A 57,255-nucleotide genomic window follows, 5' to 3' on the forward strand; every position below is an offset into this window, starting at 1 on the left:
TCTGGCGGCCGCCGCCGCTGGCCGCCGCCGCCGCTGGCCGCCGCCGCCGCTGGCCGCCGCCGCTGGCCGCCGCCGCCGCTGGCCGCCGCCGCCGCTGGCCGCCGCCGCCCTCGACGAAACCTGCGTCCAGTGGCGCTGCGCTCTGCTGAAGCCGCGTCCCGGGGTGGCGCCGCATTCGCTGGCACCGCGTCGTGCACGCATTGCCGCCCTGCTGGTGCCGCGTCCAGCGGACACCGCCACCCAACAGACACCGCCTCCAGGGCGCGCGCCGGATCAGGCGCTTGCGCGGCGCACCAGAGACGTCGGCAGCAGCAGCGAGGGCGGAAGACCGGCGTCGCCCGCCAGCTCGCCCAGCAGCCGCCACGTCATCGTGCGGCCGAGCTGCTCGACGTCCTGGCGGACGGTGGTGAGCGGCGGGGTCGCGGTCGACGCGAGCAGGGAGTCGTCGAACCCCACGACCGCCACGTCCTCGGGCACGCGCCTGCCTCGGGCGTGCAGCACCTTCAGCACGCCCAGGGCGATGATGTCGGCGGCGACGAACACGGCGTCGATCCCGGGGGCGCGGTCGAGCAGTTCCGACATGGCGATGGCGCCGCTCTCCGGGGTGAAGTCGGCCTCCGCCACGAGGTCCGCGGACAGCTTCGCCTCGCCGAGGCCCCGTCGCCAGCCGCTGAGCCGGTCCAGGCCCGCCGCCATGTCGCGCGGGCCCGCCACGGTCGCGATCCGGGTGCGTCCCAGTGAGACCAGGTGCCGCACGGCGTCGAGGCCGCCGGTGAAGTTGTCCGAGTCCACGAACGGGACCGAGCCCGCCGCGAGCGGGCGGCCGCCCGCCACCACCGGCAGGCCGAACTCCTGGAGTCGCAGCGGCAGCGGGTCGTCGCCGTGCAGGCTCACCAGCAGCGCGCCGTCGACGTGACCGCTCGCCAGGTAGGCGAGGAGGTCGTCGTGGTCCTCCGGGCGGCTCAGCATCAGCAGCAGCTGGATGCGCCGGCCGGTCAGCTCCGCGTGCACGCCGCGCAGCACGCCCGCGAAGAACGGGTCGCCGAGCACCCTGCTGCCCTGCTCGGAGATGATCAGCGCGATGGCGTTCGCCCTGTTGCCCGCGAGGGAGCGGGCCGCCTGGTTCGGGCTGTACTTGAGATGGGTGATCGCCGTGCGCACGGCGTCGCGGGCCTTGGCGCTCACGTACTGCTCGCCGTTGATCACCCTGGAGACCGTCGACTTGGACACGCCGGCCAGCCGGGCGACCTCTTCGATCCGCGGGCCGGGCCGTCGTTGCCGGTCGATCTCCGTCATGACGCACATCGTAGGAGTCCGCGACCGCCGGACCGGTGTGACGAAACGCTCGTGTCGCCCGTTCGTGAGAGCGCGACCGCGGTTGGGTACGGGACGGGACGCCTGTGCCGTGCAGAACGTCCCGTCCCGAAGTCGTCAGGGCTCGGTGCCCCACGTGAGGGAACCGCCGGTGTGGGCGGTGACCCTGTCGAAGTCGGTGAGCGCGTTGCTGACGCGGTAGCTGTGGTCGTCGGTCTGGTTGAAAGAGGACCAATCGGACTTCGCTGCCCGTACCTGGATCTCGCCCGTGCTCGCTCCCGCCGCGAGGCTGCCGGAGCCGAAGGAGACCTCGACGTACGCGTCGGCGCCTGTGCGCGCGGCGGGCAGCTTGACCACCCGTGCCTGGACGGTGGCGCACCCGATCTGCGCCCAGTCGCACCACACCTGGTAGGTCGCCGACGGCGCGTCACCGGTGAACCAGTACCTGATCGTCGTGGTGGAGAGGCTGACCGGTGCCGTGCCCCGGTTCGTCAGCTGGAGCGTGGCGCCGATCTGGTTCGTCGTGGCCGCGCCGGACCCCCTGTGCTGCACCGTCAGAGTGGCGGCGACGCCGGGGAGGGTGCGCGTGGTGACCGGAGCGCTGGCGGCGGACACGTTGCCCGCCGTGTCGCGGGCGCGCACCGAGAACGTGTACGGCGTGTCCGGCGTGAGGCCGGTGACCCGCAGGCTGGTCGTGGTCGCCGTCGCCGTGACGGTAGTGCCGCTGAGGACGTCGTACCCGGCCACCCCGACGTTGTCGGCCGAGGCCGTCCAGGTCAGCGTGACGCTCGTCGGGCCGGCATCGGAGGCGGTCAGTCCACTCGGGACAGACGGTGGCTCGCTGTCCTCCACGGCGCCGCCGGGCTCGTTGCCCCACACGGTCTTCCCGTCCTGGCGCAGCGTGATCCGGTCGGTCTGGACGACGGTGTTGCCGCTGCCGAGGCCGGTGTGGGACCAGTCGTTGGCCGGGTCCCAGGTGCCCGCGCTGGTGATCCGGAACTGGACCTCCTTGCGGTACGCGGACTGCCCGGCCGGAGCCACGCCGGGGCACGGGATCTCCACGTAGTACACGGCGCCGCTGTGCTGCACCGGCGCACCGGGTGTGCCGCACTGGTTGTAGTTCGTGGTGACCGTGATCTGGCCGGGTGTGGTGGCGCCGTCGAGCGTGAAGTAGTAGCGCAGGGTGCCGTTGAACGTCCGCGCCGGCCACGCGCTCTTGTTGAGCACGAACGCCTTGATCTCGGTGAACTGGGCGGCGCTCTGGTTCACCGACGCCTGCACGGTCAGCTCGGGGCCGTCCGGGGTCTCCGCGACTGGGAAGGAGGCGAGCGGAGTGCCGCCGAACTCCCCGTACAGCCGGGCGAGCGCGCCGGTGAAGCCCGCGTTGTAGTCGAGCGCGACCTCGTTCATCACGTAGTCGCTGCGGCTGTCGGTGTAGGCGTCGTTGTTGGTGCTGGGACCGCCGACCAGTGCCCCGTACAGCACGTGCCGGCTGACCGCGGGCTCCTGGATGCTGTCGGCCCACGAGCCGTGCGCGCCCCGGTGGTGGGGGTTGCGCGGCGGGTTGGTGCCGAACCCGACGACGTAGCTCGCGTTGCGCGGGTTGTCGCCGAGGGCGTAGTTGATCTGCCGCACCCCGAAGTCGTGGTAGGTCCTGGCGCGCGCACTGTCGCGTGTGGACAGCCAGTCCGAGTAGGTCAGCGCCGCGAACGCGGTGTTGGCGGCGTAGCGCAGCGACCCCCAGCTGTCGAGCACCGCCTGGCCGCCGGGGGAGTAGCGCACCCGGTTGCCGTTGTACCCGGTGGTCCAGAAGTCCAGCCAGCGGTTGGCATCGGTGACGTAGGTCTGCTCGCCGGTCAGCTTCGCCATCAGGACGTAGGCGCCGTAGGACTTGTCGTCCCAGGCGATGGTCCACCTGTAGGAGCGTTCCGTGCTCTGCGGTTCGGTGCCGAGCTTCTGGTACTCCGTCTTCGCCTTGGTCAGGTAGCTCGCGTCACCGGTGGCGCGGTGCAGCCAGATCGCGCCCCAGACGAGCTCGTCCTGGTAGCCGCTCCAGGAGTTGTAGAAGCTCGCGGCGTCCGTGATGCACGAGCTGTACTTGCCGCGGTAGGTGTCCGCGAAGGTGTAGAGCTGCTTGGCGTGCGTGAGCAGGGTGGCCGCGTAGGTGGGATCGGTGTCCTTGAAGACCATCGACGCCGACGCCATGGCCGCCGCGTACTCGCCGGCGAGGTCGGAGCCGGGACACGAACTGTCCACTTTGTACGACGGGCGGGCCATCGGCATGACCTCCGCCGACCCCCACCACGCGTGGTCGGGGTTGCCCGCGCCGACCTGCCCGTAGACGACGTTCGGGGACGGGTGCGCCTTGATGATCCAGTCCGTGCCGTGCCGCAGGTTCGCCATGAGGTGCGGGAGCTGGCCGGAGCTCACGTAGGCGGCCCGGTTCTCGACGGCGCCCCAGGCGAGCATCGACACGCTGAACGCGAAGGGCAGCCCGAACTTCACGTGGTCGCCGGCGTCGTAGAAGCCGCCGGACAGGTCGAGGCCGACGTCGGAGCCGTCGCGCAGCGCCGAGTCCCCGCGCCAGCTCACGCGGTTGGTCGCGGGCAGCTTGCCCGAACGCTGGGCGTCGTAGAACCAGACCGACTTCTGCAGCGCCTCGCCGTAGTTGAACGCGGGTGCGGCCGCCGAAGGTGACACCAGCGGACCGGCCACCACCGCGAGCACCGCGACGAGGACGGCTGTGACAGCTCTGCGTCCGTGCACGTCAGCCTCCGGGGACAGGAGTTCGGACGAATCTGGGAGCGCTCCCAGATCCGGGACTGTAACGGTCACGAAAGCACTGCGACAGAGGGGTTTCCGCGTTCGACGTCGATTCGACGACTCGTCTGTCCGCCTCGATCGCCGCTCACTACAGTCCGGCCACCTGGGAACGCTCCCAGATTCGGGAGGTGTGTCATGACCGGACGGCGCGGTTTCGCGCTCATGGCGGCTTTCGTCTCGGTGGCCGCGAGCATCGGCCTGGCGGTGGTGGCTCCCGCCTCGGCGGCGCCGGGCTGCAAGGTGGACTACGCGGTGCCGAGCCAGTGGAGCGGCGGGTTCACCGCGAACGTCTCCGTGACGAACCTGGGGGAGCGCGTCGACGGCTGGCGCCTGACCTGGACGTGGCCGTCCGGCCAGCGGGTGACCCAGGCGTGGAACGCCACCGTCACCTCCTCGGGTGCCGACGCCACCGCCGTCAACGCCGGCTACAACGGGGTGATCGAGCCGAACGCCTCGGTGTCCTTCGGCTTCAACGGCAGCTGGTCCGGCGCCAACACGGCACCGCAGTCGTTCGCCCTCAACGGCGTCACGTGCACCGGTGAGCCGGGCACGCCCACGACCACGACGACAACCACCACCACGACCACCACGGGGAACCCGGTGCCGGGCGACGCGATGGCGCAGGTGGCGGCGATGCAGCCGGGGTGGAACCTCGGCAACACGCTGGACTCCACGGGCAGCGACGAGACGTCCTGGGGCAACCCGCGCGTCACGGAGGCCTTGCTGGACAACGTGAAGGCGCAGGGCTTCAAGAGCATCCGGATCCCCGTCACGTGGGGCCAGCACCAGGGTCAGGACCACGTGATCGAGGCGGCGTACCTCAACCGCGTCAAGGAGGTCGTCGGCTGGGCGCTGGCGGACGGCTTCCACGTGATGATCAACATCCACCACGACTCGTGGCAGTGGATGGCGGCCATGCCGTCCGACCGCACCGGCGTGCTCACCCGCTACAACGCGATCTGGACGCAGCTGGCCACCGCTTTCCGCGACTCGCCGGGCAAGCTCGTGTTCGAGAGCGTGAACGAGCCGCAGTTCACCGGCAGCTCGGGTGACGCCCAGAACGCACAGCTGCTGCACGAGCTGAACGCGTCGTTCCGCGACATCGTGCGGCGCTCGGGCGGCAACAACGCGAACCGCCTGCTCGTCCTGCCCACCCTGCACACGTCGTCCGACCAGGCGCGCCTCGACGAGCTGGCCACGTCGATCCGCGGGTTCGGCGACCCGAACCTGGCCGCGACCGTGCACTACTACGGCTACTGGCCGTTCAGCGTGAACGTCGCCGGCGGGACGCGGTACGACGCGACCGCGCAGAAGGACCTGACCGACTCCTTCGACCGCGTGCACAACACCTTCGTCTCGCGCGGCGTCCCGGTGATCCTCGGCGAGTACGGGCTGCTCGGGTTCGACCGCCACACCGGCACGATCCAGCAGGGCGAGAAGCTGAAGTTCTTCGAGCACTTCGGCTACTACGCCCGCACCAAGAAGATCACCACGATGCTGTGGGACAACGGCCAGCACCTCGGCCGCACGTCCTTCCAGTGGAGCGACCCCGAACTGATCGCGCACATCAAGTCGAGCTGGACCACCCGCTCCGGCACCGCGTCGTCCGACCAGGTGTTCAGCGCCAGGGCGAGCGCCGTCACCGCCAAGACGATCACGTTGAACCCCAACGGGACCACTTTCACCGGCCTGCGCCAGGGCACCGCGGAACTGGTGCGGGGCACCGACTACACGATCTCGGGCGACCAGCTCACGCTGACCGCCGCGGCGATGACCAGGCTGAGCGGATCACGTGCCTACGGCACGAACGCCGTGCTGACGGCCCACTTCTCCGCGGGGGTGCCGTGGCGCGTCAACCTGGTCACCCACGACACGCCCGTCCTGTCCGCCGCGACCGGCACCACCGGCTCGTTCGCGATCCCCACCGCCTTCCGCGGTGACCTGCTCGCCACGATGGAGGCGAAGTACGCCGACGGGTCGAACGCCGGCCCGCACAACTGGACCTCCTTCAAGGAGTTCGACCGGGCGTTCGCGCCGAACTACACCACCGGCGCGACGACGCTGACCCCGGAGTTCTTCGCCGAGGTCAACGACAACGCGCGGGTGACGCTGACGTTCCACTACTGGAGCGGCGCCACCGTCACCTACCACGTCACGAAGTCCGGCAGCACGGTCACCGGGAGTCCGTGACCTTCAGGCCGCGGCGCAACGCGTCCACCTCGTCGGCGAACATCCGGCGCGAGATCTCCGCGCTTTCGACGAGCGAGGAACCGTGGAACGTGCCGGGGTACAGGCGCAGCTCGGTCGGTACACCCGCGTGCGCGAGCCGTCGCGCGTACTCGACGCCCTCGTCGCGCAGTGGGTCGTACTGGCAGGTGGTGACGAACGCGGGCGGGAGCCCGGACAGGTCGGTGGCACGGGCCGGGGCGGCGTACGGCGAGACGTCGTCGCCGCCCGGTTCGGTGCCCAGGTAGGCGGTCCAGCTGTAGATCGCGTTGGGGCGGTTCCACAGCGGGGTGTCGACGTAGTCCCGCATCGAGTCGGTGTCGAGCCGGTCGTCGAGCTCGGGGATGCCGAGGAGCTGGAAGGCGAGTTCGGGACCGCCTCGATCGCGCGCGAGCAGCACGGTCCCGGCGGTGAGCCCGCCACCCGCGCTCTCGCCGCCGACGCCGAGCCGGGCGGGATCGATGCCGAGCTCGCCGGCCTTGGCAGCGACCCACGTGAGGGCCGCGTAGCAGTCCTCGACCGGTGCCGGGAACGGGTGCTCTGGAGCGAGCCGGTAGTCGACGGACACGACGACGACGTTCAGCTGGTCCACGACCTTCAGCACGTGAGCCTCGAACATCTCGACGCTGCCGATGACGAACCCGCCGCCGTGGATGTACACCAGGCCGGGCACGGGGTTCTCGCGGCCGGCGCGGCCGTAGACGCGCACCCGCACGTCCGGTGCGCCGGACGGACCGGGAACCGTCTCGTCGCGGACGTCGATCGGGTGGGCCGGCTCGTACACCGGGATGAGGTTCGCCAGCTCCGACTGCTGGGTGCGGGCGGCGACCAGTGCCTTGTAGTCGGTCATGGTCACCTGCGGCAGCATGTCGAGCCAGGGCAGCAGTTCGGGATCCAGGTCGTAGCTCATGGGACCCATCCTCGGCTCGGAACGGCGGTGCGGGCAGCCGACACGTGGCGGGCTATTCGGACATCCGGCCAGCCACCTGTCGGGGGCTATGGTGACGGGATGAAGGGCCTGCTGCTGAGGTTGTCCGGGCTGGACGCCGACGCCGAGAGCGCGGTGAGGGTGATCGGGTTCTTCGATCGCCTGATCACCGAACGCGCGGGCCTGGACGTGTTGGTGCGCAGCACGTCCGAGCTCGCCGGGTGCCCGGCCGGCCTGCACGCGCCCGCCCAGGGCCTCCTGCTGCGCGCCGACGCCGGGGGAGCGGTCACGGCGGGCCCGGTGCCCGCGAAGGCCTCGATCCGCGCACTTGAAGGCGGCGTGGAGGTCTGGGTGGCCCGGCAGGGCGCGCCCGCGCCGCTGGACGACATGCTGCTGGAACGGTTCGCGATCGCCGCCGCCGTGCTGCTCGAACACTCCAGCGTGCCCCTGCCGGAACTGGGCGATCCCGCGCTGGTCGAGCTGGTCCTGTCCGAAGGTGCCGGCACGGCGGAACGTTCTCGCGCGCTGCACCTGCTCGGCGTCCCCGCCACGGCGCCGTTGCGCGTGCTGGCGGCCACCGGGGACGTTCCCGGACGTTCGGTGCTGCTGGGGGCCGTGCGTGCGGTGCTGGCCACCGAGGTCCCGGAGACCACCGGCCGTCTCGGCGTCGGCCCGTCGCTGCCCGCGATCGACGCGGCGAAGTCCTGGCAGGCCGCGCGGACGGCGTTGCGGTACACATCGGACAGTGAGCCGGTGGTGTGGTGGGAAAGGCTCGGGAGCCTGGCACTTCTGGCCGATCAGGTGGCCCTCGCCGACATCGATGCCTTGCCCGACGTGCGCGCGCTCGACCGGCTGGCCGCGGAGGCGGGCATGATCACGGTGCTGGACGCGTTGTGCGCCACGGGTTCGGTGCGCAAGGCCGCGGCGGCGTTGCACCGGCACCACAGCACCATGCCCGCACGGCTCGCCCGCGCCGAGTCGGTGCTCGGGTTCGAGCTCGACTCGGCGGCCGGTCGGTTCCGGCTCCACCTGGCGCTGATGTTGCGACGACTGCGGGAGAACGCCGCCGACTAAGCTCGATCGCATGATCGATTCGACGGAAGCGCTGGAGTCGCTGGAGCAGCTCACTGTCGGGTGGCGCGCCATGGTGCTGGACCGGAACCCGGATGCCGACGTGCGCGATCTCCCCGGCATCGCGGTGCGGTGGGCGGACTGCCGGTTCCCGTTCTGGAACTGCGTGACGCTGACCGAGTCCGGCATCGGAGCCGACCTGCTCGCGCAGCGCTTCGCCGAAGCCGCCGACGTCATGCGGACGAAGCAGGAATTCGGTTTCCTGTGGGTGTTCGAGGGCCTGGCGGAGGGTGCCGACCTCGACGCGCTGGCCGGTCGTGCCGGCCTCGAGCACGCCTTCCCCGGCACCGGGATGGCGGGCGACCTGCTGCCGATCCCCGAGCCCTCGCACGCGGAGCTGACGTTCGAGCGGGTGACGACCGACGACCAGCTGCTGGCGTACGCGGACATCAACTCCCGTGCGTACGGCTTCGGCGTGGAGGCCGGGCGCGACGGCATCGCCGGTTCGGCGCTGTGGAAGAGCGGCGTGCACGCGTACCTGGGCCTCCGGGACGGCGTGCCGGTGACCTGCGCGGGTGCGGTCGAGACCGCGGGCCGGCTCTTCGTGGTGCTGGTCGCGACCGAGCCGGGGTGGGAGCGCCGGGGTTACGGCGAGGCCGTGACGCGCAAGGCGTTGTACGAGGCCTGGCGGGCCACCGGGATCACCCGTGCCACGCTGCACGCCACGGCCGCCGGAGCGCCGGTCTACCCCCGGATCGGGTTCGAGCCGAACTCGCCGATCAGGTTCTACGCGCTCAAGGGCTAGTCCCGTGATCGGCTCGGGCTGCTGCCGGATCTGACCAGCCCCGCGAGAGGGGGAGACGTTCGGATCGGAGCGCGTCGCGCTGCTGGACCACCCACTGCTCCACCTGGTCCGCGGACTCCGAGACGGACCGGTCCGTGGTGTCGAGCAGGTGGGTGCACCACCGCGGGTCGTCGGCTGTCCAGCCGGTCCAGCGGTCCCAGGCCATGTCCGGCCAGCCGTCGTCGACGACGGCGCCGGGCAGGTGCCGGGGGTTCGTGGCGTGCTCGCGGTGCCAGGCGGCCCAGCCGAGGAAGGCGCCGACCGCCCGCGCGTCCCACCGGCCCGCGTCGCGCGCGGTGAGCCTGCTGCGCCTGACCTCGTCGGACACGTCGACCAGGCACACCGCGATCCCGTCCAGCAGCGGGGCGCTCGGACAGGCCAGGACCTCGCCGAGCGGGGACTGGCCGGTGAGCAGGAGGTCGACCCCGCGGTCCTGGTACTCCAGCGCGCGGCGCACCCACCTCTCGGTCTCGCGGTGGCGCCAGTGGCGATCGGGGTTCTCGGGCACGCCGACCTCGTCGAAGTCGTGCACGGCGAGCCGCTCCAGCCGCTCGCCCGCGGCGAAGGCGAGCGTGGTCTTGCCCGCACAGCTGGACCCGGTCAGCTTGAGCAGCACCGCACCAGGGTGGCAGGTCAGGAAGGTGTGCTCGAACGTTTTCCAGGCCCGCGCCTGCCACCGGACGAACTCCCGGGACGCGACCTAGCCGCTGACGGGAGCGAGCCACATCCCGGCGAGGGCGTCGACCAGTCCTGTCGCGGCGTCGGGCCAGCTCGCCCGCGGGGTCGGGGTGCCGTCGGCGAGGGCACGCTCGCGTTCGGCGATCATGTGCACCAGCAGCTGGCGTGCCATGTCGTGGCGTTCGGCGCGCACGTCGTCCGGCAGGTCGGCGAGGCAGGCGTTCAGGCCCGCCAGGATGCGCACCTGGGACGGCGACGAGCGCGTCTCCTCCACGATGATCGGCCGCAGCGTCGGGTCGGTCATGACCTGCGCGCCGAACCGGGCGAACCAGGTGGGGCTGCCGACCGCTTCCAGGTGCTCGGTGACCGGGCGGACGAGGCAGTCGAGCCAGTCGCGCAGGCCGGGCGAGTCACCGAGGCCGGTGACCATCCGCTGCCTGATCTCCTCGATGTGCGCCAGGTGCTTGCGCGTGATGGCCCGCACGAGGTCGGCCTTGGTGCCGAAGTGGTAGCCGACGGCGGTGTTGTTGCCCTGGCCGGCCGCCTCGCTGACCTGGCGGTTCGAGACGGCGACCACGCCGTGCTCGGCGAAGAGCCGCTCGGCCGCCGTGAGGATCAGCTCGCGCGTGGCGTGCGCGCGCTCCGTCTTGGACTGGCTGTCCACCTTGGTCATCGTCACCTCCGCTTCGGACATCCGGGACATCCTCGCACCACCCGATGTTAAGTCAAGTGACTGACTTAGACTCGGTGGCGTGCTCCTCGAAGAAACGCCCCCGGTGACCCGTCCGAACGTCGTCGTGGCCGTGCTGGCACTGGGCGGCATCACGGTGTCGCTGATGCAGACGCTGGTCATCCCGCTGCTGCCGAGGTTTCCCGCACTGCTGGGCTCCTCACCCGGCGACACCACCTGGGTGATCACCTCGACACTGCTGGCCAGCGCGGTCGCGACCCCCGTCGTCGGCCGGCTCGGCGACATGTACGGCAAGCGCCGGATGCTGCTGGTCAGCCTGCTCATGCTGGTCGCGGGCTCGGTGATCGCCGCGCTGAGCTACTCGCTGGTGCCGCTGGTCGTCGGCCGCGTTGTGCAGGGACTGGCGGTGGGCGTCATCCCGCTCGGCATCAGCATCATGCGCGACGAGCTGCCGCTCGAACGGCTGGCCGGGGCGACGGCGCTGATGAGCGCCTCGCTGGGCGTCGGCGGAGCGCTCGGCCTGCCCGCGGCGGCGTTCCTGGTCGAGCAGAGCGACTGGCACATGCTGTTCTGGACGTCGGCCGCGGCCGGTGTTCTCGTGCTGGTGGCGGTCCTGGTCGTCGTGCCGGAGTCGCCGGTGCGGGGCGGCGGGCGGTTCGACGTCCTCGGCGCGCTGGGGCTGTCGGTCGCGCTGGTCTGCCTGCTGCTCGGCGTGTCGAAGGCGTCCACCTGGAGCGGCGCCACCACCGCGGGCCTGTTCGTCGCGGCCGCCGTCGTGCTCGGGCTGTGGGGCTGGTGGGAGCTGCGGTCACCGCAGCCGCTGGTCGACCTGCGCACCACGGCCCGGCGTCAGGTGCTGCTGACCAACATCGCCTCGGCGGTGTTCGCGTTCGCCATGTTCGCGCAGTCGCTGGTGCTGCCCCAGATCCTGCAGCTGCCGGTCTCGACGGGCCACGGGCTCGGCCAGTCGCTGCTCGTCACGGGCCTGGTGCTGGTGCCGTCCGGCCTGGTGATGATGGCGACGGCGCCGGTGTCCGCGCGGATCTCGAACGCGCGGGGCCCGCGCGTCACGTTGGTCCTCGGCGCGCTCGTGGTCGCTCTTGGTTACGGCGCAGGGGTTTTCATGCTGACCGCGGTGTGGCAGCTCGTCGTGGTCTCGGCCGTGATCGGCGCGGGAATCGGCCTGGGCTACGGCGCGATGCCCGCCCTGATCATGGGTGCCGTGCCGACGTCGGAGACGGCCGCGGCCAACAGCCTCAACACGCTGATGCGCGCGATCGGCACGTCGGTGTCGAGCGCGGTGGCGGGCGTCGTGCTCACGCAGGTGGGCGTGCCGTTCAGCTTCCAGCTGATCATGGGCCTGGGCGCCGCGACCGCGCTGCTGGCAGTCGTGATCGCGGCGTTCATCCCCTCGGCACGTCCGGTCAGCTGAAGAACCGCGTGAGCTCGCGGGCGACGAAGTCCGGCTGCTCCTCGGCGAGCCAGTGGCCGGACCCGTCGACGCGCACGACCTCGAACTGGTTCGCGACGTTCGGCAGCGCGCCCAGGAACTGGTCGTAGGACGAGATCGAGGCCAGGCCCAGCACCGGCGGCGTCAGCTTGGCGTACGTCTTGCCGTCCGCGATGTCCTGGTGGAACGCCTGGTACCAGCCGTTGCTCGCGCGGATGGCGTCCGGCGAGTTGTAGTTCTGCGCGTAGATCCGCCGCGACCGCTCGTCGATGGCGGACGGCGTGAACGCGGTGTTGGCGAACAGCCAGTCGACCAGGTAGCGGAACCGGCCTGCCAGCAGCTGCTCGGGCAGGCCCATGACCTGGTTGAACGCGAACCACCAGAGGCTGAACCCGCCCGGCGGGGGCAGCAGCGGGATCTGGTAGAAGCTCTCGTCGGGGTGCAGCACGTCCATGAACGCGACCTTCTTCGTCGCGGCGGGGAAGTTGGCCGCGAAGGCGAACGCGACCATGCTGCCCAGGTCGTGCCCGACGATGTTGACCTGGTCGTACCCGAGCTTCTTGACGAGCTCGTGGATGTCGGTCGCCATCGTCTTCTTGTCGAACCCGCCCTGCGGCTTGTCCGATCCGCCCTGGCCGCGCATGTCCACCGCGATGACGCGGAACTTCGTCGCGAGCGCGGGCATGATCTTGTTGTACAGCCACCACGTCTGCGGCCATCCCGGCAGCAGGAGCAGCGGTTCTCCCCGCCCGCCGGTGACGTGGTGCAGGCGCACGCCGTTCACCTCGGTGTAGTTGTGCTTGAAGCCGGGGAGGTTCGGCTCGGGTGCCGGCCTCCCGGTGTCGGCACCGGCGGTCCCCGTGCCCGCGGCGAGCGCGGCGCCCGCACCCAGCGCGAACACCCTGCGCCTGTTCAGCTCCATGTTCCTTGCCCCCATCCGTTGCTCGGCGCGGACATCCGAACAAGCGGCGCTCGAGCACGAGTGGAGATCAGGGAACGAGGTGGTGGGCGACCTTCGGGCAGATACCGCCCTCGCTCTCGCGGTCCTCGGCGGTCCACCCGCGCGGCCTCACCCGAGTTCGGCGGAGTCGGTGAGCCGCAGCTTGCGCCGCGCCCGCTGGTAGAACGTCGTCATCCCGAGCCGCACCACCCGCGCGGCACCGGCACGGCCGCGCAACGACACCCGCTGTCCCGGCTCGACGTACCCCGCGACCATGCCGTCCACCTCCACGGCCAGGCGGCCGCTGGACGGCAGCAGGTCGAGGTCGACCTCGTCGTTCACCGACAGCACCACGCCCCGGCTGTAGGCGGAGTGGGGGGCGGCCGGGGTGACGAGCAGCGCTTCGACGGACGGGCTGGTGATCGGGCCGCCCGCGGAGAAGCTGTAGGCGGTGGAGCCGGTCGGCGTGGCCACGATGACGGCGTCGGCGGCGTAGCTGACGAACGGCTGGCCGGCCACCCGGACGGCGACGCGGGCGCTGCCCTCGCCGGGGATGCGGACCACGGCGACGTCGTTGAACGCGGTGACCGCCTGGTCGTTGAAGCGCGCGTCGACGGCGATGCGGGGTTCGACGGTGAAGTTCCGGGCGTCGATGGCGCTCAGCGCTGCGGGCAGGTCCGGGACGTCGACCTCGGCCAGGAAGCCGAGTCTGCCCAGGTTGACGCCGAGGACGGGCGCTCGTTCGCCGTCGGCCATGCGCATGGCGCGCAGCATCGTGCCGTCGCCGCCGAGGCTCACCAGCAGGTCGGCGCGGCGGCCCAGCTCCTCCGCGGTGACCGGGGTGGCCTCGCAGCGCAGGCGCTGGATCTCGTCGGAGATGCCGAGGATCTCGACACCGCGCTTGGTCGCCCAGCCGAGGACGGCCTCGACGGCGGCGGCGGAGTCGCGTCGCGGGTGCAGCACCAGGCCGGCGGCGTGCACGTCAGATCGTCCTCTGTCGGGTCACGGCACCAGTCTGCCGAATTCCCGCGCGCCGTGCGTCCCTCGTCCGAACGGCCGGTGCCCGCGCTCCCGATTCGTTCGGCGTGCGGGCGCGGCCTGGAGGAGGAGTCCTGGATGGACGCACGTTCCCAGGTCGGCCGCATGACCATCCTGCTGGCCGATCCGATCGTGCGCGCCATCCGCGTGCTCGACAACGGGGACCCTTTGGTGCCGTTGGACTACGCGCCCTGAGTGCCGCCGGCCTGATCAACTACCCGGCCGAGTGGTGGCACTGGTCCTAGGGCGACCGCTACTGGGCGTTGCTGACCGGCGCCGGTCACGCCGTCTAAGGACCGGCGGAGGTGCCTGCATGGGTACGAGCGTGACGAGCCTGCGGCCTCGGAACCGGCGTTGCAGGTCGACCTTGCCGCGGTGCGGGAGTCCGGTGTGGACGTCCCGGTGCTCACGCGCTGACCTGCCTCGTGGCGGGTCCGGCGATCGCGGGCTGCACGGCGGTGCTCACGATCGTGGCGGCGGTCAGCCGACGTTGCGTCGAGGAACCGGTCGTGCGGCGAGGAACGCGGTTGTTCACCTTTGTTTCTTCAGCTCACGGCGTCGACCGTGAAGAACCCCCTCCCGCTACACAGGGCGGCGAGGGAAGGGGGAACACCGTGAGTGACGAGGTGAAGCTGCCGAGATCGTCGATCTGACGACGGGTCATCGGCAGGGCGGGGTGAGGTCGACGTCCGGAAAGTGGCGGTTCCAGTCGGGGGCGGACAGGGGCGGCGACACCGCGGCGCAGATGCGTTCGGCGGCGTGCTCGACGTCGGCCTCCCACGCTCGGACGGTCCGGTCGCCGCCCGCGCTGAGCAGCGTGTGGCCGTCGGACGTGAACGCGAGCGCGTAGACCCGCTCGGCGTGGCCGGACAGGGTGGCGAGCGGGGTGCGGTCGCTCGTCCGCCACAGCCGGACGTCGTGGTCGGCGCTCGCGCTCGCCAGCGTCGCGCCGTCGGGGGAGAACGCGACGGCGTGCACGGTGTCGGTGTGGCCGGTGAGCTCGGCGTTGAGAGCACCGGTCGCGGCGTCCCACACGCGGACGGCGAAGTCGGTGCCCCCGGTGGCCAGGAGCGTGCCGTCGGGACTGAACGCGACGGACTTGGCGACGTGCGACCCGCCGGCGAGGTGGGTGGTCACCCGGCGCTGGGCGACGTCCCAGATCCGGACGCTGAAGTCGTCGGAGCCGCTGGCCAGGCGGCGGCCGTCCGGGCTGAAGGCGAGCGACTGCACGGAGTCCGAGTGGCTGCGCAGCGTGCCGAGCGAGGCGCCGGTCGCCGCGTCCCACAGGACGATGGCGCGGTCGGTGCCGGCGGTGGCGATGGTGGCCCCGTCCTGGCTGATGGCCAGGGCGTTGACGGCGTCGGAGTGACCCGCGAGGTCCGGGAGCTTCACCGGTGTGCCGCTGACGTCCCAGCGGTGCACGCGGCGGTCGGCGCTCGCCGCGAGCAGGGTCCTGCCGTCCGGCGTGAACCTGACCGCGTTGACGGCGTCGCCCGGCCCGGTGAGGACCGCGAGGAGCCTGCCGTCCTGCCACAGCTTCACGGTGCGGTCGTAGCCGCCGGTCGCGATGATCTCGCCGTTCGTGGCCACGGCGTAGACGGAGTCGTCGTGGGCCTGGAGGAGCTCACCGGGCAGGTCCCACAGCCGGACGGTGTGGTCGTCGCTCGCGGTGACCAGCGTCGTTCCGGCGAACGTGGCCGCGACGACGGCGGCGGTGTGGCCGGCCAGCACGAGCGGATCGGGCCGGGTCAGGTCCCAGACGCGGGCCGTGCGGTCGACCGAGGTGCTCGCGAGGCGGCCGTCGGGGCTGAACGCCAGGCCGCGCACGGCGTCGGTGTGCCCGGACAGCGTGCGCGGTTCGCCGCCGTTCGCCGGCCAGATCCGGACGTCGCGGTCGTGGCTGACGGCGATGCTCTGGCCGTCCGGGCTGACGGCGACCGCGTGGACCGGCCCTTTGCCCGCGAGCGTGCGCGAGGTGGTGCCGGCCAGGTCCCACACCAGCGCGGCGCCGTCCCCGGTTCCGGCGACGAGCCGGTCCGCGCCGAACGCGAGCGAGATGACCGCGCCGGGGTGGGGCAGTTCGGCGATCCTGCGCGGGCTGCGCAGGTCGGTGAGGTCCCACAGCCGGACGAACCGGTCGGTGCTCGCGGTGGCCAGGATCCGGTCGTCGCCGCTGAACGCGACGGCGTTGACGTGGTCGGGGTGGGCGAGGGTGGCGAGCACGCCGCCGGTGCCCGGATCCCACAGCCGGGCCGTGCGGTCCCATCCGGCCGTGGCCAGGACCGCGCCGTCGGAGGTGAACGCGACCTTCGCGACGTTGTCGGTGTGACCGGTGAGCGTGGAGACCTCGCGCGGGTGGTGCGGGTCGGCGACGTCGACCACGTCGACCGTGTGGTCCCGGCTGGAGCTGGCCAGCAGCTTGCGTCCCGGCGAGTACGCGACGGAGTTGACGTTGTCGCCGTGGCCGGTCAGCCGGGTGGCGTAGAACGGCGTGAACGCGCTGAGCACGGCGCTGCGGGCGTCGGGCGTGGGGGAGAGCCGGTAGGCGGCGAGCGCGAGCTGGGCGGCGAGCGCCGGATCGGTGCCGCGCAGCCGTTTCGCGTCCTGCGCGACCTTCTGCGACAGCGCGTTGTTGCGCTGCCTGGTCGCCTCGCCGCCGGCCCGCACCGCCAGGACGCTGATGCCGGTCGTGACGACCAGGAGCAGGGTGAGCAGGCCGACGAGGACCTGCAACCGGCGCCGGCCCCGGCGGGCGTTCGCGAGCTCGGCCGACTCCGCGGCGACGCTGGTCGTGAGGAACTCGCGCTCGCGGGCGGTCAGCGGGTGCGGCGGGTCCGTCAGCCACGAGCGGAACGACTCCAGGCGCACCCCGCGCACGAGCGCGCCGGGATCGCGGTCGAGCGACTCCCACACCGCCGCCGACTCGGCGAGGTCGCGATGGGCGCGCAGGCCGTCGCGGTCGGCCGCCAGCCACTCGCGCAGCCTCGGCCAGCTGCGGATCAACGCCTCGTGCGTGATCTCGATCCGGTCGTGGTCGACCGTGATCAGCCGGTGCGTGGTGAGCGCCTCCAGCACGAGCGCGACGTCCGGTTCGTCGTCGAGCTCGGCGCGGCTGATGCGGCGTTTGGTGTCTTCGGTGCCGTCGCCGACCGCGGTGAGCCGGAGGAACAGCGACCGCACGAACTCCTGCTGCCCTCCGGTGAGCCCGGTGAACACCGACTCGGCCGTGCGGGTCAGCGCGCCCTCGAACCCACCCGCGGCGCGGAAGCCCTGCAGCGTCAGGGTGTTGCCCTTGCGGCGGTGCCACGTCTCCAGCAGCGCGTGCGAGAGCAACGGCAGCGCGCCGGCCTGCTCGGCGCAGTTCGCGACGAGCTCGGCGACCAGGGCGGTCTCGACGGTGTGCCCGATGCGCCTGGCCGGCTGGATGATCGCGGCGCGCAGCTCGTCGGTGCTCATCGGGCCGACGGTGACCTGGGCCCGGCCCATCGCCTCGACCAGCGCGGGGAAGTCCGTGCAGTGGCCGTAGAAGTCGGCCCGCACGCCCAGCACCACCCGGTGCGCGGTCAGCCGGTCGACGAACCGCCTGCGGGTGTCGCGGTCCTCGCAGAGGGTGAAGATCTCCTCGAACTGGTCGACCACGAGAACGGTGTCCTCGCCGGCGTCCCGCAGCGCTCTTTCGCACTCCCGCAGCGGACTGGGACCGGGTGTGAACAGCACGGCCCGGTCGCCGAGTCGGGGCATCAGACCGGCCCTGAGCAGCGACGACTTGCCCGCGCCCGACGCGCCGACCACCACGACGACGCGTTCGTCCGCGGCCAGGCGGGTGAGCCGGTCGACCAGGCGGTCGCGGCCGAAGAACCGGTCGGCGTCCTGCTGCCCGAACGCGGTCAGCCCGGCGTAGGGCGAGCCGGGGTCCTGCTCGGGCCGGGGTTCGGCCTCGGCCGCGGCGTGCCAGCGGCGCTCCCACTCCTCCTCGGAACCGCCGCACGCGCGCACGTACGCGAGCGTGACCTGCAGCGTCGGCAGCTTGCGCCCGGCGGCGGCCTGGGACAGCGCCGCCTCCGAGTAGTGCGTCAGCGCACTGAGCCGGCGGTAGGTCGGGCTGCCCGCCCGCTCCCGCAACGACCTGAGCTCCCGCGCGAACGCGAGCACCGCCGAGTCACCCGCGTCGAGCGGCCGTTCCTTGCGTGGCATCCCCGTTCTCCCCCCGTGCCTCCCCCGGGGAGTGAACCTAGTGGCAGAAGGCGGTGATCGTGCCGGTCAGAACGTCGGTGAGCCGGTCGAGGGAGGCCAGGTCGACGTGCTCGGTGGCGGCGTGGGCGCCCGCGCCGTCGACGCCGAACAGCAGGCAGGGGATGCCGGCGCGGTCCAGCAACGCGCAGTCGGTCCAGAACGGCTCCGCGCGGATGATCGGCGGCGCGCCGAGGTGCGCGACGAGCGTGCGGACGATCTCGGCGTCGGGATCGGCCTCGAAGGGGTCCCTGGCGAGGCCTCGGGTGAGCGTGGCGGTGAAGTCCGGGACGGTCGCGGTGAGGTGGTCGAGGATCGTGCGCAGCTCGTCCTCGGTCTGCTGGGGTGACTCACCTGGGACCGTGCGGCGTTCGAGCGTGATCCGGCAGACCGACGGGTAGGTCGAGGCCTCCTCACCGCCGCTGATCAGCGACGCGTGGACCGTGCCGGTGCCGAGCAGGTGGTGCCGCGGGCCTTCGCGGAGGTCCTGGCCCAGCCGTTCCAGCGCCACGAGGAAGTGGCCTGCCTTGGCGATGGCGTCGATGCCGAGCTCCGGCCGCGAGCCGTGGGCCGCCCTGCCTCGGATCTCGACGTCGAACCAGACGAAGCCCTTGTGGGCCAGGGTGACTTCGAGGTGGCTGGGTTCGGTGACGATGGCGGCGTCGGCGGTGAAGTGGTCGAGCACCTCCTCCGTGCCGAAACTGCCGTGTTCCTCGTCGGCCACGCACGCAACGATGACGTCGCCGCGCAGCGGGCGCTCGGTGGCCCTGGCCGCGGCGACCATCATGGCCGCGATGCCGCCCTTCATGTCGAACGTGCCGCGGCCGAACATCTTGCCGTTCTCGACGTGCGGGTGCAGCGGGTCGCCGTTGTAGCCCGCGAGGCCGACCGTGTCGACGTGGCCGTTGAGCATCAGGGACTTCCCGCCACCGGTGCCCTTCCTGACGCCGACGAGCGAGGGTCTGCCCGGTCGTCGCTCCAGGCGGTGCACCTCGAAGTCGTGGGCGCGGAACCAGGTGGCGATGAAGTCCACTACCTCGTGTTCGCCGTTGCCGCCGGGGACGAGGTCGGGGTTCACCGAGTCGATGGAGACGAGTTGGGCCAGCAGGTCACGTGGGTTCACGGGCGTCCTTCGGTGCTGATGAGCACGACGGTGTCGAGCCGGCCGAAGTCGGCACGGATGGTACGGAGTCCGGCGAGAGATGCGGCGCCACACGGTCCTGAGTGGACGCCCAGCGCGTGGAGGTCCTTCATCGCTTGCGTGCATTCGGCTTCGGAGATGGCCACGGCGGCGTCCAGGCCGTTGCGCAGATACGGCCAGGAGGTGGCGGACGGTGTGCCGCAGTTGAGCCCGGCCATGATCGTGTCGCCGGTCGGCACGGTCCTGAGCTCGTCCGCTTCGAGGCTTGCGAGGACGCACGCGGCGCTGTCCGGTTCGACGGCGAGGAGCCTCGTGCGGGAGCCGCGGCCGCGGTAGTGCGTGATCACGGCCTGCGCGAAGGACCCGACGCCGACCGGGACGACGACCAGGCCGGGATCCCCGTCGAGCTGCTCGTCGATCTCGTGGCAGAGCGTGCCGTAGCCCTCGACGATCCAGGCAGGAACCTCCTCGTAGCCGGGCCAGCCCATGTCCTGCACGAGGACCCCGTCCGCCCCGGCGGCTTTGGCGACCGCGTCGTCGTACGTGCCCTCGACCACCGTGACCTGGGCGTTCTCGGCCCGGATCGCCTCGATCGCCGGCTCGGGCACGGTGTGCGGCACGAAGACGTGGGCGTGCTGGCCGCGCAGCCGGGCCATTCGCGCGACCGCCCTGCCGTGGTTGCCGTCGGTCGCGGTGGTGAGCGTGACCTGGTCCGATCGCCCCTCGAGAACGCGGTGAACGGCCCAGGACGCGCCGAGAGCCTTGAAAGCGGGCAGGCCGAGCCGGGAGGATTCGTCCTTGACGAACAGGCGGCCGATCCCGAGTTCCGCGGCGAGGGCCGGCAGCTCGGTCAGCGGAGTGGGCGCGTAGCCGGGCAGACCGGCGTGGAAGTCCCGCACCCCGGTGGGAGCGGGAGGGCATCGCCAGCTGCGGGCCTCCGGCCGTGAGAACTTCATGCGGGACAGCGTGCGGGTGGCCCGGATCATCGGTCCAGCGCATGTTTTCGACGTGTACCGGTGGAAGAATCCGACGAGTCGCGGGAGGAGGTGCGCGGTGAGCGACGAGGAGCTGCTCGTCGAGTTCGCCTTGACCCGCCTCGACCACCCCGGCCTCGACCTCGAGGAGGTCGCGGCGCTCGTGGTGCGGCGGGTCGGGCCGGAGCGGATGGTCGAGTTCGCCGGGCAGACCCTGGTGCACCGCGACGAGCTCAGGGGAGCGGTGTTCCCGGCGGCCGTCGAGCACGTGCTGCGTGTGGTGCTGACGTTGCGCGGGCCGCGCGACTAGCGGCACGCCGAGCGCTTCGGGCGTCGCAGTCCGAAGTGGAGCGCCGTTCGAACCGGCTCCACCGCGACTCGAGCGCGGCTCCAGGCACGACCGTCCATTTTTGTCGGTGGTCCCCGGTAACGTCCCCTCCATGAGTGCTGCTGGGGATCGGATTCAGGAGCTCGCCGGCCGGATCGTCGAGCTGCGTGACGCGTACTACCAGGGTGAGCCGCTGGTGGCGGACGCGGAGTACGACGCGATCGAGGACGAGTTCCGCGGCCTGGTCGCGAAGCACCCGGAGCTCGCGCCGGAGGACAACCCGCTGGACCACGTGGGCGCGCCGTCGGTGCTGCACGCGCCGGTGCGGCACTCGCGGCCGATGCTGTCCCTGGAGAAGGCGAACAAACCCGAGCAGGTCGAGTCGTTCTTCGCGCGGTTCCCCGGCCAGCCCGTGGTCGTCATGCCGAAGCTCGACGGCCTGTCGCTGGCGCTGGTGTACGAGAACGGGCGCCTTGCGCGCGCGGTCACCCGAGGCGACGGCACGACGGGCGACGACGTCACGTTCCTGACGCGCGCGTTGTGCGACGGCGTGCCGGACAAGGTCGAGGCGCCGGGGCGGGTCGAGGTGCGCGGCGAGTGCGTGATGCTGCGCTCGACGTTCGACACGTACAACGCGGCGCACCCGGACAAGCCGCTGATCAACCCGCGCAACGCGGCCGCGGGCACGTTGCGCGCGAAGGACCCGAAGGCGGTCGAGGGCCGGCGCATGCAGTTCTTCGCGTTCGACCTGACGACCGAGCCGGAGAGCGCCGACTCCGACCTCGACGCGGGCCTGCGCAAGCTGGGGTTCAGCGTCGCGGAGATGAAGCACTGCTCCACCGCGGCCGAGGCGCAGGAGCTGATCAGCGGCATCGAGCAGGCCCGCAACACGCTCGACTACGACCTCGACGGCGCCGTGCTGCGCCTGGCGAACCGCGACGCGTTCGCCGCCGCGGGCACCCGTTCGTCGTCGCCGCGCGGTGCCATCGCGTACAAGTTCGCCGCCGAGGAGAAGACGACGGTGCTCAAGGACGTCGTGTGGGACGTGGGCAAGACCGGCAAGATCGCCCCGGTCGCGTGGCTCGAGCCCGTGTTCGTCGGCGGCACGACCGTCACCCGCGCGACGCTGGCCAACCAGGAGGTCATCCGCTCGCGCGGCATCAAGATCGGCGACACCGTCCTGGTCCGCCGCGCCGGCGACGTGATCCCGTTCGTCGCGGGCGTGCTCGACGAGTCGAAGCGCACCGGCGCCGAGCAGGAGATCGTCCCGCCGTCGGAGTGCCCGTCCTGCGCCCAGCCGCTGACCGAGCAGGGCAACAGCCGCGAGCTGTTCTGCACGAACTCGGCCTGCCCGGCCCAGACCGTGCGCCGCCTGATCCACTGGTCGTCCCGCGCCGCCGCCGACATCGACGCCATCGGCCAGGTGTGGATCGAGCGCCTCGCCGAGACGGGCGACCTGGTGAACCCCTCCGACTTCTACACGCTCACCAAGGAACGCCTGCTGGAGTTCGACCGGGTGGGCGAGGTCTCCGCGACCCGCATGATCGAGTCCATCGACCGCAGCCGCTCCGTGGGCCTGCGCCGCGCGTTGATCGGCCTGTCGATCCCGATGGCCTCCGAAGGCACCGCGGCCCGCCTGTGCCGCGCGGGCTTCGGCTCCCTGGAGGCCGTCGCCGACGCGGGCGTCGAGAAGCTCGTGGCCGTGGAGGACATCGGCCAGAAGGTCGCCGAGTCGATCAACTTCCACCTGGCCCGCCTGCGCCCGGAGATCGAACGCCTGCGGGAACGCGGCGTCTCCCTGGAGGTGCGGGAGGAGGACCTGCCCCCGGTGGTGGTCGCCGGCGCACCCCTGGAGGGCAAGTCCGTCGTGATCACGGGCTCCATCAGCGACCCGCGATCCGGCGAGAAGGTCACCCGCCCGACGTTCCAGAAGATGTGCGAACGGGCCGGCGCCACCGCCGCCTCGTCGGTGTCGGCCACCACCGACCTGCTCATCACGGGCGAGGGCGTCGGCGCCGGCAAGCTCACGAAGGCGGAGAAGCTCGGCGTCGAGGTGGTCGACCAGGGCGAGATCTGGGCGAAGCTGATCGCCGCCGGAGTCGCCTGACCCCACGAACGCGGGAAGCCCCCACGCTGCCTGGGGGAGGACGGCAGCCTGGGGGCGAGTAGAGGTGGTCGGTGCGGCGGTCGCCTCTCGGCGGTGTGCGCGACGCGGCTCCGGGTGAACGGTGTTCCGCGAGGGCTGTTGTGTTGGGGCCTGGGGACTCGTTCGGCGCCGACCGTCCTGTGCAACGGTGCGGGGTTCCGTTGTGTTTCCTGGTGATCTGTGTGCTCGGTCACCGGGTGTTGTTGCTGTGCAAGGGGATGCTGAGAAGGGAAGGCCCTCGGGACGTCTGGGGGGTGTACGGCCCGAGGGCGTGGCGTGTGGGTGGTGCGGCGGCCGTCCTTCGGCGATAGGCGCGGGGGAGCGTTGTGCCGCAACGGCGTTGGTGTTGCGGTGCCACAGGTTGCTGGAGAGGGAAAGCCCTCGGACCGTCTGGGGGTGTACGGCCCGAGGGCGTGGCGTGTGGGTGGTGCGGCGGTCGCCTTGCGGCGATAGGTGCGCGCAGGTTCCGGGTGTGCGGCGTTCCGCACGGGCCCTGGTGTGCGGTGTAACGGTATTGCTCGGGTAGGGAACGCCCTCGGGCAGTGTCGGGGTGTACGGCCCGAGGGCGTGGCTTGTGTGGTGCTGCGGTCACCTTTCGGTGATGCACGCGGGCGAGCGGTGTGCCGCAACGACGTTGATGTCGCGGTCCCAGGTGTTGCTGGAGAGGGAAGGCCCTCGGGTCGTCTGGGGGGTGTACGGCCCGAGGGCGTGGTCTGCAGGTCGGTGCGGCGGTCGCCTCTCGGCGGTGGGCACGACGCGGCTCCTGCCGGACGGTGTTCCGCGAAGGCTGTTCTGTTGGGGCCCGGGGACTCGTTCCGCACCGACCAACTCTTACAACGGCGCGGGGATCTGTTGTGTTCCAGGAGGATCTGTGTGGCCGGTCACCGTCGGTCAAGACGAAGGCCTTGTGGGACAAAGAACAGGTGGTCGGCGCGGCAGGAGAGGTCCGCGCCGACCGGACGCCCGAGAGCCGGGCGGCGGGGGGGAGTGGCGGGTCGCGGGGGGGGACGGGAGGCCGATGCGATCGGTCGCCTCTCGGCGAGTTGCTCGACGCGGTACCAGCTGTGCGGTCTTCCGCGAAGGCGATGAGGTGAGGCCCGGGGGGACACGGACCGCACCGACCAACCTGTACAACGGCCGCGGTGCCCGGCGTGTTTCCGGACGGGCTGTGGGGTCGCTCACCGCTGTGCCGGGAGCTCGCACGGAACGCGCGGTCCACCCGGCGCGTCCGCGCGAACGTCGGCGCGTTCCTGCGCCCCAACTCGGAGCGACTCGAAACGCGGCAGGGCCACCGGGGACCGCACGATGTCGCGCGGCATTGACCCGGTGGCCCTGCCCCGAGTTCGCCAAGAGCGCTCGACGAACTCGGAAAGGTGTCGCAGTAGCGTTGTGCGTCAGTAGAAGCAGCCCGTGCGGGGCAGCGACGACGGCGCCGGCGGCGTCCGTCCGTCGTACACGGCGAGCAGGAAGTTCTGCGGGCAGTAGGACGTCCCGCTGATCTTGATCGCGATGTGCAGGTGCGGGCCCGTCGAGTTGCCGGTGTTGCCGGTCGTGCCGACTCGGTCACCGGCCTTGACGGCGGCGCCGTTCGAGACCGACCACGACGAGAAGTGGCAGTAGATGTAGTCGACGCCGCTCTTGACGATCCGCAGGCCGTTGCCGCAGCCGTTGGGCTCGTTGATGCGGTAGGCGGTGCCGGTGACCATCGCGTACGCCGGCTTGCTGTTCACCGGCAGGTCGATGGCGGGGTAGTCGTGGTGCGGGTCGTCGTACTCGCTGCGCGGCAGGGCGCTCTTGGCCAGCGGCAGGCTGTAGGTGCCGCCGCCACCGCCGCCGGAGCCCGATCCGCCGACCAGGGTCTGCCACGTGTTCGGGCCGACGATGCCGTCCGCGGTCAGGCTCTTCGAACGCTGGAACGCGACGGCGGCGTTGTGGGTGCCGCTGCCGAAGTCGCCGTCCTCGTCCAGGCCGTAGCCGTAGCGGTTGAGCTGCACCTGGGCGGCGCGCACGGCGTTGCTGTTGTTGCCCTGCTTGACGCTGACGATCAGCTTCGGCCAGGTGTTGGGGCCGATCTGGCCGTCCGCCGACAGGCCGTTGGCGCTCTGGAACTGCTTGACCGCCGTCTCGGTGGCCGGGCCGAAGTCGCCGTCGGCGCTGATGTTGTAGCCGCGGTGGCGCAGCAGGTGCTGGGCGGTCAGCACGGTCGCGCCGTTCTGGCCCTCCTTGACGTTCGGCCACGCCGGCAGCGCCGCCTGGGCGGGGCTGACGACTCCTATCAGAACCCCGAACGAGATCAGGGCGGCAACGAGGATTCTCATGGCCTGCACGCTAGGAACGCACCGCCGACGGGCGCCCTAGTCGTGAGACCAGTTGTGTGCGGTCACGGCAGCCGAACTTCCTCAGCAGGTTCGACACGTGGTACTTCACCGCGCTCACGGTGATGAACATGGCCGCGGCGATCTCCGCGTTCTCCCGCCCCTCGGCGACCAGCCGCAACGTCTCCCGCTCGCGGACGGTCAGCGACGCCGGTGGCGGGCCGGGCAGCAGCGAGGGCACGAGCCGCGGCGACACCCAGCCGCCGAACCGGTGCACGTCGTGGACCGCCCGCACGATGTCCTCCGGCGGGTCGTCGGCGAGCACGAGCCCGGTCACCCCCAGCCGCACCAGGCCTTCCACGGCGTCGAACGACGGCAGCACCGCGACGGTCCGCGGCCCGGTGGCCCGCGCGGCGTCCGCCACGGTCACGTCGGCGGGAGCGCCTGGGCGAGCCCACGGAACGGAGGAGAGGCCGGCCGAGATCCGGTCGGCCAGCGAAGCGTTGCACAGCGACAGCGAGACGAGGATGGTTCGCACATCCCGGAACAGTCGGCACAGGGCCGTATTTCCGCGTATCTGCTGCGTATAACGCCAGGTCGTTGTTACCGTTCCGCCGATCACGGGGGAGGGTGCGTGCGGTTCCGGGTGCTCGGTCCGATCGTCGTCGCGGCCGGCGAGGAGGAGACCCCGTTGCGGTCGGCGAAGCAGCGGATCCTGCTCGCGATGCTGGTGCGGCACGCCAACACGCCGGTCTCCCCGCACCGGCTGATCGAGACGCTGTGGGAGGTTCCGCCCGCCTCCGCGCAGGAGAACGTCCGGCTGTACGTGTACCAGCTCAAGCGCACTCTCGGCCTCGGCGACCGGATCACGCGCGAGCCGGGCGGGTACGCGCTCGCGGTCGAACCCGGTGAGCTCGACGCGGACCTGTTCGACCAGTTGGCCGCGGACGGCGAACGGGCCCTCGCGGACGGCGACCCGCACAAGGCCGCCGATCTGCTCGCCGAGGCGCTCGGCCTGTGGCGCGGTCCCGCCTACCCCGACCTGCCCGGCCAGTACGCCGCGCGGCTGGAGGAGGCCCGGCTGCGTGCCGTGGAGGCGCGTGCCGCGGCCGAACTGGCACTGGGCCGGCACGCCGGGGTCATCGGCTGGCTGGCCGAGCTGGCCGAGGCGAACCCGTACCGGGAGCCGTTGCACGCCAGGCTGATGACCGCCCTCTACGGCGCGTCCCGCCAGGCGGAGGCGCTGGAGGTGTTCCGGCGGGCCCGCGAACGGCTCGTGGACGACCTCGGCATCGAGCCCGGCGCCGAGCTGCGCGGCCTGCACGAGACGATGCTGCAGGGCGCGCCACCGCCGGAGCCCGCGCCGCCGAGACCCGGCCGTGCGGCCTGCCCGTACCGCGGCCTGATGGCCTACCAGCCGGAGCACCACCCGTGGTTCTTCGGCCGCGACCACCTCGTCGACCTGGTCACGCGCCGGATCGACCGCCACCCCGTCGTCGGCGTGTTCGGCGCGTCCGGCAGCGGCAAGTCCTCGTTGCTGCGGGCCGGTGTCGTCGGCGGGCTCGGCGCGACCTGGCGGCCGGTCGTCATCACGCCGGGCGCGCATCCGATGGCCGCGCTCACGAACGCCCTCGCGGCGTTCACCGGCAAGCGGCCCGACCTCGGCGCGGACCCGGCGGCGTTCGACGTCGAGGTGCGCAACGCACTCGCCAACGGCCCGGACGACGTCCGCCTGCTGCTCGTCGTGGACCAGCTGGAAGAGCTGTTCACGTTGTGCGCCGACGAAAGCGAGCGCTCGCAGTTCATCGGGGTGCTGCTGGACGCCGCCCAGGGGCCGCACCGCCGCACTCGGGTCGTGCTGGGCGTCCGGGCCGACTTCCTCGCCCACGTCACGCAGCACGCCGGTCTGGTGAAGGCGCTGGCGGACGAGGCGACAGTCCTGGTCGGGCCGCCCTCGGGCGCGGACCTGCGCGACATCGTGCTGCGCCCCGCCTCGATGAGCGGGTTGTCCGTCGCCCCCGACCTGCTCGCGACCGTGCTCGCCGACGTGGACGCCGAACCGGGCGCGCTTCCGCTGCTGTCCCACGCGCTCGTCGAGACGTGGCAGCGCTCGGGCACCGAGCTGACCCTGGCCGCCTACCGGGCCGGTGGCGGGGTCCGCGGGGCGATCGCGCAGACCGCCGAACGCGCCCACGCCGACCTCGCGGACGCCGAACAGCGGGCCATGCGCCGGATCCTGGTGCGGCTCACCGCGCTCGGCGACGGCACCGAGGACACCCGCCGACCGATCCGCCGCGCCGAGCTCGACGGCGTCGCCGAGCACCACGTGATCGACGGCGTGCTCGGCCGTCTGGTCACCGAGCGGCTGGTCGTGGTGGACGAGGGCACCGCCGAGATCGCGCACGAAGCGCTGATCCGGGCGTGGCCCCGGCTGCAGCGCTGGCTGTCCGACGACCGCTCGACGCTGCTGGTGCACCGCAGGCTGACGGCCGCCGCCCACACGTGGAGCGAGCTGGACCGCGACGAGGGCGCGCTCTACCGGGGCGCCCAGCTGCTCAGCGCGTCGGCCTGGGCGCAGGACCACCCCGGCGAGCTGAACGCGGCGGAGGAGGCGTTCCTCCGGGCGAGCCGCGAGCGCGACGAGGCCGAGCAGGTGGCGGTGAAGCGCCGCAACCGGCTCCTCACCAGGCTCGTCTCGATCATGGGCGTGCTGCTCCTGCTCGCCGCGGGCGGGGGCGGCGTCGCGTGGTGGCAGTCGCGGGAAGCCCAGCTGCGGCAACGGATCGAGCAGGCGCACCAGATCGCGCTGTCCGCGCGTGGCCTCGTCGACACCGCACCCGACCTCGCTGGACCGCTCGCCATGTCGGCCTACCGGCTGCACGCGGACGGCGACACCCGAGGCGCACTGCTGAGCACCGCCTCCGCGCCGCGCCGGCGCATCGAGCTGAACGCCGACGGCCCGCCCGTGCTCGACGTGAGCGTGTCACACCGGGGTGACGTGATCGCGACGGCCGACCGGGACGGCCACGTCACGCTGTGGGAGCCGCGGACCCGGTCGCGCAAGCTGCTGCTCGCGGACCACAACGCGTTCACCGACGGCGGCTACGCCAGGCAGGCCGAGTTCAGCGCCGACGACAGGTTCCTCGCGTCGAACGCGTCGCTGCCCGCGCTGGGCGGGAGCCGTGGCGACGTGGTGGTGTGGGACCTCGGGACCGGGAAGGCCGTGTTCTCCCGCCAGTTCGACGTGATCACCGCCGGGCTCGCGTTCCACCCGGCCGGGACGTCGTTCGCGGTCGGCGTCGCCGGTGGGGCCGTCGAGGTCTGGGACGTCGCCGCCCGGACCAGCCGGACCTTCCGGGGGCACACCGGGGAGGTGGACGCGCTCGCGTTCAGCCCGGACGGGTCGCTGCTCGTCACCGCGAACGGGGAGGAGCACCCGCTGGTGTGGGACGTCGCTTCCGGCGCCCGGATCGGCGAGATCCCGTCCCTGGAGGTCAGCAACGTCGTCTTCGACGGCACGAGGATCGGCACCGCGACGTTGCGCGACGGGGTGAAGTTCTGGGACGTGAGCGGAAAGCTGCTGTCCGAACTGCCGAAGCAGGGCGCCTACGCGTGGGAGGCCTCGGAGCCGGTGGGCGGCCGCATGGCGGTGGCGGACGAGGACGGGCTCATCACCATCTGGGACGTCCGGACCGGTCGCCCGATCACGACCTACCGCGACCGCGGCCGCACCGAGTCGAGGGCGATCGCCCTGGGACGTGACGGCACCCTGCTCGTCTCCGGGGGCTACGGCCGGATCGTGGCGGTGCGCGAGGACGCCGTGCCGCCGTTCACCGGGCATTCCGGCGGCATCAACGACATCGACGTGTCCCACGGCACGGTCGCGTCCGCCGGTGACGACACGACCGTGCGGCTGTGGAACCTCGACGGCACCGCACTGGCCACTTTGGACGGTCATTCCGACCGGGTGGAGTCCGTGTCGTTCAGCCCGGACGGCACCCGGCTGGCCGCGCTGACCCGCGACCACACCATCTCGATCTGGGACGTGGCTCGGCGGGAGCGGCTGTCGTCGTTGTCCTACAGCGGCCTGGGGGCGTCGACCGACATCGCCTTCCAGCCGGACGGGCGCGGCATCGTCACGGCCTCGCTCGGCCGGTTCCGGTGGAGCCTGCCGGAACTGGCGCAGGGCGCGTTCTCCGGTGGGCCGCACATCGCGAGCGCCGTCGAGTTCACCCCGGACGGCCGCCTGCTGGTCTCCACCGACCCGGCCGGCGGCGCAATGTTGTGGGACCTGGCCCGCGACAGGCTGGAACGGCGGGTCAGCACGGGCCAGGGCGATGTGCGCGACGTCGCGGTCAGCCCGGACGGCACCCGGTTCGCGACGGCGGGCGCCAACCGGACGGTGAAGGTCTGGGACGTGGCCACCGGCGCCGAACTGATGACGCTGACCGGCCACTCCGCGCCCGTGGTCGCGCTGGCCTTCAGCCCGTCCGGCACCGCGCTGGCATCCGGGGGAGAGGACGACGCGGTCGTCGTGTGGGACCTGGGCACCCGCTCCGGCACCACGCTGACCGGGCACACCGGTCCGGTGCAGGCCGTGGCGTTCACGCGGGAGGACGAGCTGGTGACCGGCGCCAACGACGCGCGGATCATCCGCTGGTCGCTGTCCGTCGCGGACGCCGAGAACCGGATCTGCGCGGAGGCCTACCCGCGCTCGGAGGTCTGCGGGACCACCAGGCCCGACTCGTAGGCGATCACCACGAGCTGGGCCCGATCCCGGGCGTGCAGCTTCGTCATCGCGCGGTTGACGTGGGTCTTCGCGGTGAGCGGGCTGATCACCATGCTCGCGGCGATCTCGTCGTTCGACAGGCCGCGGGCGACCAGCACGACGGCTTCGCGTTCCCTGGTGGTGAGGTCGGCGAGGCTCAGTTCCCGCCGCGGCGGCTGGCTCACGTACCGGTCGATCAGCCTGCGGGTGATCGACGGGGCCAGGAGGGCGTCGCCGCGGGCCGCGACCCGGACGGCGTGCAGGAAGTCCTCCGGCTCCACGTCCTTGACGAGGAACCCGGCCGCGCCCGCCTTCAGGGCGTGGAAGACGTACTCGTCCAGGCCGTAGTTGGTGAGGATCACGACGTGAGTGCCGGCCAGGGACGGATCGGCGGCGATGTGCCTGGTGGCCTCGATGCCGTCCATCTCCGGCATCTGGATGTCGATCAGGGCGATGTCCGGGAGGTGTTCGCGGGCCTGGTCGAGGCCTTCCCGGCCGGTCCCGGCCTCGGCGACGACCTCGATGTCGTCCTCGGCTTCCAGCAACGCGCGGAAACCGCGGCGCATCAGCGGCTGGTCGTCGACCAGCAGGACGCGGATCACGGCTGTACCACGGGAAGTTCGGCCTGCACGCGGAAACCGCCCTCAGTCCGGGGCGCCGCCTGGAGGTGGCCGCCCAGCGCGGTGACGCGTTCGCGCATGCCGAGCAGCCCGACGCCCGGCGCGGTGGTCCCCGGTGCCGCCGTGCCGTCGTCGTCCACCTCGATGACCACGGTGTCCTCGCGGTAGCCGATGTGGATCCGCGCGCTCGCGGCGGCGGCGTGGCGGGCGATGTTCGTGAGCGACTCCTGCACGATCCGGTACGCCGTGCGCTCCACGGCCGCCGGCACGTCGTCGTGGCGGCCTTCGATCGTGAGCCTGGCGTCCAGGCCGGTGGCCCTGGCGCGTTCGACGAGCTCGGGGACGTCCTTGATGCTGTGCGGCGGGTTCTTGCCGTCGTCCCGCAGGGCTTCGAGCGTGGCGCGCAGCTCCCTGGACGCCTCCCGGCCCGCGTCGCGGATGACCAGGAGAGGTTCGGGCACGTCCTCGCCGCGCTTGCGGGCGAGGTGGACGGCGACCTCGGCCTGCAGCTTGATCACCGAGATCTGGTGGGTGAGCGAGTCGTGCAGCTCGCGGGCGATGTGCAGGCGTTCCTCGCCGGCCCGCCTGCGCGCCGCCTCCTCCTTGGTGCGCTCGGCCTCGTCGGCTCGCCGCTCGGCCTGCCTCAGCGCCTCGCCCGCGGCCGCGGCGGCGATCAGCCACGCGATCTGCAGGACGTCGCGGGTCTGCGCGAACGCCTCGTACGTGGTGAGGTCGCGCGGCGAGGCGAGGGCGGCGAGGGGGAGCGTGGCGAGCATCAGGACGGAGCCGGCGAGCGTGAACATGCGGTGGCCCGCCCGCATCGCCGAGTAGACGGCGAACAGGAAGGCGATCACCGGCACGTCCGCGCCGGTGGCCTGGTAGCCGAGCGCGAGGAGTCCGGTCGCCGCGAGCACGGCTCTGGGCGCTCGTTGGCGCGCGATGAGCGCCAGGCCGCTCGCGGCGAGCAGCGCGTAGCCCGGACCGGTGGCGGGGTGGCCCGCCACGACGAGACTCGTCGCGACCCCCGCGGCGATCACCCAGTCCAGCCAGCGCTTGCTCATCCGTGCACCTTAATCCCCCGTTCGCGCTGGTAGATCCTTCAGCGGCGGCATTGTCGGACTACTGCGCCCGCGGTACAGCGGTGTCTGCGCCCGCACGACGACGCGGGCCGGTCCGGCGGGTTGGCTGGTGCCCATGTTGCTTTCCGCTGCTTATGAGATGTCCGCCGGCCGCACTTTGTCGCTGATCGGTGTCGTCATCGGGGTGCTCGGCCTGGTCGCGCTCACCCGGCGAGGTCTGTGGGCCGTCGTGCTGGGTGCGGCAGGGGCGGTGATCGGTGTCGCGGTCGTGGTGATGGCGAAGGGCGGCCCCGGCACCGGCTACGGCATCGTCGGTGGCTACGTGTCGCTCGCCGTGGGTGTGGCCGGAGTGGTCCTGGGCGGCCTGGCTATGCGAAGAGCCGCTCGGGCTGCTGCACCGCGCGCCTCGTGATCAGCCCGGCCGCGCCCCGCACCACCGCGAACTCGCCGAGGGGCGAGGCGAGCAGCCGGGTGTGCCGTTCGCCGCCCGCGAGCACCCTGCCGTCCAGTTCGGACTGCACGGCCTCGCGGAGGTGGTCGTACAGCACGGCGTAGCTGCCGCCGAGCACGACCGTCGGGACGTCGAAGAGGTTCATCAGCGTCGCGATGCCGACTCCCAGCGCCTCGCCGGCCGTCCGCACGGCCGCCGCGGCCCTGGGGTCGCCCGCTTCGAGCGCCTTGCGCAACGAGTCGAGCCGGCGTCGGCCCGCCTCGCGCAGGATGACGTCGAGCCCCGCGTACCGCTCGACACACCCGCGGCTGCCGCACGTGCAGCGGATGCCGTTGCGCTCGATCACGACGTGGCCGAGCTCGCCCGCGAACCCGCTGACCCCGCGGTAGACCTCGCCGCCCAGCACGACGCCCGCGCCGATGCCGACGTCGGCCGTCACGTGCACGAAGTCCTCGCCCGCCAGGTGCCGGGGCCACAGGTGGGCGAGCGCGGCGAGGTTCGCCTCGTTGTCGAGCTGGACGTCGAGACCGGTGCGCTCGCCTAGCCTCTCGGCCAGCCGCTCGCCGACGAACTCGGGCAGGTTGGGCGCTCGGACGATGGTGCCCTCGTGCACGACACCGGGGATCGCGAGACCCGCCCCGAGAACCGTGCGCTCGGAACCCCCGGTGACCTCGCGGATCAGACCGGCTATCCGGTCGAGCACCTCGTCCGCGGTGGCCTTGCGCATGTCGGCGGGGACGAGACGGCGTTCGAGCGTCGCGCCGTCGAGCCCGAGCGTCTCGACGGCGAGGTGGCTGACGTTGATCTCCGCACCCACCGCGACCGGCCCGGCGGGGTGGAAGCGCAACGGCTTGGACGGCCTGCCCATGCCCGCGAGCGTGGCGGGCTCCTCCACCAGGATCCCGCCCGCCAGCAACGGCTCGGCGAGGTTGGACAGCGTGGCCTTCGTCAGCCCGGTGCGCGCCGCGAGGTCGGCGCGCGAACCGGGCCGGTCGACGAGGGCGAGCAGCACCGTGCGCAGGTTGCCGAGGCGAACCTGACGCAGGTGGTCGACGGTGGTCATCGACTCAAGTATCGCTGTGCCGCGTCTCCGTACCGCGCCCGGATCTCCGGCACCGCGTCCGCCTCGTACCGCGTGCTTTCCGCCAGCGTCCACTCCGGAGGCGTCGTCCCGTTCGTGAGCGTCCACGCGGCCTGCCGTGCCGCACCGTTCGCCACGTACTCGTCCGGCGCGGGCACCGTCACGGGCACACCGAACACCGTCGGCGCGATCTCCCGCACCGCGGGAGAAACCGCTGCTCCTCCGACGAGCCGCACGCCGGTGACGTCCGCACCTTGCTCGGCGAGCGCGTCGAGGCCCACCGCAAGACCGCACAGCATGCCTTCGACGGCCGCACGCGCGATGTTCGCGGGCGTGGCGTTGGTGAGCGTCAGTCCGTGCAACGCACCCGTCGCGTCCGGCAGGTTCGGCGTCCGTTCGCCTTCCAGGTACGGAACCAGCACCACGCCTTCCGCACCCGGTTTCGCGGACAGCGCGAGGTCGCTGAGCCGGGCCAGGTCGACGCCCAGCATCCGGGCGGTCGCGTCCAGCACGCGGGCGGCGTTCAAGGTGCAGGCCAGCGGGAGGTACCGGCCCGTGGCGTCGGCGAACCCCGCCACGATGCCGGACGGGTCTTCCGCGCGGACGTCGCTGGTCGCGGTGACGACGCCGGACGTGCCGAGCGACACCACGACGTCGGTGCCGCCGCCGACCCCGAGCATGGCCGCCGCGTTGTCGCCCGCGCCCGCACCGAGGCGGACCGGTCCGTCCACGAACTCCGCCGGGCCCAGGACACGGGGGAGCACCACGTCGGAGCGGCCGAGGCCGAGAGCGAGCAGGTCGGGCACGTACTCGTTCGACACCGAGTCGAAGTAGCCGGTGCCGGAGGCGTCCGAACGGTCGGTGACCAGGTCGGAGAGCACGCCGGTGCCGCGCAGCCTCCACGTCAGCCAGTCGTGCGGCAGGCAGACGGCGGCGGTGCGCTTCGCGTTGGCCGGTTCGTGCTGGGCGAGCCAGCGCAGCTTCGTGATCGTGAACGACGCGACCGGCACGAGACCGATCCGCGCCGCCCACGTGTCCGCGCCGAGCTCGCCGGTCAGCGAGGCGGCAGCCGCCGCGGAACGGGTGTCGTTCCACAGCAACGCCTCGCGCACGACCTCGCCGTCCTCGTCGAGGCAGACCATGCCGTGCTGCTGCCCGCCGACGCTCAGCGCCGCGACGTCGGACAGTCCGCCGGCGTCGGCGAGCGCGGACTGCAGAGCCGACCACCAGTGCGAGGGGTGCACCTCGGTGCCGTCCGGGTGGGCCGCGCGGCCCTCCCGGACGAGCCTGCCGGTCTCCGCGTCGCGAACCACGACCTTGCACGACTGCGTCGAGGAGTCGACGCCGGCGACGAGCGTCATGTCAGCGCGCTCCCGTGAGGTGCTCGAGGGCGAGCTGGTTGAGCCGGACGAAGCCGTAGCCCCGTTCGCCCGCCTGGTCGGGGTCGAAGCCGGTGTCCTTGATCAGGTCGTCGTAGGACTCGCCGGCGTTGAGCGTCGGCTGCGAGAGCTCCGCGACACCCGCCACGGCCAGCGCCTCCTGGACCTCCGGGTCCGCGCGGAACGCGGCTGCGCGGTCGCGGAGCAGCAGGTACGTGGCCATGTTCGCCTTGGCCGAGTCCCAGACGCCCGTGATGTCCTCGGTGCGCGACGGCTTGTAGTCGAAGTGCCGGGGCCCGTCGTAGCCGGCGGTCTCCAGCAGGTCGACCAGCGCGAACGCGTTCATCAGGTCGCCGTGCCCGAACACCAGGTCCTGGTCGTACTTGATGCTGCGCTGACCGTTGAGGTCGATGTGGAACAGCTTGCCGTGCCACAGCGCCTGCGCGATGCCGTGCACGAAGTTCAGCCCGGCCATCTGCTCGTGCCCGACCTCGGGGTTCAGGCCGACCAGCTCGGGCCGGTCGAGCGAGGTGATGAACGCGAGCGCGTGCCCGACCGTCGGCAGCAGGATGTCACCGCGCGGCTCGTTCGGCTTCGGCTCGAGCGCGAACCGGATGTCGTAGCCGCGGTCCGTGACGAACTGCGTCAGCAGGTTCATGGCCTCGCGGTACCGGTCGAGCGCCGCACGCACGTCCTTGGCCACGTCGTACTCGGAGCCCTCGCGGCCGCCCCACAGCACGAACGTCTTGGCGCCGAGCTCCGCCGCCAGCTCGACGTTGCGCAGCACCTTCTGCAGCGCGAACCGCCGCACGCCGCGGTCGTTGCTGGTGAAGCCGCCGTCCTTGAAGACGGGGTGGCTGAACAGGTTCGTCGTCACCATCGGGATGACGAGACCGGTTTCGGCCAGCGCGCCCTGCAGCCGGCTGATCTGCTGGTCACGGTGCGTCGCCTCGAAGCCGAACAGGTCGTCGTCGTGGAACGTCAGGCCGTAGGCGCCCAGCTCGGCGAGCCGGTGCACGGCCTCGACCACGTCGAGCTCGGGTCGCGTGGCCTCGCCGAACGGGTCGCGTCCCTGCCAGCCCACGGTCCACAGACCGAAGGAGAACTTGTCCGCCGGAGTGGGCGTGCTCATCATCCACCTCATTCGTTCAATGCTTGAACTTAGTGCGGACAGTACGACGCCACGGCGTTGATCGCAACGTCGGAGTTCGCTCAGCCGAGCCGGTCCGCGGCGGCCTCGACCGCGGGCGCCAGGGCCTCGGCGATCGCGCGGTAGCCGGCGGCGGAGGGGTGGAAGCGGTCGGCGGCGAACAGCGAGGGGTCGGCGGCGAACCGCGGCGTGACGGCGCGTTCGACGTGGGCGACGACCCCGCCGGCCCGGATGACGGCCTGCTGCTGCACCTGGGCGTAGTCGCGGCTCACGGCCGACACGACGTTGCGCAACGCGGGCGGCACGTGCGAGACGATGCTCAGGTCCGGCGCCGTGGCGACGACGACCTCGGCCCCCGCCGCGCGCAGGTCCGCGACGGCGTCGTGCAGCTGCTGGGCTCCGACGTGCGCCGGGACGAACCTGGTCAGGTCGTTCGCGCCGATGACCACCACCGCGACGTCGGCTCCGCTCGCTACGGCGGTGCGCACCTGGGCGCGCAGATCGGCCGAGCGAGCGCCGGCGAACGCGTGCACGGCGAGTTCGACTCGATGTCCCGCCTTTCGCAGGCGTTCGGCGAGCAACGGGCCGAGTGTGTCCTCCCGGCGCGTGCTGCCCACTCCGGCGGCGATCGAGTCGCCGAGCAAACACAGGCGCATACCCGGTGAACGAAGGGCGTCGTGGAGGTGTTCCGCCTCAAATGCGTTGTGAGGCAACGCTCATGTGTCTACACTCCACGATCATCATCACCGAGGCGAGAGGAGACCGGCCGTGCGTACCGCCGCCGTCGTCCTCCCGTCCCGTTTCGACGTGATCCTCGTGTCCTCGCACCCCGGTCGCCTGCTGCGCGCCGGGCGCCGGACTGTCTGACGAACTCCCGGGCGGAGTTCGCCGGGTCATCGCGCTGACCCCCGCAAGTCCTTGACACCAAAGGCATCGAACCATGCGCACGATCACGTTGAACGCTGTCCGCAACCTCGGCATCCTCGCCCACGTCGACGCGGGCAAGACCACGCTCACCGAACGCGTCCTGTTCGCGACCGGGAGCACCCACAAGCGCGGCGAGGTGCACGACGGCACCACCGTCACCGACTTCGACCCGCAGGAACGCGATCGCGGCATCACGATCTTCGCCGCGGCCGTGACCTGCACGTGGGACTCCCATCGCGTCAACCTCATCGACACGCCGGGACACGTCGACTTCGCCGACGAGGTCGAACGGTCCCTGCGCGTGCTCGACGGGGCCGTCGCGGTGTTCGACGGTGTGGCCGGCGTGGAGCCGCAGAGCGAATCGGTGTGGCGGCAGGCGGATCGGTACGGCGTGCCCAGGATCGCGTTCGTCAACAAGCTCGACCGGGCGGGCGCGGACCTCGACCAGGTCGTCGAGTCGATCCGCACGCGGCTGCACACCGTGCCGCTCGTCGTGCAGCTGCCGATCGGCGTGGAGGACGGGTTCCACGGCGTCGTCGACCTGGTGCGCATGCGCGCGCTGATCTGGGACGACGGCATGACCGAGGGACCCGTACCGGAAACGCTGCTGGCAGAGGCGCGACGACGGCGCCGCCTCCTGGAGGAGGCGGTGGCGGAGCTGCACCCCGACGCGTTGGAGGAGTTCTTCGCACAGGGCCTGTCCGAGCAGACTTTGCGAGACGCTCTGCGCGACCTGACCAGGCAGGGCGGGGCCACCGTCGTGCTGTGCGGCTCGGCGTACCGCAACCGCGGTGTCGAGGCGTTGCTGGACGCGGTGATCGCGTACCTGCCGTCCCCTGTGGACGTTCCGCCGGTGCGGGGCGTCGACGGCCAGGAACGGCAGCCGGACCCGGACGCACCGTTCGCGGCGCTGGTGTTCAAGGTGAACGCCACCGCCACCGGACGGCTCGCGTACGTCCGCGTCTACTCGGGCACCCTCCACAAGGGAGACACGGTCCAGGTGGGCGGCCGCACCGAGCGCATCGGCCGGATCCTGCGCGTCCAGGCCGACCGGCACACGCCGGTCGACCAGGCCGTCGCGGGGGACATCGTGGCGGTGGTGGGGCTGAAGTCGGCTCGTACCGGGACGACCCTGTGCGCGCCGTCGGCTCCGTTGTTGCTCGAACCCCCGGTGCCGCCGGAGCCGGTCGTGTCGGTGGCCGTGGAAACGCGGACCAGCGCGGACAACGCGCGGCTGACCGAGGCACTGGCGCACCTGGTCGACGAGGACCCGTCCCTGAGGTTCGGGACGGACCCGGAGACCGGTCAGACGGTGCTGTCCGGTCAGGGCGAGCTGCACCTGGAGGTCTCGGTGGAGAAGGCGCGCACGCTGCACCGCATCGAGCTCACCATGGGACGGCCACGCGTCTCGTACCGCGAGACCGTGAGCACGGGCGTCACGGGATTCGTCCACAGGCACGCCAAGCAGGACGGAGGACAGGGGCAGTTCGCTCACATCGTGCTCGACACCGAGCCGCTGGAGACCGGTTTCGAGTTCCGCTCGGCCGTGACCGGCGGGCGCGTGCCGCAGGAGTTCGTCCGCGCGGTCGAACAGGGCTGCCGGGACGCGCTGGCCGAGGGACCTCTCGGCCACCCGGTGACCGGGGTGCGGGTGACGCTCACCGACGGGTCCACGCACGTCAAGGACTCCTCGGAGATGGCGTTCCGCACGGCGGGCAGGCTCGGGCTGCGCGAGGCGCTGAAGGCCGGCGCCATGACGTTGCTCGAACCGATCGCCGAGGTCGCGGTGACCGTGCCGGAGGAGTACCTCGGTGGCGTGCTGGGTGATCTGGCGACGCGCCGGGGCAGGATCCTCGGTTCGGAGGCCAGGCCCGGTGCGACCGTGGTGACGGCGAGCGTGCCGTTGGCCGAGATGTTCGGCTACGTCACGAGGTTGCGCAGCCGGACGCAGGGCCGTGGCAGCTTCACCGCCACCCCGACCGGCTACGCGCCGGCATGACATGAGCAGGCCCGCCCCGACCTGGGGCGGGCCTGTGCCATGCTCGGACAGATGTCGACCTTGAACGTCATGTCGTTCAACCTGCGGTACGCCTCGGACGCCGAGCCGAACTCGTGGGCGGCCCGGCGTCCGGTCATGGCCCAGTTCCTGCTCCGGGAACGCCCGGCCCTGCTCGGCACGCAGGAAGGCCTGTACGGGCAGATCAACGACATCGCGCACGACCTGCCCGACCACTACGACTGGATCGGCCTCGGCCGCGCGGGCGGCAGCCACGACGAGTTCGTGGCGATCTTCTTCGACACGCTCCGCCTGCAGCCGCTGGAGTTCGACCACCACTGGCTGTCCGCCACCCCGGACGTCATCGGCTCCCGGTCGTGGGGCAACAACGTGATCCGCATGGTCACGTGGGTCCGGTTCGCGGACCGCCTGACCGGCAAGCAGTTCGTGGCCGTCAACACGCACTTCGACCACGAGTCGGCGCACTCCCGCCTGTGCAGCGCGGAGTTCGTCCGCGACCGCCTCCAGGCCCAGGCGCTCCCGGTCGTGCTCACCGGCGACTTCAACGACGTCCCCGGCTCACCGGCGTACACCACCCTGACGTCCGGGCTGGCCGACACGTGGCTCGCGGGCCCGCGGACGACCCCGGCGTACGGGACGTTCCACGGGTACGGCCCGCTCGTCCCGGACGGGCCGCGCATCGACTGGATCCTGACCCGCGGCGCCGCGGTCGAGGCCGCCGCGATCAACACCTTCCACCTGAACGGCCAGTACCCGTCCGACCACCTGGCCGTCCAGGCGTCGATCAGCTTCTAGGCGCCCACTCGGGCGGCAGGTCGTGGGGGCAGGTCGGCGCACCGGCCGCCCGCGCCCGCCGCAGGTCGAGGTACGGCCCGGCTATCTGCTCGCGCGGCAACGGCGCCAGCGCGGTGATCGCGTCACCCGCGGCCAGCACCTGGCGCCGCATGTGGTCGTGGTCGACCGCCGCCGCGCCGAACGACGGCGCCCAGAGCGTCCACGGTCCGGAGATCATCGCCATCGCCGGGACCAGGTGCGAGTGGAAGTGCGTGCCGATGCCGCCGAACGAGCACTGCGCCGGCACCCGGCCCGGTACCGGCGGATCACTGCCCGGCAGGACGAAGGTGCGCTCGACCGAACGCCCGGCCAGCGCCGTCGCCGCCGTCCGCGCCAGCACCGGACTGCCCGCGAACCAGCCGGACGGCTCGGCCAGGCCCGTCGGTTGCAGAGAGCCGTCACGAGGCAGGAACTCCCGCGTCCCGAGGTGTTCCAGCACGAACGCGAACGCGACGGAGCCCGAGTCGTACTCGGCGTCGAGCGCGCGGGCGCGGAACTCGCTGCCCTCCGCCGGGCGGTGCAGGTGACCTGTCGCGAAGACGAACTCCAGCGTGCGCGGCCGGCAGCGCAACGGCTGGCGCGCGAAGTGCTCGGCCAGCGCCAGCAGCGCGACTGTCCCGTTCTCCTGCACCCACCCCACGCCGTCGGTGTTGGTGTCGAGGACGATCCGCTCGCTGCTCAGGCCCGGCAGCGTCGCGACCAGCGAGCGCGTGACGGCGGGGGCGCGCGCGGCGAGGACGCCGATGGTCGTCCGCGTTCCCGGCACGAGCTTCGCGGCCGCGTCGGAGCCGACGAACACGCCCGGCACGCGGTAGTGGGTGCCGAGGTGCGGGTCCCAGTAGCCCTTCACCTGCTCGTGCGGGAACGGGAAGGCGACGACGACCCCGGCGGCGCCGGCCCTGCCCGCGTCGACCATGTCCCTGTCCAGCAGCGGTTCGGCGAGGTAGCCGCGGTCGAGGGCGGGGAAGTCGCGCAGCACGATCCTGCCGGCGGCGTTCGCGGCGGTGATCGGGGTGCCGGCGGGCAGGCGGACCAGCTCGCCGGAACGCAGGCCGGGATCGGAGTAGGGGATCGCGCCGGCGACCGGTACGACACCGCCCGAGAACAGCAGTCCGGGACCTGGCCGCCAGCGCTCGATCGCGAAGGGCTCGGACCGCACGGACACCCCCGGCAGCCGGTCCACACGGCGTTCCAGCCAGGAGATCAGGCGGTTGTGCGCAGGGCTGCCGGTCGCGCGGACGCCGAACCCGGCGACGGTGGCGTTGAGAGCGCGGAGCTGGGAGGCCGTGGCGAACGACCGCGCGCCGACCGCGGGGGAGCAGCCGGCCGACGCCAGGGCCGGAGTGGTGAGTTGGAGGGCGAAAACCGCTACGACACCTATGGATGCGATGCATCTGGCAGGCTGCACGAGGCTCACTGTGTCCCTCGCGGGAGGCCCTCACAATCCGCTGTCCAGGTAGCCGGCTGAGACCTGTCAACGGTGAAGAGAAATGGTTTAAACCAATCTCCGCTACGGTCCGCCAGATGCGCCTGAAATCGACGTTCGGCCGCGTCGCGGTGATCGCGTGCGCGGTGCTGTTCACGCTCAGCTCGACGGCGGTGGCGAACGCCTCGCGCGGCCGCGAGTGCGCCACCCCGTCCATCGACCGGTTGCAGCAGTGGATCGCCAGTGGTGAGGGTGCCACGGAGCCCGCGACCGGCAGCATCCTCGTGCCCAAGGGACGGCACGGGTACACGGCGAAGATCAGGTTCCTGGCCGACGACTGGGCGGTGATGGTCGTCTGGCTGGGGAACAGGTTCGAGGCCGAGGCGGACCTGTCCGAGTCGGCCGGCTTCTGGATGACCTACCGCGCCACCAACGACCTCCACGTCCAGCTGCGGCCCGCGTCGTTCTGGAGCGGTGGCGACAAGTGGGTCACCAAGGTGCCGTCCACCGGCGGCAGGCTCGTGAAGCGGTTCTTCAGCTTCAGGACAGGTGACTGGACATATCTGCCCGCGCTCGGCAAGCCGTCCTACCCGCTGGCCGACGCGCTCGACGACGCCCGTGGCCTGGTGTTCGTCGGCAACACCAAGAACGACCTGGAGTTCCAGGGCCTCAAGATCGACGGCTACCGGCCACCCTGCGTTCACTGAGAACCGGTTAGTGTCCGGGACGTGAGAGCGCTCCCGGTCTTCCTGGTCACTGTCCTCACCGCCGCGCTGGCGACCCCCGCGAGTGCGGCGGTGAGGGACGACACCCGCTACGTCGACCCGCTGATCGGCTCGGCGGGCGGTGGCAACACCTATCCGGGCGCGGTGCGGCCGTTCGGGATGATCTCGTGGAGCCCGACGTCGACGCGTGGCGACCAGACGAACACAGGCGCCGCCAACGGTTACGCCTACGACGCGACGAGGGTGCGCGGCTTCAGCCTCACGCACGTCAACGGCGCCGGCTGCCATCCCGGTGCCGCCGGGGACATCCCGATCATGCCGCACGTCGGTGAGATCACCTCGTCGCCGACCGCGGACACCAAGGACCAGATCTTCGCGAGCGACTTCTCCCACGCCGACGAGAAGGCCGAGGCCGGCCGCTACCGGGTGGGCCTGAAGTCCGGTGCCACGGCGGACCTCTCCGTGACGACCCGCGCCGGCATCGGCGAGTTCACCTTCCCGGTGAACGGCTCGCTGCTGTTCCGCACCTCGAACTCGCTCAACGGCAGCGAGGACGCCGACATCACGATCGACCCGGCGACCAGCTCCGTCTCGGGCTCGGTGCTCACCGGTGCGTTCTGCGGCCGCCGGGCGAACGGCGGCACGAACAACCAGAAGACCTACTACCGCCTGCACTTCACGGCGTCGTTCGACCGCCCGATCTCGGCGCACGGCACGTGGGTCGACAGCGAGCTCAGGCCCGGCAGCACCACCGCGCGCGGTGGCGAGGGCTACCTGACCGGAAGTGCGCGCGCGGGCAGGGGATCCGGCGGCTACGTGTCCTTCGCGGACAAGCAGGTCCGGATGCGCGTCGGCATCTCCTACACCAGCCTCGACGCGGCCGAGCGCAACCTCGCGGCGGAGATCCCGAAGCGCGCGACCGTCGCGGACGTGGCCGAGGAAGCGAAGAAGGACTGGGCGAAGCGGTTGCGCGCGGTCGAGGTCGACGGCGGCACCGCCGACGAGCGCACGATCTTCTACACCGCGCTCTACCACGCCTTCCTGCAGCCCAACGTGATCAGCGACGCCGGCCGCGAGGTGCGGTACGGCAACTTCTCGGGCTGGGACCAGTACCGCGCCCAGACCCAGCTGCTGGCCCTGCTCGCACCGGACGTCGCGAGCGGGTACGCCCAGTCGTTGCTGGAGATCTCGCGCGAGAACGGCGGCGTGTGGGACCGCTGGGTGCACATCACCGGCCCGACGCACGTGATGACCGGTGACCCGTCCGCCCCGGCCGTCGCGGGCATGTACGCCATGGGCGCCAGGGACTTCGACGTGCGGGCGGCCTACGACTCGCTGCTGCGCCAGGCGACCGTCCCGCACCCGGACGGGCTGTCCGACAAGGGCTGTCCCGGTCAGTGCGAGGGCCAGCGCCCGAACCTCGCCGAGTACGTGCGGTTCGGCTACGCCCCGCACGACACCTGCCACTGCTGGGGAGGTGCCGCCGAGACCCTCGAGGACTCCGTCGCCGACCAGGCCCTCGCCGACCTGGGCCGCAGGCTCGGCCGCCCCAGCGAGGAGATGCAGGAGCGCGCGGGCTGGTGGCGCAACACGTTCAACCCGGCCACCGGCCACCAGCAGGCCCGCAAGGCCGACGGCACGTGGGTGACGCCGTTCAACCCGGCCTCCGACCTGGGCTTCGCGCAGGGCAGCAGTGCCACCTACACGTGGATGGTGCCGCACGACGTCCAAGGCCTGGCCGAGGCGATGGGCGGCAAGGACGTCGCGGTCTCCAGGCTGGACGGGTTCTTCAAGCGCGCGGACGGCTCGTGGGCGACCGGCGGCGACGCGCTGCGGTACGACCCGACGAACGAGCCGGGCATCCACACGCCGTGGATCTACAACGAGCTCGGGCAGCCGCGCAGAACCCAGGAGACGGTGCGGGCGATGGCGAGGCTGGTCTACCGGACCGGCCCGTCCGGCCTGCCCGGCAACGACGACCTCGGCACCATGTCGTCCTGGTACGTCTTCGCCGCGCTCGGCCTGTACCCGCGCACGCCGAGCAGCGCCGAGCTGCACGTCTCCAGCCCGATGTTCCCGAAGACCCGGATCACCGCGAAGAACATCACGATCCTCGCGACCGGCACACCGGGCATCTACGTGCAGGAGACGAGGTGGAACGGCCGCAAGCTCGACCAGCCGTGGTTGCCCGAGTCGTTCGTCGAGCGCGGAGGGGTCCTCGTCTCCCGTCTCGAAGGGTGACCCGGGAAGACCGCGTCGCGCAGGAACGACCGGGGCACACCGCCAGCGGGTGTCAGTCCCTTGCCGCGATCAACGCCTGCGGGGCGCCCTGCTTGATCCGCGTCTTCAACCACGCCAGCTGCCGTGCCGTGTCCTGCTCGCAGGCGTTGACGACGTCGATGAGCTCCTGGTCGCGGAGGCCCTGCGCCGCCTGGCCGACGACGGTCCAGGTGATGTCGGTGAACGACGACAGCGCGTACAGGTCCTGCAGGTCGCGCAGCAGGCCGACACCGCCGGTGCGGGTCTGCTCGAACTCCGCGGCGTGCAGGCGTTCCGGCTCGGCCTCGCGGTGCTCGCCGTACCGGTCGACGACCGGTGCGAGCTTCTCGGCCTGGCCGTCGATCCGCGACGCGAGCACCTCGCAGGTGCGCCGCACGTCCGGCTCGTCGCCGTGACCGCTCGCGACCTCGCGGAACGCGCCGGCGAGCGTGCGCAGCGAGGTCTGCAGCAGCCCCAGGTAGGTGGCGAGGTGCATCAGACCCTCCTGATCCGCACGGCGCTGATCTTGAACAAGGGCTGCTTGGAGACCGGGTCCCACTCGGTCGCCGTCAGCTCGTTGGCGGCCTGGAAGCCGTAGTGGAACGGCAGGAACGCCACGCCGTCACGGCACCGTCCGATGTGGACCGGCACCTCGACGGACCCCCGCCGGGACTCGACCCGGACGACGTCGCCCTCGCCCAGGCCGAGCTCGTCCGCGTCGGCGGGGGAGAGCTCGACCCACGGGTCCGGGGCCGCCTTCTGCAGCTCCGGGGCGCGACGGGTCTTGGTGCGGGTGTGGAAGTGGTAGACCGAGCGGCCGGTCGTGCAGAGCAACGGGTACTCGTCGTCCGGCTGCTCCCGCGCGGGCGTGTACTCGGCCGCCTTCAGGAACGCCCGCCCGTCCGGGCGCCGTGCCCGGTAGTCGGCCGGCGTGGTCGAGGCGCCGGTCAGCAGGTCGTGGCCGTAGTCCTCGCAGTACTCGGCGGCGGTGGGGAACACGCCGTCGGCGTAGAGCCTTTCCCCGCCCCAGGGAATTCCGCTGCCGCCGCGCAACCGTTCGTAGGAGAGCTCGCTGTAGTCGCACGGCCTGCCGCGACTGCACTCGCGCCACGCGTCGAACGCGCCCTCCGCGTCCTTCCACTTGATCAGCGGATCACCGGCGCGGTCGCGGAAACCCATGCGGCTCGCGTAGTCCAGGAAGATGTCGAGGTCGCTGCGGGCGCCGGCGGGCGGTTCGACGGCCTGCTCGGACAGGTGCACCACCCGCGACAGGTTCGTGAACGTGCCCTGCTTCTCGCCCCACAGCGCGGCCGGCAGCACGACGTCCGCCAGTTCGGTCGTCTCGGTGCGGAACGCGTCCTGCGCGACGACGAACAGGTCCTCCCGGCGCAGGATCTCCCTGACGCGGGCCAGCTCCGGCAGCGAGACGGCGGGGTTGGTCGCGGAGATCCAGAGGAACCTGATCGAACCCTGCTCGGCGTACCGCCAGATCTGCATCGCGTGCGTCGGTGGCGCCCAGTGCGGGATGGTCAGCGGATCGACGTTCCACAGCCGCGCGAGCTCCTCGACGTGCTCGGGGTTGTCCCAGTTGCGGAAGCCGGGCAGGTCACCGTCGGCGCCGCACTCGCGGGTGTTCTGGGCGGTCGGCTGGCCGTTCATCTGCAGCACACCGCTGCCGGGCCGGCCGATCTGGCCGCGCAGCAGGTGCAGGTTGTTGACCTGGCACGACGCCGCGGTCGCCTGGTGCGACTGGTAGAAGCCCTGCAGCACGGTCGAGAGCACCCGGTCCGACGTCCCGAAGATCTCCGCGGCCCGCACCAGGTCGGCGGGGGAGACGCGGCAGATCTCCGCCACGCGTTCCGGTGTGTACGGCGCGACGGTGGCCTTGAGCTCCTCGAAACCGAGGGTGTGCCGGTCGACGTACTCGCGGTCGAACCAGCCGCGCTCGACCACCTCGCGCACCAGGCCGTTCAGCAACGCCTGGTTCGTGCCGGGCAACGGCGCCAGGTGCACGTCGGCGGCCTCGGCGGTCGGTGTGCGCCGGGGGTCGACGACGACCAGCCGGGGCCTGCCGGGTCCCTCCAGCCGGTCGAGCACCCGCGCCCACATCACGGTCTGAGTGGCCGCCATGTTGTGCCCGTACAGGAACAGGGCGTCGCAGAGGTCGATGTCCGCGTGGCAGGCGGGCTGGCCGTCCGAGCCGAACGACTCCTTGAGCGCCGCCGCGGCCGTCGCGGTGCAGAGCCGGGTGTTGCCGTCCATGTGCGGGGTGCCGATGCCGGCCTTCCCGATCACGCCGAGCGTGTAGTACTCCTCCAGGAACAGCTGCCCGCTGGTGTAGAAGCCGTGCGACAGCGGCCCGGTGTCGGCGAGGAGGTCCTGGGAACGGCGGACGATGGCGCTCATCGCGGTGTCCCAGTCGGTCTCCCGCAGTTCGCCGTCCCGGCGGATCAACGGCGTGGTGAGCCGGTCCTTGCCGTGCGCCTGCCACGAGCCGTGAAGGCCTTTCGGTCCAAGCCTGCCGCGGTTGACGATGTCGTCCGCGCGTCCGCGAACACCGACGATCCTGCCGTCCCTGACCGCGATGTCGCAGCCGCACCCGTTGCTGCACAGCACACACGCCGACTGGACCCAGCGGTCCACATCGGACTCCTCGACGCCGTCCGCGAGCCGCTGGTCGACCCGGACCGGCCACCGCGTCCCGCGTCCGTGCGGCGTGCGTGATCCCCATATGTCGGCGATGCGATCCACCTCGGGGCGGTACCCGCCTTCGTTCGAACGAAACACGTGCCCAGGCTGCTTTGTCCGTTCTGGCGGACATCGTCGGCAAATCCGTCGCGACGGCAGGCTGAAGACGGTTCTCACCGTCACCTGAACGGGTATCCGGCAGCACAGGCCGACACCCGGAGGAACCATGCCCGCACGCAGGATCGTCGTCACCGGAGCGAGTGGCAACGTGGGAACGGCGCTCTTGCGCAGGCTGGCCGAGGAACCGGACGTCGAGGTGCACGGCATCTCGCGCCGCCCGCCGGCCGACGCGCCGCCCTACCGCGGCGTGCTCTGGACGCCCGTCGAGATCGGCCGTGCCGGCGCGGAGGAGGTGCTGCGCACCGCGTTCGCGAAGGCCGACGCCGTCGTGCACCTGGCCTGGCTCATCCAGCCCTCGCGGGACGAACGGGCGCTGTACCGGACGAACGTGGCCGGGTCCGCCCAGGTCTTCAGCGCGGCGGTGAAGGCCGATGTGCCACACCTGGTCCACATGTCGTCGGTCGGCGCGTACTCACCCGGCAGCAAGGACCGTCGGGTCGACGAGTCGTGGCCGGTCGACGGGGTGAGGACGTCCTTCTACAGCAGGCACAAGGCGGCTGTGGAGCACATGCTGAACAAGTTCGAGTCGGACCTGCTCATCTCCCGGCCGCGGCCCGGCCTGATCCTGCAGTCCGACGCCGGATCCGAGATCCGCGACTACTTCCTCGGCAGCCTGGTGCCGAGAGCCGTGTTCCGGCACCGGATCCCCGTCCTGCCGATCCCGCGCGACCTGGTGCTGCAGTTCGTGCACGCGGACGACGTCGCCGACGCAGTCGCGCGGATCCTGAAGCAGCGGCTGCACGGCGGGATCAACCTCGTGGCCGACCCCGTCATCACGCCCCGAGCGATGGCCGAGGTCCTCGGAAGCCGGCACGTCACCGTTCCGCCGAAGCTGATGCGGTCACTGGCGAACGTCAGCTGGAGGCTGCACCTGCAGCCCACGCCGCCCGGATGGGTCGACCTCGCCCTGAAGTCACCGCTGCTGGACGCCTCGCGCGCCAGGACGGAGCTCGGCTGGAAGCCCGAGTTCGACGCGCAGGAGGCCCTCAAGGCGATCGTGGTCGGGCTGGGACAGGGCAGGGAGGTTCCAGCCAGCCCGGTTCTGGGTAGATGAGCGGGATGACAGGTGAGGACGAATTAGAAGAACTCGACGAGGACTCGCTGCACAACAGCGAGGCGCTGCCCACCCGGCGTCCGCACCCGATCATCATCGCCGCCAGCCTGACCGCGCGGGGCGGCCTGCTGTGGCTGCCCGTCGCCGGGCTGCTCGCGTTGTGCGGCAGGAAGAAGACCGCGAAGCGCGCGTTCACCGCGGCCGTGGTCGCCATGCCGCTGGGGCACCTGGTGAGCGTGGTCGTGCACCGGCGCCGGCCCCAGGTCGCGAGCATGCCGGCGCGGCAGGAGCTGCCGGAGCACCCCGACTCGTCGTCGTTCCCGTCCAAGCACGCGGTGACGGCGGCCGCGTTCGGCACCGCCACCGCGCTGACGGACCGCGAGGCCGCCTTCTTCGTGACACCGCTGGTGTTGCTGGTCGCCTACAGCCGCCTCAGGACCCGTGTGCACTGGCCCACGGACGTCCTGGGCGGCTTGGCGATCGGCGCGCTCGTGGCGCTGGTTCAGGCCGGGATCGGGCGTTCTGCCAGGGCCAGGGCGACGGCGTGCAGGTTGGCGGCCATCGTGCGGCCGGTCTTCTCCGACCACTCGTGACCCTCGTCGGTGTCGGAGTAGCTCGGGCCGGGGCCGGGACCCCGGTTCCAGTACGTCCACGCCTGGCCGGGGATCGTGTAGCCGATGTCGCCGAGGCCGCCGCAGATCTCGCTGATCACGTGGTGCGCGCCGTCCTCGTTGCCGGTCACCACGACGCCCGCGACCCGGTTGTAGGCGACCGGCCGGTCCTGGTCGTCGGTCTCGGAGATCATGGCGTCCATCCGTTCCAGCGCCCGTTGCGCGAGCGACGAAGGCCGGCCGACCCATGTCGGGGTCGCGAACACCAGGATCTCGGCGTCGAGCAGCAGCCGGTGGACGTTCGGCCACTCGTCGCCGCCGCCGAGGTCGGTCACGACGCCGGGCGGGATCTCGTGGTCGGCCAGCCGGAACGAGGTGACCTCGACGTCCCTCTTGGTCAGCTCGTCGATCACCACCTGGGCGAGCAGGTCGGTGTTGGACTGCTCCGGCGACTTCTTCAAGGTGCAGTTGAGCACCACGGCACGCATCAGGTCTGCCTCCAATTCTCGTCGGTCATGAGCTGGCTGGCCTGCGGCCCCATCAGCGACATCCCGCCGTCCACGACGAACGACGACCCGGTCACGTAGCTCGCGGCCGGGGTCGCCAGGAACGCCACCACGGCGGCCACCTCGTGCGCGCTGCCCGGCCTGCCGAGCGGCACGCCCGGACGCGACCGCGTGTGCGGGTCGACGTCCTCCTGGCCGGTCATCGGCGTCGAGATCTCGCCCGGTGCCACCGAGTTGACCGTGATGCCGTGCTCGGACAGTTCGAGGGCGAGCACCTCGGTGAGCGCGCCGAGCCCGGCCTTCGCGGCGCAGTACGGCGCGGCGCCCACGCGCGGCAGGTGCTCGTGTACGGACGTGATGTTGATGATGCGTCCACCACGTCCGGCCTCGATCATGTGCCTGGCCGCGCGCTGACAGCACAGGAACGCGCCGTCGAGGTCGACCGAGAGCACCGATCGCCAGGTGTCGAACGGCATGTCCAGCGCCTTCTGGCTGCTCCCGGTGCCGGCGCAGTTCACCAGGACGTCGACGCCGCCCAGTTCGGCGGCCAGCTCGTCGACGACACCGGCGGCGTCCGGCAGGTCGGTGAGGTCCAGTTGCCGCACCGCGCAGCGCGCACCGGCCTCGCGAACCTCCTGAGCCGTCTCCTCGGCGCCGGCGGCGTCCTCGTGGTACGTGACGCCGACGTCGACGCCACCACGGGCCAGCGCGACGGCCACGGCCTTGCCGATGCCGGAGTCCGAGCCTGTGACCACGGCGTAGCGGGGTGTGTTCATGAAACGCGAGTACCCGTCGGCTGGGCCGGCATGCGGATGCCGAAGTGGTTCAGCGTGCCCGGCAGCGGAGCACTCAGCGCCGGGAACGAGAGGTGCTCGGAGAGCGTGTCCAGCATCGTCGCCGCGGTGGTCAGCACCAGGTCGCGGCCGGGGCACTCACCGGGTCCCGCGCTGAACGGCACGATCGCCGGGTCGCGCGGCCCGTCCCAGATCTCCGGGGCGTACCGGTCGGCGAACGGCAGCCTGTCCGGGTCGCGGTGGAAGAAAGGCGTGAACACGACGAACTCGGTGTTCTCCGGCAACCACGTGCCGTGCCAGCGGGTGGCGATCGTGCTCTCGCGCAGGATCACCGGCGTCGTCGGCCACAACCGCGCGGACTCCAGGATGCCGTTCATGCCGCGCGCACCGATGGCCAGTGCTCGCAGCGTGACGATCCCGGCCGCGTCGAACGCGAACAGCCAGTGCGGCACCTGGCCGGACAGGTCGCCGGGCTGCGCGGCCAGACTGCCCTCCTCTCGCCGGGCCAGGTGTCCGTCGAGCCGGCGCTGGAAGCGTTCGCGCAGAGCACGCTGCTTCGGGTGCAGGAACGCCCAGTTGGCGTTCTCGCGCAGCGCCTTCAGGTCGTCGGTGAGCTGGTCGTCGCCGCGGGCGCCGCCGCCGAGGACGATCCTGCGCGCGACGCGCCACCACGCCTGGTTGAACGCCTCCCACGTCAGTTCGCCGGTGCTCATCACGTGCCGGGTGAGCAGGTCGGCCTCGTCGCGCACGATCGCCTCCGCCGGCACGTTCTCCGGTCGCAGCGCGCGTTCGTTGAGCTGGCGCAGCCGATCCCGTTGCGGCCCCTCGGAGATGAGCACCCCGTGCGGCTGGAAGTGCTTCAGGGCGGCCTTCTTCTCCTTCGTGGCCAGCGCGAACGGCTCCGGCGACCCGGCGAGCAGTCTGCCGACGTCCGTGGGGTCGACCAGCACCGCGACGCTGCGGCCGGTGATGCGCAGGCGCACCGGTTCCGGGCCGTAGCGGTCGCGCAGCTTCCGCATCGTGTCTATCGCGCGCGTGTCGGACTGGAGCTTCTCGGCGGCTGCCATCACGCCGGGCCTGCGGACGATGACGCCCTTGGCGAGGGTGGGCAGCAGCACCGTCGCGAGCACGCGGGCGGTGTCGAGTCGGGTGGAGATCGCCATGTCCCCGGCTACCCGGTCGATCGGGTGTGAATCGTCCTGACCGGGGGTATTCGCGGACCAGCATCGAGTCAGGAGGTCGTGATGCCCGCGGGATCGAACGCGAAACGGGAACGCCAGTACGAGCACATCAAGGACTCCGCCGAGGACCGAGGCGCCTCGCCGAAGCGCGCGAAGGAGATCGCGGCGCGGACGGTGAACAAGAACCGGGCCCAGGCCGGTGAGTCGAAGACGGCGAGCAAGTCGTCCACTCAGGACATGTCACCGCAGAAGCGCGGTGGCCGGCGGTCGGGCACGAACCGCCCGAAGGGCCTCACCAAGGAACAGCTCTACAACGAGGCCAAGAAGAAGAACATCAAGGGCCGTTCCACGATGACGAAGAAGGAACTTGCCAACGCGCTCGGCCGCTGACGTGGCGGAAGTGGACAAGGCGTCGGCGCTCACGATCCTCACGATGGAACACAACACGCTGCAGATGATCCGCACGGCGACGATCACCGACGCGACCGGACGCGCGGGCCACCTGCTGACGACGATCTCCGCGTCCATGATCGCCCTCGGGTTCGTCGCGCAGGTGGTGCCGCGCACGGTGCTGCTCACGTTGCTGCTCGTCGTCTTCACCGCGCTGTTCCTGATCGGGCTCGCCACCCTCTTCCGCACGGTCGAGCTGACCATCGAGGACGTCCAGGCGGGCCTGGGGATCAACCGCATCAGGGCCGTCTACGCCGAACTCGAGCCGTCCACGAGGGACGTGTTCGTCCGCCAGCTGCACGACGACACCCTGGGCGTCGAGGCCGACGCCGGTCAGACCGGCTGGCGCAACGCCAGGCGCCCACGGCTGATCGGCACCGCGCTCGGGGTCGCCGGCCTCGTGAACCTCGTCAACGGACTCGTCGCCGGCGTCATCGCCGGTGCGGCCTCCGGTCTGCTCGGCACCACGCTGACCTGGTCGATCGTCATCGCCGTGGTCGTCGCGATCGCCGTCATCAGTGCTTTCGGCGTCGCGCTCGGCCGAATCGGACGGCGCGGCATCGCGCCCATCTCCACGCGCTATCCGAGGAACAACCCGAACTGAAGGAGAACCACCATGCAGTACGACGTCGTCGACCTGATCATGCAGGACCACCGCGAGGTGGAGCGCCTGTTCGACGAGCTGAAGAACCACCCGGAGAAACGGCCGCTGCTCACCCCGGTGCTCTGCGGCCTGCTGGTCGCCCACAGCCGCGCGGAGGAGGCCGAGGTCTACCCGGTCGCCAAGGACGCGGGTGGGGAGGACGAGGTCGAGCACAGCCAGGAGGAGCACGCCGAGGCCGAGCAGCTGCTCGCCAAGCTCCTCGACGCCGAGTACGACTCCCCGCAGTACGAAAAGGCGCTGCAGGACGTCGTCGACTCCATCACCCACCACGTGGAGGAAGAGGAGAAGACCGTCCTGCCGGGCATGCGCCAGCGGCTCAGCGCGGAACGCCGGTACGAGCTCGGCGAGGCGTTCGCGCGCAGCCGGGCCGATCACCTCGGCGAGATGCCGGGGCAGGCGACGCGTGAGGAACTGCTCCTGCAGGCCAAGAACCTGGGGCTGGACGGCGCCTCGAGCATGTCGAAGGAGCAGCTGCGCCGGGAGCTGCAGAAGGCTGCTTCCTCCTGATGACGTCCGGAAGCGGGGTCGCGGTGCACGCCGCGGCCCCGCTTCCGCGTGCGGCGGTGAAAGCCGGCGCCTGCGCCCGTCAGGAAGAAGCCGTCACCCGGCCGAACCCGTTCGCTTCCTGAACGACAACTGCGCCAGCACGGCCACCGCGCGCTGGCGCAGGTTCCTCTGCGAGAGGGGGCCTTCGCTCAGCGCGCGGGCCAGGTCGGGGTCACAGGCGCGGAGGTGCTCCTCGATGTCGACGAGCCGCTGGTGTTCCTCTCGACTGAGCATGGCGTGCTCCAGGGGTGAGGTCCGGCAGTGCCACGACACCCGTACCCGGCTTTCCGGCCGTTCAAACCGCTAGATCGGCTTCGGTTCCGGCGGCAGGGGGTCGGGGTCCGGACCGGGCGGGCGGAGGGGATCCGGGTCCGGTCCGGGCGGCTGGGGCTGGTCAGGTCCTGTGGGGCGCGGCTGGTCCGGGCCCGGCGTGGTCGGCACGGGCTCCGCCGGCGGTACTGGTTGGCTCATGACGACGGGGTACCCGCCGGTCAAACCCCGCTCCCCGGCAGGTCAGCATTCCGCGCCCAGGACAGGCTTGACGTCGACGATCGGCGTGCCGTCGACGGCCTCCAGGTGTGCCACCCGCACGCCCAGGCCGTCCACCGCCGTGATCCGGACGTGGTGCAGGCCGATGGGGTTCGGCCGGTCCGGCGACCGCGTGGAGAACACGCCCGTCTCCGGCCGGTCCGGGTCGCTGCGGGGGTGCACGGCCAGCACCGACCTGTCGGCGCGGTCGAGCCAGGTGAGGACCAGGACGTCCTGGCCCGGTCGCAGTTCGCGCATCGCCCGTGCGTACTCGGGCGCGAACACGAGCAAGGCCTCCGGCGCTCCCTCGTCCGGCTGCTTGGGCGCGGCGGAGCGGTCGGTGAGGGGCGATTCGACGTGGCCGATCGGCTGCAGCTTCATCAAGTCCCGCAGTAGGTCCGGTAGGTGGCACTGAAGTCCTGCGGTGCAGGAGCCGCGAAGTATTCCAGGCCGGGCCTTTCGCCGAACGGGGAGGTAACCGCTTTCAGCAACCGGTCGAACGGGCCCATGTCCCCGTCCGCCCCGGCAGCCAGCGCCTCCTCCACCAGGTGGTTGCGCGGCACGTAGACGGGGTTGACCCGGTCCATCGCCTCGCCGTCGGGTCCGAGCTCCCGCCAGCGGGCGAGCCACGCGTCGGCGGCCGCCAGGTCCAGGAACAGGGAGCGGACCGGCTCCGCGTCACCCCGGGCGGCCTTGCCGAGCAGGTGGAAGAACGACGTGAAGTCGACATTGTTCTCGTGCATCAGCGCGAGCAGGTCCTGCAGCAGGGGCTTGACGTCGCCGGACACGCCGAGCTTCGCCCTCATGCCGCCGATCCAGGCCTCCTGGAAGTGCTCGTCGAACGTCCGCAGCGTCGCGAGGGCGAGCGAGACGGCCTCGTCCTCGTCGTCGGCGAACAGCGGCAGGAGGGCTTCGGCGAGGCGGGCGAGGTTCCACTCGGCGATGATCGGCTGGTTGCCGTACGCGTAACGGCCCCGGTGGTCGATGGAGCTGTACTTCGTCGTCGGGTCGTAGGCCTCCATGAACGCGCACGGACCGTAGTCGATGGTCTCGCCGGAGATCGTCATGTTGTCGGTGTTCATCACGCCGTGGATGAAGCCGACGAGCATCCACCGCGCGACCAGGGACGCCTGGGCGGCGACCACGTGCGAGAAGAGCTCCAGGCAGGTGCTGCCGGGGTGGTGGCGGGCGATCGCGTGGCCGGCGAGGCGGCGCAACAGGTCCAGGTCGCCGGTGTTGCGGGCGTACTGGAAGCTGCCGACGCGCAGGTGCGAGGCGGCGACCCTGGCCAGGACGGCACCCGCCAGCGGTTCCTCGCGCTGCACGACGTGGCCGGTGGAGACGACGGCCAGCGCGCGGGTCGTGGGGATGCCCAAGGCGTGCATGGCCTCGCTGACGAGGTACTCCCGCAGCATCGGGCCGACGGCGGCCAGCCCGTCGCCGCCGCGGGCGAACGGGGTGCGGCCCGAGCCCTTGAGGTGCAGGTCGAGGAGGCGGCCCCCGGCGTCGGTCAGTTCACCGAGCAGGAGCGCGCGGCCGTCGCCGAGCCTGGGGGAGTAGCCGCCGAACTGGTGGCCCGCGTAGGCCTGGGCGACGCCTTTGCTGCTCACGAGGAAGGACAGCCCGCCGGCTCGGAGCCAGGCCGGGTCGAGTCCCAGCTCCCGCGCGAGCGGCTCGTTGAGCGCCAGGAGTTCCGGTTCGACGACCGGGACGGCCTCCCACGAGACCGCCATCTCCGGCACCGCGTCGGCGAAGTCGCTGCTCAGGCTGATGTTCACACCTCCAACGGTACCGGGTGGGCGCGGCGGGGCGTGTGATCGCGCTCTCAACCCGAACTCCGCTGAACCGATCGGAGGGGGCGTACGTGATGGGAGGTGAACAGGTTGGCGAAAGTCCACTCAGGAATGAGAAAAACAATGCGTCGCAAGCAAGTTGGGTTCGTTGCTGCCCTTTTCGCGGTCGGTGTCGTCGCTCTGACGGCCTGCGGTCAGGGTGCCGCGCAGAGCGGATCCGCTTCCCCCGCAACGGAACAGGCCGGTGAGACGCGGCAGGCGCCCACCGATGAGTCCGGTGTGGACTTCCTGCGCGGATCGGCCGGCTCCAACAAGGCGGACCGGAGCACCGGTGACCGCGCGCCGGCGTCCGCATCCCTCGAGGTGAAGCAGAAGTGGGTCGAGCTGCGTGTCGCGAACGCCGGCGGTCTGGAGCCCGCGGTGGTCAACGGGAAGGGGCTCTCGGTCTACTGGTTCAGCGACGACCCGGTGAACGGCGGGGTGTCCAACTGCAACGGTGACTGCGCGAAGACGTGGCCGCCCATCACGGTCACGAAGGGCACCAAGCTCTTCTTCCCCGGCATCAAGCGGGAGAACATCGGTTTCGTCAAGCGCCAGGACGGTGCGACCCAGGTGACGATCGGCGGCCGCCCCGTCTACCTGTTCAGCAAGGACGAGAAGGCCGGAGACATCAAGGGCCAGAACGTCGGCAACAAGTGGTTCGTGATCAACCCCGAGGGCAAACGCGCCGTCGCCCCCGCCGAGGCCCCGGTCACCCAGCCCGCTCCGCCGGCTCCCGGCGCCAAGCCCGCGAACTCGGTGACGTTCTTCTCCGGCAAGAACTTCGACGACTTCAGCGGCGACAACTTCGCGACCGGCGTCAAGGTCGAGGCCCGGTGCGCCGACCTCCGCGGCGGCTTCCGGTCCCTCTCCCCGGACGGCGCGGTCAAGATCTGGTCCGAGCCGGGCTGCAAGGGCAAGTCCGCCGTCGTGAGCGCTGACGTCGCCGACACGGCCGCGCTCGGCTTCCCGGACGGCGTGAAGTCCTACATCCGCGCGTGAACCTGATCGGGTGAACGACAGGCCGCCAGAGCCTCCCCGGCTCTGGCGGCCTCGTCGTCTCGCTACGCTGCTCGGCATGCGCTACTCCGCCATTGCGCTGGCTTTCCTCCTGCTCGGGTGCGGCACCGGGACGTCGTCCCTGCCCAAGATCACCCCGGCCGCGACCTCGGCCACCGGCTCACCGCTGCCGGACCTGCAGCCCAGGCTCGACGCCATCGGCGTCCTGCTCACGGACTGCGCCGCCCGCCTGCGCGGCGAACCCGTCGCCCCGGCCGACAACTGCAGCCACGTCATGCCGGACGTGACGGGGGTGGTCGACGAGGTCGAGAAGCAGGCCGCCAAGCTGCCGCCCGCGGGCCAGGCCGCGCTCACCGACGTGCGCCGCCAGCTCGCCGAGATCGGGCCGTGCGAGCCGTGGTTCGCGGCCGGTGGCGTCAGCGGGGACGGGCAGCTCCACGCCCGCTGCAAGAAGGCGTGGGACGCGCTCTACAAGGGGTACAACGCCGTTCGCAACTCCGCCTGAGCCCGCCGTTTAGAGTCTCCGCATGCTCGAGATCGTGGTGGAGACGGAGAACGGGGAGCGGCACGTGCGCGTGTCCGCCGAGGAGCTGGCCGATCTGGTGCGGCGCATCGGTGGCGCGGGTGACCGGTTCCTGGTCGTCCAGCGGGTGCCCGACCTGCCCGGCGTGTTCGCCCAGATCTGGCACGAGAACGGTGGCGACTACGCGGTCGAGCACCGCGACGGTGGCGCCGACCGGCACTTCGCGGCGACGGCAGGGCTCGACGGTGCCATCGCGGCGCTGACCGGCTGGGCGCGCCAGGACGCCGGGTGGGACAGCGGTCTCGCGTGGTCGTCGCTGGGTCTGCCACCCGAGCCCGCGGTGCCGCCACTCGACCTCGCCGACGCCGACCGCGAGCAGCTGGAGGAACGCGTTCGCGAGGTGCTGGCCGGCGGCTACTCCTCCCGCGCCCAGCTCACGGAGCTCGCCGAGGACTACCTCGTCAGCGGCGACAGCCGGCCCGTGTCGCGGGAGCAGGCGGCGGCGCTCGTCGACCGGTTGTGGCTGGAGCGGGTCGCGGAACAGGCCACCTGGCAGGGCGAGACCGATCCCGAACGCCTCACCCGCGCGTTCGCGGCGCTGGAGCAGGCCGGCATCACGGCCCGCGAGAACTTCACCTGCTGCCGCACCTGCGGCCAGGACGAGATCGGCGGCGAGAGCGCGCCGGGTGCGCGCGGTTTCGTCTACTTCCACAGCCAGTGCACGGATTCCGCCGCGGCGGGTCACGGCCTGGCGCTGCTGTACGGCGGGTTCGACGGAACGGCCGAGACCACCACCGCCATCGGTGACGAGGTCGTGGCGGCGCT

48 protein-coding genes (1 of these 48 only partly in view) are annotated in these 57,255 nt (G+C 71.7%); 20 read left to right on the top strand and 28 right to left on the bottom strand.

Annotated features, from left to right (window positions below; translation table 11 throughout):
- Positions 1–273 precede the first annotated feature (273 nt).
- Positions 274–1,296 carry a LacI family DNA-binding transcriptional regulator gene (locus ORI60_RS22455; RefSeq protein WP_266039806.1) on the bottom strand — a complete coding sequence of 341 codons (1,023 nt, stop codon included), beginning with the start codon at positions 1,294–1,296 and terminating at the stop codon, positions 274–276.
- Between the two features lie 135 nt (positions 1,297–1,431).
- Entirely contained in the window at positions 1,432–4,080 is a 2,649-nt protein-coding gene (locus tag ORI60_RS22460; RefSeq protein ID WP_266039808.1) for a glycoside hydrolase family 9 protein, read from the bottom strand.
- Positions 4,081–4,272: 192 nt separating this feature from the next.
- On the opposite strand from ORI60_RS22460, the gene ORI60_RS22465 reads away from it, so the two are divergent.
- Positions 4,273–6,327: a cellulase family glycosylhydrolase gene (locus tag ORI60_RS22465; protein ID WP_266039809.1), complete on the top strand. Its 2,055-nt coding sequence runs from the start codon at positions 4,273–4,275 to the stop codon at positions 6,325–6,327.
- Here ORI60_RS22465 and ORI60_RS22470 read toward each other — a convergent pair.
- A complete protein-coding gene (locus ORI60_RS22470; RefSeq protein ID WP_266039811.1) occupies positions 6,311–7,273 on the bottom strand; it encodes an alpha/beta hydrolase in 963 nt (320 codons plus the stop codon). The two genes, ORI60_RS22465 and ORI60_RS22470, sit on opposite strands and share 17 nt — an antisense overlap.
- A gap of 99 nt (positions 7,274–7,372) precedes the next feature.
- Here ORI60_RS22470 and ORI60_RS22475 point away from each other — a divergent pair, with 99 nt between their 5' ends.
- Together ORI60_RS22475 and ORI60_RS22480 are read left to right on the top strand one after the other, a co-directional pair.
- A complete protein-coding gene (locus ORI60_RS22475; RefSeq protein ID WP_266039812.1) occupies positions 7,373–8,365 on the top strand; it encodes a helix-turn-helix domain-containing protein in 993 nt (330 codons plus the stop codon).
- Between the two features lie 10 nt (positions 8,366–8,375).
- Positions 8,376–9,167 (top strand): GNAT family N-acetyltransferase, encoded by a 792-nt coding sequence (locus tag ORI60_RS22480; protein ID WP_266039814.1) that lies wholly within the window; start codon positions 8,376–8,378, stop codon positions 9,165–9,167.
- Here the strand turns inward: ORI60_RS22480 and ORI60_RS22485 are convergent.
- A complete protein-coding gene (locus tag ORI60_RS22485; protein ID WP_266039815.1) occupies positions 9,157–9,822 on the bottom strand; it encodes a hypothetical protein in 666 nt (221 codons plus the stop codon). The two genes, ORI60_RS22480 and ORI60_RS22485, sit on opposite strands and share 11 nt — an antisense overlap.
- Before the next feature lie 84 nt (positions 9,823–9,906).
- Positions 9,907–10,578, bottom strand: a complete 672-nt coding sequence (locus ORI60_RS22490) for a TetR/AcrR family transcriptional regulator (RefSeq protein ID WP_266039816.1) — start codon at positions 10,576–10,578, stop codon at positions 9,907–9,909.
- A 142-nt stretch (positions 10,579–10,720) separates the two neighbouring features.
- On the opposite strand from ORI60_RS22490, the gene ORI60_RS22495 reads away from it, so the two are divergent.
- Complete coding sequence (locus ORI60_RS22495) at positions 10,721–12,007, top strand: MFS transporter (RefSeq protein WP_416234486.1); 1,287 nt, start codon at positions 10,721–10,723, stop codon at positions 12,005–12,007.
- Here ORI60_RS22495 and ORI60_RS22500 read toward each other — a convergent pair.
- The 6 genes from ORI60_RS22500 to ORI60_RS22525 all read right to left on the bottom strand — a co-directional run bounded on the left by ORI60_RS22500 (position 12,000) and on the right by ORI60_RS22525 (position 20,330).
- The gene (locus ORI60_RS22500) at positions 12,000–12,947 is read right to left on the bottom strand and encodes an alpha/beta fold hydrolase (protein WP_266039819.1); all 948 of its coding nucleotides are present in this window, start codon (positions 12,945–12,947) and stop codon (positions 12,000–12,002) included. The genes ORI60_RS22495 and ORI60_RS22500 overlap by 8 nt on opposite strands.
- A gap of 147 nt (positions 12,948–13,094) precedes the next feature.
- Complete coding sequence (locus ORI60_RS22505) at positions 13,095–13,946, bottom strand: NAD(+)/NADH kinase (RefSeq protein ID WP_266039820.1); 852 nt, start codon at positions 13,944–13,946, stop codon at positions 13,095–13,097.
- 463 nt (positions 13,947–14,409) lie between these two features.
- Positions 14,410–14,538, bottom strand: a complete 129-nt coding sequence (locus tag ORI60_RS22510) for a hypothetical protein (RefSeq protein ID WP_266039821.1) — start codon at positions 14,536–14,538, stop codon at positions 14,410–14,412.
- A 125-nt stretch (positions 14,539–14,663) separates the two neighbouring features.
- A complete protein-coding gene (locus ORI60_RS22515; protein ID WP_266039822.1) occupies positions 14,664–18,197 on the bottom strand; it encodes a helix-turn-helix domain-containing protein in 3,534 nt (1,177 codons plus the stop codon).
- Between the two features lie 37 nt (positions 18,198–18,234).
- On the bottom strand, positions 18,235–19,356 hold the full coding sequence (locus ORI60_RS22520; RefSeq protein WP_266039823.1) for an ArgE/DapE family deacylase: 1,122 nt from the start codon (positions 19,354–19,356) through the stop codon (positions 18,235–18,237).
- Entirely contained in the window at positions 19,353–20,330 is a 978-nt protein-coding gene (locus ORI60_RS22525; RefSeq protein ID WP_266039824.1) for a pyridoxal-phosphate dependent enzyme, read from the bottom strand. Before ORI60_RS22525 ends, ORI60_RS22520 begins: the two co-directional genes overlap by 4 nt.
- A gap of 97 nt (positions 20,331–20,427) precedes the next feature.
- Here ORI60_RS22525 and ORI60_RS22530 point away from each other — a divergent pair, with 97 nt between their 5' ends.
- Both ORI60_RS22530 and ligA read left to right on the top strand, forming a co-directional pair.
- Positions 20,428–20,658, top strand: a complete 231-nt coding sequence (locus tag ORI60_RS22530; protein ID WP_266039825.1) for a hypothetical protein — start codon at positions 20,428–20,430, stop codon at positions 20,656–20,658.
- Between the two features lie 130 nt (positions 20,659–20,788).
- The gene (gene ligA / locus ORI60_RS22535; protein WP_266039826.1) at positions 20,789–22,783 is read left to right on the top strand and encodes an NAD-dependent DNA ligase LigA; all 1,995 of its coding nucleotides are present in this window, start codon (positions 20,789–20,791) and stop codon (positions 22,781–22,783) included.
- Between the two features lie 1,433 nt (positions 22,784–24,216).
- On the opposite strand, the gene ORI60_RS22540 is transcribed toward ligA, so the two are convergent.
- Positions 24,217–25,140, bottom strand: a complete 924-nt coding sequence (locus tag ORI60_RS22540; RefSeq protein WP_266039827.1) for a peptidoglycan-binding protein — start codon at positions 25,138–25,140, stop codon at positions 24,217–24,219.
- Between the two features lie 10 nt (positions 25,141–25,150).
- Positions 25,151–25,675: a helix-turn-helix transcriptional regulator gene (locus tag ORI60_RS22545; RefSeq protein WP_266039829.1), complete on the bottom strand. Its 525-nt coding sequence runs from the start codon at positions 25,673–25,675 to the stop codon at positions 25,151–25,153.
- Between the two features lie 96 nt (positions 25,676–25,771).
- On the opposite strand from ORI60_RS22545, the gene ORI60_RS22550 reads away from it, so the two are divergent.
- On the top strand, positions 25,772–29,887 hold the full coding sequence (locus tag ORI60_RS22550) for a BTAD domain-containing putative transcriptional regulator (RefSeq protein WP_266039831.1): 4,116 nt from the start codon (positions 25,772–25,774) through the stop codon (positions 29,885–29,887).
- Here ORI60_RS22550 and ORI60_RS22555 read toward each other — a convergent pair.
- Together ORI60_RS22555 and ORI60_RS22560 are read right to left on the bottom strand one after the other, a co-directional pair.
- The gene (locus ORI60_RS22555) at positions 29,842–30,507 is read right to left on the bottom strand and encodes a response regulator (RefSeq protein ID WP_266039832.1); all 666 of its coding nucleotides are present in this window, start codon (positions 30,505–30,507) and stop codon (positions 29,842–29,844) included. The two genes, ORI60_RS22550 and ORI60_RS22555, sit on opposite strands and share 46 nt — an antisense overlap.
- Positions 30,504–31,586 carry a sensor histidine kinase gene (locus ORI60_RS22560; RefSeq protein WP_266039833.1) on the bottom strand — a complete coding sequence of 361 codons (1,083 nt, stop codon included), beginning with the start codon at positions 31,584–31,586 and terminating at the stop codon, positions 30,504–30,506. The genes ORI60_RS22555 and ORI60_RS22560 overlap by 4 nt, the downstream gene beginning before the upstream one ends.
- A gap of 133 nt (positions 31,587–31,719) precedes the next feature.
- Here ORI60_RS22560 and ORI60_RS22565 point away from each other — a divergent pair, with 133 nt between their 5' ends.
- Complete coding sequence (locus ORI60_RS22565; protein WP_323055932.1) at positions 31,720–32,016, top strand: DUF6223 family protein; 297 nt, start codon at positions 31,720–31,722, stop codon at positions 32,014–32,016.
- On the opposite strand, the gene ORI60_RS22570 is transcribed toward ORI60_RS22565, so the two are convergent.
- The 4 genes from ORI60_RS22570 to ORI60_RS22585 form a co-directional block, all read right to left on the bottom strand.
- Complete coding sequence (locus tag ORI60_RS22570; RefSeq protein ID WP_266039834.1) at positions 31,973–33,118, bottom strand: ROK family protein; 1,146 nt, start codon at positions 33,116–33,118, stop codon at positions 31,973–31,975. The genes ORI60_RS22565 and ORI60_RS22570 overlap by 44 nt on opposite strands.
- A complete protein-coding gene (gene xylB / locus ORI60_RS22575) occupies positions 33,115–34,497 on the bottom strand; it encodes a xylulokinase (RefSeq protein WP_266039835.1) in 1,383 nt (460 codons plus the stop codon). The genes ORI60_RS22570 and xylB overlap by 4 nt, the downstream gene beginning before the upstream one ends.
- Before the next feature lies 1 nt (position 34,498).
- On the bottom strand, positions 34,499–35,650 hold the full coding sequence (gene xylA, locus ORI60_RS22580; RefSeq protein ID WP_266039930.1) for a xylose isomerase: 1,152 nt from the start codon (positions 35,648–35,650) through the stop codon (positions 34,499–34,501).
- 77 nt (positions 35,651–35,727) lie between these two features.
- A complete protein-coding gene (locus ORI60_RS22585; RefSeq protein ID WP_266039836.1) occupies positions 35,728–36,321 on the bottom strand; it encodes an SGNH/GDSL hydrolase family protein in 594 nt (197 codons plus the stop codon).
- Positions 36,322–36,605: 284 nt separating this feature from the next.
- Here ORI60_RS22585 and fusA point away from each other — a divergent pair, with 284 nt between their 5' ends.
- Both fusA and ORI60_RS22595 read left to right on the top strand, forming a co-directional pair.
- Complete coding sequence (gene fusA, locus ORI60_RS22590; protein WP_266039838.1) at positions 36,606–38,591, top strand: elongation factor G; 1,986 nt, start codon at positions 36,606–36,608, stop codon at positions 38,589–38,591.
- Positions 38,592–38,642: 51 nt separating this feature from the next.
- Positions 38,643–39,404 carry an endonuclease/exonuclease/phosphatase family protein gene (locus tag ORI60_RS22595; protein ID WP_266039840.1) on the top strand — a complete coding sequence of 254 codons (762 nt, stop codon included), beginning with the start codon at positions 38,643–38,645 and terminating at the stop codon, positions 39,402–39,404.
- Here ORI60_RS22595 and ORI60_RS22600 read toward each other — a convergent pair.
- Positions 39,394–40,851 carry a hypothetical protein gene (locus tag ORI60_RS22600; protein ID WP_266039841.1) on the bottom strand — a complete coding sequence of 486 codons (1,458 nt, stop codon included), beginning with the start codon at positions 40,849–40,851 and terminating at the stop codon, positions 39,394–39,396. The genes ORI60_RS22595 and ORI60_RS22600 overlap by 11 nt on opposite strands.
- Positions 40,852–40,967: 116 nt before the next feature.
- On the opposite strand from ORI60_RS22600, the gene ORI60_RS22605 reads away from it, so the two are divergent.
- Both ORI60_RS22605 and ORI60_RS22610 read left to right on the top strand, forming a co-directional pair.
- Positions 40,968–41,576 (top strand): hypothetical protein, encoded by a 609-nt coding sequence (locus tag ORI60_RS22605; RefSeq protein WP_266039842.1) that lies wholly within the window; start codon positions 40,968–40,970, stop codon positions 41,574–41,576.
- 21 nt (positions 41,577–41,597) lie between these two features.
- On the top strand, positions 41,598–43,835 hold the full coding sequence (locus tag ORI60_RS22610) for a GH92 family glycosyl hydrolase (RefSeq protein WP_266039843.1): 2,238 nt from the start codon (positions 41,598–41,600) through the stop codon (positions 43,833–43,835).
- A 52-nt stretch (positions 43,836–43,887) separates the two neighbouring features.
- On the opposite strand, the gene ORI60_RS22615 is transcribed toward ORI60_RS22610, so the two are convergent.
- Both ORI60_RS22615 and ORI60_RS22620 read right to left on the bottom strand, forming a co-directional pair.
- Positions 43,888–44,349, bottom strand: a complete 462-nt coding sequence (locus tag ORI60_RS22615; protein WP_266039844.1) for a hypothetical protein — start codon at positions 44,347–44,349, stop codon at positions 43,888–43,890.
- A complete protein-coding gene (locus ORI60_RS22620) occupies positions 44,349–46,604 on the bottom strand; it encodes a molybdopterin oxidoreductase family protein (protein ID WP_266039845.1) in 2,256 nt (751 codons plus the stop codon). The genes ORI60_RS22615 and ORI60_RS22620 overlap by 1 nt, the downstream gene beginning before the upstream one ends.
- A 163-nt stretch (positions 46,605–46,767) precedes the next feature.
- Between ORI60_RS22620 and ORI60_RS22625 the strand changes: the two genes are divergently transcribed.
- Together ORI60_RS22625 and ORI60_RS22630 are read left to right on the top strand one after the other, a co-directional pair.
- Entirely contained in the window at positions 46,768–47,775 is a 1,008-nt protein-coding gene (locus ORI60_RS22625) for an NAD-dependent epimerase/dehydratase family protein (RefSeq protein WP_266039847.1), read from the top strand.
- 5 nt (positions 47,776–47,780) lie between these two features.
- Positions 47,781–48,368 carry a phosphatase PAP2 family protein gene (locus ORI60_RS22630; protein ID WP_266039848.1) on the top strand — a complete coding sequence of 196 codons (588 nt, stop codon included), beginning with the start codon at positions 47,781–47,783 and terminating at the stop codon, positions 48,366–48,368.
- On the opposite strand, the gene ORI60_RS22635 is transcribed toward ORI60_RS22630, so the two are convergent.
- The 3 genes from ORI60_RS22635 to ORI60_RS22645 are packed head-to-tail and all read right to left on the bottom strand — an operon-like array spanning position 48,278 to position 50,849.
- On the bottom strand, positions 48,278–48,874 hold the full coding sequence (locus tag ORI60_RS22635; protein ID WP_266039849.1) for a flavodoxin family protein: 597 nt from the start codon (positions 48,872–48,874) through the stop codon (positions 48,278–48,280). The two genes, ORI60_RS22630 and ORI60_RS22635, sit on opposite strands and share 91 nt — an antisense overlap.
- Complete coding sequence (locus ORI60_RS22640) at positions 48,874–49,668, bottom strand: SDR family oxidoreductase (protein ID WP_266039850.1); 795 nt, start codon at positions 49,666–49,668, stop codon at positions 48,874–48,876. Before ORI60_RS22640 ends, ORI60_RS22635 begins: the two co-directional genes overlap by 1 nt.
- Complete coding sequence (locus ORI60_RS22645) at positions 49,665–50,849, bottom strand: cytochrome P450 (RefSeq protein WP_266039851.1); 1,185 nt, start codon at positions 50,847–50,849, stop codon at positions 49,665–49,667. Before ORI60_RS22645 ends, ORI60_RS22640 begins: the two co-directional genes overlap by 4 nt.
- 81 nt (positions 50,850–50,930) lie before the next feature.
- On the opposite strand from ORI60_RS22645, the gene ORI60_RS22650 reads away from it, so the two are divergent.
- Genes ORI60_RS22650 through ORI60_RS22660 form a run of 3 tightly spaced genes read left to right on the top strand, consistent with a single transcriptional unit; the run spans position 50,931 to position 52,488 of the window.
- On the top strand, positions 50,931–51,257 hold the full coding sequence (locus ORI60_RS22650) for a plasmid stabilization protein (RefSeq protein WP_266039853.1): 327 nt from the start codon (positions 50,931–50,933) through the stop codon (positions 51,255–51,257).
- Positions 51,235–51,921 carry a hypothetical protein gene (locus tag ORI60_RS22655; protein WP_266039855.1) on the top strand — a complete coding sequence of 229 codons (687 nt, stop codon included), beginning with the start codon at positions 51,235–51,237 and terminating at the stop codon, positions 51,919–51,921. The genes ORI60_RS22650 and ORI60_RS22655 overlap by 23 nt, the downstream gene beginning before the upstream one ends.
- 12 nt (positions 51,922–51,933) lie before the next feature.
- Positions 51,934–52,488: a hemerythrin domain-containing protein gene (locus ORI60_RS22660; protein WP_266039856.1), complete on the top strand. Its 555-nt coding sequence runs from the start codon at positions 51,934–51,936 to the stop codon at positions 52,486–52,488.
- Positions 52,489–52,581: 93 nt separating this feature from the next.
- Here the strand turns inward: ORI60_RS22660 and ORI60_RS22665 are convergent, their stop codons facing one another.
- The 3 genes from ORI60_RS22665 to ORI60_RS22675 form a co-directional block, all read right to left on the bottom strand.
- Positions 52,582–52,761, bottom strand: coding sequence for a DUF3040 domain-containing protein (locus tag ORI60_RS22665; RefSeq protein WP_266039857.1), 180 nt, complete (start codon positions 52,759–52,761; stop codon positions 52,582–52,584).
- Positions 52,762–53,040: 279 nt separating this feature from the next.
- Positions 53,041–53,436, bottom strand: coding sequence for a tRNA (N6-threonylcarbamoyladenosine(37)-N6)-methyltransferase TrmO (gene tsaA / locus ORI60_RS22670; protein ID WP_266039859.1), 396 nt, complete (start codon positions 53,434–53,436; stop codon positions 53,041–53,043).
- A complete protein-coding gene (locus ORI60_RS22675; RefSeq protein WP_266039860.1) occupies positions 53,436–54,833 on the bottom strand; it encodes a protein adenylyltransferase SelO in 1,398 nt (465 codons plus the stop codon). The genes tsaA and ORI60_RS22675 overlap by 1 nt, the downstream gene beginning before the upstream one ends.
- 294 nt (positions 54,834–55,127) lie before the next feature.
- Between ORI60_RS22675 and ORI60_RS22680 the strand changes: the two genes are divergently transcribed.
- The 3 genes from ORI60_RS22680 to ORI60_RS22690 form a co-directional block, all read left to right on the top strand.
- Positions 55,128–55,889 carry a hypothetical protein gene (locus tag ORI60_RS22680; RefSeq protein ID WP_266039861.1) on the top strand — a complete coding sequence of 254 codons (762 nt, stop codon included), beginning with the start codon at positions 55,128–55,130 and terminating at the stop codon, positions 55,887–55,889.
- Positions 55,890–55,965: 76 nt separating this feature from the next.
- Positions 55,966–56,412, top strand: coding sequence for a hypothetical protein (locus tag ORI60_RS22685; RefSeq protein WP_266039862.1), 447 nt, complete (start codon positions 55,966–55,968; stop codon positions 56,410–56,412).
- A 22-nt stretch (positions 56,413–56,434) separates the two neighbouring features.
- A protein-coding gene (locus ORI60_RS22690; RefSeq protein WP_266039863.1) for a DUF6891 domain-containing protein crosses the window boundary here: on the top strand, positions 56,435–57,255 show its 5' portion. Its footprint extends 94 nt past the window's final position; the window shows 821 of its 915 coding nt (coding positions 1–821); its start codon is at positions 56,435–56,437; its stop codon lies off the right edge, out of view.

Origin of the sequence: Lentzea sp. NEAU-D7, from assembly GCF_026242055.1 — a bacterium.
Taxonomy (GTDB): domain Bacteria; phylum Actinomycetota; class Actinomycetes; order Mycobacteriales; family Pseudonocardiaceae; genus Lentzea.

Coding starts and splice junctions, on each gene's coding strand:
- ligA (WP_266039826.1), top strand. CDS start 20,789: ATGAGTGCTGCTGGGGATCGGATTCAGGAGCTCGCCGGCCGGATCGTC.
- xylA (WP_266039930.1), bottom strand. CDS start 35,650: ATGATGAGCACGCCCACTCCGGCGGACAAGTTCTCCTTCGGTCTGTGG.
- ORI60_RS22605 (WP_266039842.1), top strand. CDS start 40,968: ATGCGCCTGAAATCGACGTTCGGCCGCGTCGCGGTGATCGCGTGCGCG.
- ORI60_RS22560 (WP_266039833.1), bottom strand. CDS start 31,586: ATGAGCAAGCGCTGGCTGGACTGGGTGATCGCCGCGGGGGTCGCGACG.
- tsaA (WP_266039859.1), bottom strand. CDS start 53,436: ATGAAGCTGCAGCCGATCGGCCACGTCGAATCGCCCCTCACCGACCGC.
- ORI60_RS22475 (WP_266039812.1), top strand. CDS start 7,373: ATGAAGGGCCTGCTGCTGAGGTTGTCCGGGCTGGACGCCGACGCCGAG.
- ORI60_RS22685 (WP_266039862.1), top strand. CDS start 55,966: ATGCGCTACTCCGCCATTGCGCTGGCTTTCCTCCTGCTCGGGTGCGGC.
- ORI60_RS22630 (WP_266039848.1), top strand. CDS start 47,781: ATGACAGGTGAGGACGAATTAGAAGAACTCGACGAGGACTCGCTGCAC.
- ORI60_RS22625 (WP_266039847.1), top strand. CDS start 46,768: ATGCCCGCACGCAGGATCGTCGTCACCGGAGCGAGTGGCAACGTGGGA.
- ORI60_RS22615 (WP_266039844.1), bottom strand. CDS start 44,349: ATGCACCTCGCCACCTACCTGGGGCTGCTGCAGACCTCGCTGCGCACG.
- ORI60_RS22540 (WP_266039827.1), bottom strand. CDS start 25,140: ATGAGAATCCTCGTTGCCGCCCTGATCTCGTTCGGGGTTCTGATAGGA.
- ORI60_RS22595 (WP_266039840.1), top strand. CDS start 38,643: ATGTCGACCTTGAACGTCATGTCGTTCAACCTGCGGTACGCCTCGGAC.
- ORI60_RS22660 (WP_266039856.1), top strand. CDS start 51,934: ATGCAGTACGACGTCGTCGACCTGATCATGCAGGACCACCGCGAGGTG.
- ORI60_RS22515 (WP_266039822.1), bottom strand. CDS start 18,197: ATGCCACGCAAGGAACGGCCGCTCGACGCGGGTGACTCGGCGGTGCTC.
- ORI60_RS22525 (WP_266039824.1), bottom strand. CDS start 20,330: ATGAAGTTCTCACGGCCGGAGGCCCGCAGCTGGCGATGCCCTCCCGCT.
- ORI60_RS22490 (WP_266039816.1), bottom strand. CDS start 10,578: ATGTCCGAAGCGGAGGTGACGATGACCAAGGTGGACAGCCAGTCCAAG.
- ORI60_RS22585 (WP_266039836.1), bottom strand. CDS start 36,321: ATGCGCCTGTGTTTGCTCGGCGACTCGATCGCCGCCGGAGTGGGCAGC.
- ORI60_RS22645 (WP_266039851.1), bottom strand. CDS start 50,849: ATGGCGATCTCCACCCGACTCGACACCGCCCGCGTGCTCGCGACGGTG.
- ORI60_RS22465 (WP_266039809.1), top strand. CDS start 4,273: ATGACCGGACGGCGCGGTTTCGCGCTCATGGCGGCTTTCGTCTCGGTG.
- ORI60_RS22470 (WP_266039811.1), bottom strand. CDS start 7,273: ATGAGCTACGACCTGGATCCCGAACTGCTGCCCTGGCTCGACATGCTG.
- fusA (WP_266039838.1), top strand. CDS start 36,606: ATGCGCACGATCACGTTGAACGCTGTCCGCAACCTCGGCATCCTCGCC.
- ORI60_RS22650 (WP_266039853.1), top strand. CDS start 50,931: ATGCCCGCGGGATCGAACGCGAAACGGGAACGCCAGTACGAGCACATC.
- xylB (WP_266039835.1), bottom strand. CDS start 34,497: ATGACGCTCGTCGCCGGCGTCGACTCCTCGACGCAGTCGTGCAAGGTC.
- ORI60_RS22500 (WP_266039819.1), bottom strand. CDS start 12,947: ATGGAGCTGAACAGGCGCAGGGTGTTCGCGCTGGGTGCGGGCGCCGCG.
- ORI60_RS22565 (WP_323055932.1), top strand. CDS start 31,720: ATGTTGCTTTCCGCTGCTTATGAGATGTCCGCCGGCCGCACTTTGTCG.
- ORI60_RS22635 (WP_266039849.1), bottom strand. CDS start 48,874: ATGCGTGCCGTGGTGCTCAACTGCACCTTGAAGAAGTCGCCGGAGCAG.
- ORI60_RS22455 (WP_266039806.1), bottom strand. CDS start 1,296: ATGACGGAGATCGACCGGCAACGACGGCCCGGCCCGCGGATCGAAGAG.
- ORI60_RS22495 (WP_416234486.1), top strand. CDS start 10,721: ATGCAGACGCTGGTCATCCCGCTGCTGCCGAGGTTTCCCGCACTGCTG.
- ORI60_RS22570 (WP_266039834.1), bottom strand. CDS start 33,118: ATGACCACCGTCGACCACCTGCGTCAGGTTCGCCTCGGCAACCTGCGC.
- ORI60_RS22640 (WP_266039850.1), bottom strand. CDS start 49,668: ATGAACACACCCCGCTACGCCGTGGTCACAGGCTCGGACTCCGGCATC.
- ORI60_RS22480 (WP_266039814.1), top strand. CDS start 8,376: ATGATCGATTCGACGGAAGCGCTGGAGTCGCTGGAGCAGCTCACTGTC.
- ORI60_RS22665 (WP_266039857.1), bottom strand. CDS start 52,761: ATGCTCAGTCGAGAGGAACACCAGCGGCTCGTCGACATCGAGGAGCAC.